The organism is Acidovorax sp. SUPP2539 (assembly GCF_030158975.1).
Taxonomy (GTDB): domain Bacteria; phylum Pseudomonadota; class Gammaproteobacteria; order Burkholderiales; family Burkholderiaceae_C; genus Paracidovorax.
In genome coordinates this window covers 221,243-266,458 of the sequence record NZ_BQXJ01000008.1, presented here as the reverse complement: position 1 = coordinate 266,458, position 45,216 = coordinate 221,243, and the positions used below count along the sequence as shown (strand labels likewise).

Below are 45,216 nucleotides of genomic sequence, written 5' to 3'. Positions count from 1 at the left end.
CTGCACCGGGAGGTCGCGCGCAGCCTGCAGCTGGAGGGCGGCGCGCAACGGGTCCATGCCGCAGTCACCCAGACCCGGCGCCTGGACCCCATGGGCCGGCTGCTGCAGCAAGACTGGCAAGGGCTGCTCTCGGCAGGCGCGGCGCAGGCACCGGGCCCGCTCGCCGCCCTGTCCGTGCGCCGCTACACCTACGACGCGCTGGGCCAACTGGTGGGCGTGCAGACCCCGTTGGATGCCACGCGCTACCACTACGACGTGCACCAGCGCCTGACCGGCGTGGTGCATGCGGTCGCCGACACCGTGCAGCAGCGGCGCTGGCGGCTCGATCCGGCGGGCAACCGGCTGCCGGACCCCTCGGGCCAGGAGGCGGCCCCGGGTGCGGACCGCCAGGACTGGGCGAGCCAGGTGCAGCAGAACCTGCACGACCCGGGCTTCGATCTGCTGCAGCCGCAGGGCGGTGCGCCAGGCCGCGCGGGCGGTCCGGTGCAGCAGTGGCCGGGCAACCGCATCGGCTGGAGCAGCGCAGCGGAAGGGGGCACCCTCCATTACCGCTACGACGCCTTCGGCAACCGGGTGCAGGCGCAGCACGCCGATGGGCGCACGCTGCGGCTGGAGTACGACGCGCTGCACCAGTTGGCGGCGGTGTCCGAGCAGGCGCCGGGCGAGCCGGGCTGGACGCCGGTGGCGCGCTACCGCTACGACGCGTTCGGGCGGCGTCTGGGCAAGGCCGTGGTCCGCGAAGGACACCGGGAGAGCACCCACTACGGCTGGGACGGCGACCGGCTGGTGCACACGCAGGATGGGCAAGGCATCCGGCACACGGTGTACGAGCCGGCCAGCTTCGTGCCGCTGCTTCAGCTGCAGCGCAGGCAGGGGGCCAAGGATGCGGTGCAGTTGCTGATGCAAGCAGAGCCGGGCGAAGACACCACGGATGCGGCGGCCAGCTTCGCGGCCATGCCGCGCGCGCAGCGGGAGATGGTGCAGGCGGCGCTGAACACCGTGCTGGACCCCGCCAGCGGCGCGCAGGCACTGGCCCTGGTGCAAAAACACATGCCGCAGGATCTGGCGCAGGCCATGGCGGGCAGCGTGAGTCAATTGCAGGCCGAGCGACAGGCCCAGGCAGCGGGCAACCCGCTCACCATCCGGCACTACCTGTGCGACCACCTGGGCACGCCGATCGGGCTGGTGGATGGCAACGGAGAGAAGGCCGGCGAGATCACCTGGGCGGCCAGCTACGGCGCCTGGGGAGATGTGCAGGAGGAATACAACCCGCACCGGATCGAGCAGAGCATCCGGCTGCAGGGCCAGCAGATCGATGCCGAGACCGGGCTGCATTACAACCGCTTCCGGTACTACGACCCTCACCTGGGGCAGTACATCACGCAGGATCCCATCGGGCTAGATGGGGGAGTTAATAAATATATTTACCCTCTTAATCCAATAATTTATGTAGATCCTCTGGGTTTGACAGAGACGACCACTCCTGAACTGGCCAATCAAGATGGACGTGCCAGCGGAGTCAATAAAGTAATAGGAATAAAAAAAGGTGGGGAGAAAATAAATAATGGTGCTAAAAAAATGGAAGGCGCTAACAAAAAAGATATGGATGTTTATGATTGCATCATGAGTGGTCCTGCTTGCAGTAAGAGTTCTGCTGAGATGGAAGATATGAGAGAATCAGCAAGGAAAGAAAGAATTCAAGGTATGAAAGATATCGGGCAAGGTTCGGTTGATGTCTATAAGTCAACGCCAGGAACATTGGGGAATGGCATTCCTGGTGGGAGAATTCCAAAACCATGAAAAAATTATTTATTTCATTTTTTACGGCAGTTTCTGTTGTGGCGTTTGCACAAGCTGATGCCCCTGCGAGAAATTCAATTGTAAAAATTAATGGCCATGAATTTATTCTGCCTACGGGATGTGTTCAGATTGATGGCAAACGTTATCGGTTTAGATGTTTGCTCTCGACGGGAGAAGACGTTGCATTGGGTGTGGATGAAGGGCCAAATTTCGAAAAAATAATAAAATCTCCAAATGATAAGGAGGGGGTTTTAGATAGGATTGTGCAGGAAACGTCCTATGGATATTATGTGAAATACCTTTCTCGAAAGAATGGAAGTCAATATAATTTTATATATTTAAAAGATAAGGAAATTACTGTTTTTGGTGGGGATGTAGCATTGGTCTACTATTTTTCTATGCTTATTAATGATGTCAAAATTGATAATTAAAAATGGCGTGATCAAGTGTGGAAATGGGCTTGCCATACTTTAAAAAAGAAACCTACTCAGAGAGCGCAGCACATCGGTCGTTAGCTAGGATGCATACGGCACTGCCTGTGCGACCATCTGTGCACGCCGATCGGACGGGTGGATGGCAATGGCGAGAAGGCCGGCGAGATTACCTGGGCAGCCAGCTACGGTGCCTGGGGAGACATGCAGGAGGAATACAACCCGCAACGGATCGAGCAGAGCATCCGGCTGCAGGGCCAGCAGATCGATGCCGAGACCGGGCTGCATTACAACCGCTTCAGCCACACCTGGGGCAGTACATCACGCAGGATCCCATCGGCCTAAATGGGGGTAGAAATTTATATCTCTATACAAATCAACCCATCACCATGATTGACCCGCTAGGATTGGAGGCCAATATCGTGGGCCATCCAGCTGCCGGTCCAGTGGGGAAATTGACCAATCCGAATTCGCATCATCTTGCCATTGAACTTAAACCAGATGACGCGAATTGTGATCTTGCTGGTGTAAAGACTCTTGGAGGCCAACCTTCTGGAAACTTTGCGAATGGCTATCTTGTATCGCGTTCCAACTATCCTGGAGATTCAAAAGGCATAGATGTAAGGCAGGCCATTCAAAAGCCGGAAGGAATGACGGATTGTGAATTTCTCAAGAAGCTGAAGAAGGCATCGGAAGAATACTGTAATTGCCTTCCGTATTCCAAGCCTAATGTCTCTCTGATTCCTGGAACGCAGGATGGGCAAATGGATCCCGGTACATACAATAGCAACTCATATGTGTCTGGTGTCATACAGAGAGCTGGAGCAGTTCCTCCAACGCTAAACACTGGAGGCAATTGGCAGGCACCTGGATACGGCAATCCTTTGCCTATCAGCAATATTGTTGCCCCTGTTGGAACAGTCGAGGTCAAATGATGAAAGGGCGATTTTTGGATGCGGCGATAGGATCGTTGAAGTTGCTTTTTTATCTTTGCGCCATTATTTTCTTGTCGGTGTTTTCAATGTATTTCATTGATTACAATACGAATTGGCTTGAGGCCTTGCCAAAGAGGGAGTATTTGGTTTTGGCGGTCGCAACACCCTTTTGCTTGTTTGCAATAACGAGGTTTAAGTTTTCGTCAATTTTTGTGGCTGCTGTGTTCTTGGTTCCAAGTTTTTATGTAATATATTTTATTGTGGCCTGTTCGGTTTTTAAAGACTGTATTTAAAATCGCTGCTTAAACGCCCCTGGCTTATCATCCTGTTTTCTACTCTTTTGCGAAAGACGTTTAGGCAAGACCGCACCTCGCGGGTTGTTCTCGGCCGCAGATTCTGGCCCTCCGTTTGAGGCTGATGGGGGTCGGGTGTAGCCGGGGCGAATGTCCCGGGGCATGCGGCGGCGGCCAAAGCCGCGTTGCAACGGTGCTATCCCGCCACAGGTCGTGTGCGGTAGAACTGCATCGGCACCGCCTGCATATCGCGCGCGTGTTGGTTGAGCACCGACTTCTTCATCTTGCCCACGACGTGCATCTCGCACGGCTTGCAGTCAAAGCGCAGGGTGAGTTTTTCCTTGCCGTTGATGAGCTGCAGCGGCTCGGCCTTGATGGTGCCCTTCACGCCGATCACGCCCTTGGCCTGCTTGGGGCACAGGCTCATGGAAAAGCGCACGCAGTGCTTGGTGATCATCAGGCTGACTTCGCCTTCCTCTTCCTTCGACTCGTAGGCCGCATCGATCACCTTCACGCCGTGCTTCACGTAGAAGTCGTGCGCCTTCTGGTTGAACACGTTGGCCAGATAGGTGAGCGTGTCTTCGGGAAAGGGCACGGGGGGCTGGACGGGCTCGGCGCGGGGCAGGCGTACGAGGCCGGCGGCGCGTGCGGATTCGAGCGCGGCCACCGCGTCGCGGCGCAGCGGGTTCAATGCCGAGGCCGGCACGAACCAGGGCTGCGACAGGCTCAGGGCGATGTCGTGCACGGAGAACACCGTGGCGCCGAAGCGGCCGAGTTGCTCGCGCAGCGTGGCCTCGGCTTGGGGGCCATCGGTGGCGCGCTGGTGCGGGTGCACGATCGCCGCGCTGCCGACGAAGCCGTCCTCGTCGGTCAGCGTGAGGTCGAAGCCGTCGGGCGTTTCGGACAGCTGTGCCCACAGGCCGATGCGCCGGTCGCTCGACTTCTTGTCGAGGGTGCGCACCCAGTCCATATCGCGGTTGCGGTTGATCTCCAGCCCACGGCGCAGATCCTTGAAGCCGGCGATGGGGTCCTTGGGGAACACGCGCCACAGGCCTTTCCGGGCGTTGACCGCCTCGGCGCGGTTGATCTGCAGGCCCACCAGTTCCTTTTGCAGGTCGTAGTAGCACAGGCCGTCGCCGTTGTGCAGCACGGTGTCCGGGCTGGACAGTTCGAGTTCGGCGAAGTTCTCGCCCACCTTGGTGACCCACCCGATGGCGCGGCCCGGCGTCTTGGGCGTGTCGAACGCGCCGATGTCGTCCTGGCGTCCGTTGACGAAGTAGTCGGTGAACTCGCGGTTGAAGTTCTGGTCGGGGTCGGGCGTGAAGGTGAACGTGGTGCGCCCGGACGACGAGCGCGCCAGCGGCTCGGACGAGAACTCGCGCTCTTCGATGATCTCGTCGAGCAGCTTGCGGTAGTGCGCCGTGATGTTCTTCACGTAGCCCATGTCCTTGTAGCGGCCCTCGATCTTGAAGCTGCGAACGCCCGCATCGATGAGCGCCCGCAGGTTGTCGCTCTGGTTGTTGTCCTTCATCGACAGCACGTGCTTTTCGTGGGCGATGATGCGTCCGCTGCCGTCCAGCACCTCGTACGGCAGGCGGCAGGCCTGGTTGCAGTCGCCCCGGTTGGCGCTGCGGCCGGTGTGCGCATGGGTGATGTAGCACTGGCCGGAATAGGCCACGCACAGCGCGCCGTGCACGAAGAATTCGATGGTGGTGCGCGCCGGGTCGGTGGCGGCGCGCACGGCGGCGATCTCCTGCAGGTCCAGCTCGCGCGCGATCACGATCTGCGACAGGCCCGCGTCCTGCAGGAAGCGCGCCTTCTCGGGCGTGCGGATGTCGGTCTGGGTGCTGGCGTGCAGCTGGATGGGCGGCAGGTCCAGTTCGAGCAGGCCCATGTCCTGGATGATGAGCGCGTCGGCCCCGGCGTTGTATACCTGCCAGGCCATCTGCCGTGCGCCTTCCAGCTCGTCGTCCCGCAAGATGGTGTTCAGCGTGACGAAGATGCGGCTGTGGAAGCGGTGCGCATGGCGCACCAGGCGCTCCAGGTCGCGCAGATCGTTGCCCGCGCCGGCCCGGGCGCCGAAGGCCGGGCCGCCGATGTACACGGCGTCGGCGCCATGGTTGACGGCCTCGATGCCGATGTCGGCGTCGCGCGCCGGGGAAAGCAGTTCGATCTGGTGGGGCAGCAGGGACATGGGGCGCGATTATCCCAGCGGGCGCTGCCGGTGCCTACCCGGGCCGGCATTAGCGGCGCGAATGCCCCGCAATCTGCACTGAATTGGTGCGATTTATCCCGGAACCGGTGCGTGGCGCGGCTAGCATACGCACGCCTTGCCGCCGGCCCCGGCGGCTTTCCAACGACAAGGATGGAGACTTTGAGAGTGCTGAACGCTTCCCGACTGAGTTTTTCCCTGCGGTCCACCGCGCTGGCCTGCGCGGCCCTGGTGGCCTGCGGCGCCGCCATGGCCCAGGACGTGCAGACCGTCAAGATCGGCCACGCCGGCCCCCTGTCGGGCGGCATCGCCCACATCGGCAAGGACACCGAAAACGGTGTGCGTCTGGCGCTGGACGACCTGAACACGCAGAACCTGGTGATCGGCGGCAAGAAGATCCGTTTCGAGCTGGCCGCCGAAGACGATGCCGGCGACCCGCGCCAGGCCACGGGCGTGGCGCAGAAGCTGTGCGACCTGAAGGTGGCGGGCGTGGTCGGCCACCTGCAGTCGGGCACGTCGATTCCCGCCTCGTCCATCTACGACAAGTGCGGCCTGCCCCACATCACGGCCGCGGCCACCAACCCCGACCTCACCAAGCCCGGCTACAAGACGACCTTCCGCCTGATCGCCAACGACAGCGCGCTGGGCGCGGCGCTGGCCCTCTACGCGGCGGACCATCTCAAGCTCAAGACCGTGGCGATCATCGACGACCGCACGGCCTACGGCCAGGGTGTGGCGGCGGTGTTCAAGGCCACGGCGCTTCAAAAGGGCCTGACGGTGGTGTCCGAGGAGTTCACCAACGACAAGGCCACGGACTTCATGGCCATCCTCACCGCCATCAAGTCCAAGAAGCCCGACGGCATCTTCTACGGCGGCCTCGATGCCCAGGCCGGCCCCATGCTGCGCCAAATGGAGCAACTGGGCCTGGGCTCGGTGAAGTATTTCGGCGGCGACGCGCTGTGCACCGAGAAACTGCCCGACCTGTCGTCCAAGGCGGCCGTGCTCAAGAACGTGACCTGCGCCACGGGCGGGGCCTCGGTCACCAAGATGCAGGGCGGCGCCGAATGGAAGAAGCGCTACGACGCCAAGTTCCCCGGCCAGTTCCAGATCTACAGCCCGTACGCCTACGACGCGGCCATGGTGCTGGTGGACGCGATGAAGCGTGCCGACTCGGTGGACCCCAAGGTCTACGCGCCATTCCTGGCCAAGACGCAGTACAAGGGCGTGACGGCGAACATCGCGTTCACGCCCAAGGGCGAGTTGACGGCGCCGGCCGTGACGCTGTACCACTACCCGGCGAACGCGCGGGTGGCCCTGAACTGATCCTGCACCCCGAGCGCGCCCGCCAGCGCGCTGTTCTTCGTTACAGTGGCGGCTCTGTCCGGCGGCGCCGCCGATGCCACTCCCCGTGCGATTTCGATCCCGTGACCCCGTGAATGGGGCGCAGGGTGGAGTCGGCGCGCGGCAGAGCATCGGGCCGCCGCCGGTCGCGCAACACACGGAGAACTGACCATGCGCATGGGATTCGGACTCGTGGGCCTGCTCGTGGCCCTGGCGATCGTCGCCGTCCTCGTGAAAAAGCAGATGGGCGCCACGCGCGCCTCCGTGCCCGTCATCGCGGTGCCGGGCGCCCAGCCGCCGGCCAGCGGGGCCTCGGCCGTCACCGTGCGCCAGCAGAGCCAGCAGGTGCAGCAACAGGTCAAGCAGCAGATGGAGGCGCTCATGCAGCAGGCCCGCCCCATGCCGGAAGACGAATCCAAGTGAAATCGGGCCCATGCCGGCGTTTTTCATGCCCTGATAGCTATAAAAATAATAGCAAATGATGGATTCGGCCGACGATGAAGATGCGCGCTGGATGCGCCACGCCCTGGCCGAGGCGCGTGCTGCGGCCGAGGCGGGCGAGGTGCCGGTGGGCGCGGTGGTGGTGCGCAACGGCGAAGTCATCGCCACGGGCCGCAACGCCCCCATCGCCGGCCACGATCCCACCGCCCACGCCGAGATCGCCGCGCTGCGGGCGGCGGCGGCGCATCTGGGCAACTACCGGCTGGATGGCTGCACCCTCTACGTCACGCTGGAGCCCTGCGCCATGTGCAGCGGCGCCATGCTGCACGCCCGCCTGCCGCGCGTGGTCTACGGTGCGCAGGACGCCAAGACCGGCGCGGCCGGCTCGGTCGTCGATCTGTTCGCCGAGCCGCGGCTGAACCACCACACCCAGGTGCGGCGCGGCGTGCTGGCCCCGGAGTGCGGCGAGTTGCTCAGCGGTTTTTTCCGCGAGCGGCGCAGCCAGCAGCGTGCCCGGGCGCTGTCGGCCCACCCGCTGCGCGACGATGCGCTGCGCACGCCGGACGCCGCCTTCGCGGGCCTGCCCGATTACCCCTGGGCACCGCACTACCTGAGCGACCTGCCCGCGCTCGCCGGCTTGCGCCTGCACTACCTGGACGAGGGTCCGCGCGATGCAGCCCGCACCTGGCTGTGCCTGCACGGCCTGCCCACCTGGAGCTACCTGTACCGCCACATGCTGCCGGTGTTCACCGCCGCGGGCGACCGGGTGGTGGTGCCCGATCTCATCGGTTTCGGCCGCAGCGACAAGCCCAAGAAAGAGGCCGCCCACCGCTTCGAATGGCACCGGCAGGTGCTGATCGAATGGATCGAACGGCTGGACCTGCGCCACGCCGTGCTGGTGGTGCAGGGCTGGGGCGGGGCGCTGGGCCTGACGCTACCCATGGCCTTGCCCGGGCGGTTCGACGGCGTGCTGGCCATGAACACCTGGCTCGCCGGCGCCGATGCGCCGGTGCCCCATCGCCTGCAGGCGTGGCAGGCGGAATGCGCCCGGGCCGGCCGCAGCGCGGGCGCAGGCCGCCTGGTGGCGCAAGCGGCCGGCAGCCCGCTGCTTCCCGAGGCGCAGGCGGCCTACGATGCGCCGTTTCCCGATGTGGGCTTTCGCGCTGCGCTGCGGGCGCTGCCGCAGGCCGTGGCGGCGCAACCCGAGGGCGCCGCCATGGCCCTGGCCGCCCGCCGCTTCTGGCAGAGCGAATGGACAGGCCGCAGCCTGCTGGTGGCCGGCGCACCGGACGCCGCGCTGGGCCCTGCGGCCATGCAATCCCTGCAGGCCCTGGTGCGCGGCAGCCCGCCGCCGCTGGCGGTGCCCGGTGCGGGGCATTTCGTGCCGGAGCAGGGCGCCGAAATCGCCGCGCGGGCTGTGGAATACTTCCGACCCTAGCGCGCCGGCCGCACCGGCGCACACACCGCATCCACCGGAGCAGGCCGCGCGGCCTGAATGCCTTGTCCCTTGCATCCCATGACGACCACGCCCATTGCGGCCACGACCACGGCCCCCGGCACATCTACATCTACTCGCCCTCCGGCGCGGTGCGCGACAAGGCGGCGTTCAAGCGCGGCATCGCCCGCCTGAAGGCCCTGGGGCACGAGGTCGAGGTGGATGCCGATGCCCTGGCCACGCACACGCGCTTCGCGGGCGACGACGCCACCCGGCTGGCGGCCATCCACCGCGCGGCGGCCAGCGGCGCCGACCTGGCCCTGATCTCGCGCGGCGGCTACGGCATCACCCGCATCCTGCCGGGCATCCGCTACAAGGCGGTGGCCAAGGCGGTCGCGGGGGGCACGCGCTTCGTCGGCGTGAGCGACTTCACGGCGTTCCAGAACGCACTGCTGGCCAAGACCGGCGCCATCACCTGGGCCGGCCCCTCGCTGTGCGGAGACCTGGGCCCGGAAGGCGAGCCCGACGACATCATGCTGGCCTGCCTGGACGACCTGCTCACCGGCCACGGCGAGGGCAGCGGCTGGCGCATGAACGCCGAAAAGCCCAACGCCGCCGGCCAGCCCGCAGTGCGCGACATCTACGTGAAAAGCGCGCAGCTCTGGGGCGGCAACCTCGCCGTGCTGGCCGGGCTGGTGGGCACGCCCTACCTGCCGGCGGTGCGCGGCGGCATCCTCTTCATCGAGGACGTGAACGAGCACCCCTACCGCGTGGAGCGCCTGCTCACGCAGTTGCTGCACGCGGGCGTGCTGGCGCAGCAGAAGGCCGTGATCCTGGGCCAGTTCACCGGCTACAAGCTCGCACCGCACGACAAGGGCTTCAAGCTGCAGAGCGTGGTGGACTGGCTGCGCACGCAGATCAAGGCGCCGGTGCTGACCAACCTGCCTTACGGCCATGTCGCCACCAAGGTGCTGCTGCCGGTGGGCGCCTCGGTGTCGCTGTCGGTCGAAGGGCGCGACGCGCTGCTGTACTGGGGCCACACCCACTGAGGAACGCTGGGGCCCCTTCCATGGCCCGCTGCAGGCGGCCCGAGCCGGCCCCATAATTTGCATTCCGTTTCCATTCCTTCCTCTACGTGCCTCGTCTGTTCGCGTGTGTGCACGCATCCCTGATCGCTGAAAACCCTGGCGCCACCTCGCGGTCAGGCGCTGGCCGGAGGGCCGCGCCATGACGGGCGGCACGGTGCACACCGTCGTGTTCGCCGACATCGCGGGCAGCACCGCGCTGTTCGAGGCCGTAGGCAATGCACGCGCGACCGCCGCCGTCACCCAGCTGACCGACTGGATCGGCGAGACCGTCACCACCCATGGCGGCCGCGTGGTCAAGACGCTGGGCGATGGCGTGCTCGGCGTGTTCGAGGACGGCGCGGCCGGCGTGGCCGCCATGGCCGCCATGGCCGCCATGGCCGCGATGATGCGCAGCCACCACCACCGCATGCACGCCTGGCCGCGCGAACTGCGCCTCGACCTGCGCGCGGGCCTGGCCAGCGGCGAGATCGTGCAGGTGGATGGCGACTGCTACGGCGACGCGGTCAATGTGGCCGCCCGGTTGTCCGAGCGTGCCGGCCCGCGCGAGATCTGGGCCACCGAAAGCACCGTGGAGCAGGCGGGTTCGGTGGACGGCACCTGGTTCGTACGCCTGGGCGCCATGGACCTGCGCGGTCGGTCCGAGCCCATCGTCATGTACCAGGTCGAATGGCGCGATGGCGAGGAGGGCGATTCGGTCACCATGCAGGCGGCGCTGCCCAGCACGGTGATGCCGCTCGATTCCGGCAGCGCCTGCCTGGAACTGTCCTGGGGCGGCGCGCACCGCGCCTTCCTGTCCACCCAGACGCCCGTGCACCTGGGCCGCGCCACGCAGGCCCAGGTGCATGTGGGCGACCCCCGCGTCTCGCGCCTGCATGCCCGCATCGACTGGCGCAACGGCACCTTCGTGCTCACCGACCTCAGCAGCTTCGGCACCTGGGTGCACTTCGGGGGCGGCAGCACCGTCGTCAACCTGCGCCGCGACGCCTGCCTGCTGCATGGCACGGGGGTGATCGCCCTCGGGGTGCCGCTGGGCAAGGCGGCCGGCGGGCCGACGGTGGGCTTTCGCGTGTCGGGCGGCACCGTGCTTCCGCACTGACGCGGCAGCGCCGGGATCTTTTCATCCGCCTGCCCGAGGGCAGACCCACTCCCAGAACGAAAGCGAGCGGCCCCAATGCACCATGCACCGTTGATCGAACTCACCCGTGGCGGCATTCCCGAAAGCCTGCATGCCGGCTCGGTGGCCGTGGTGGACCGGCAGGGCCGGCTGCTCGCGCAGGTGGGCGACCCGTGCGCGCGGGTGTTCACCCGCTCCACCATCAAGGCCTTCCAGGCCCTGCCGCTGCTGCAGTCCGGCGGCGTGAACGCCCTCGCCTGGGGCGAGCGCGAACTGGCACTGCTGTGCGCCAGCCACAACGGCGAGGCGCAGCACGTGCAGGTGGTGCAGGGCATGCTCGACAGCGTGGGCCAGGACCACACCGTGCTGCGCTGCGGCTGCCACGTGCCCCTGTTCGCAGCCCTCGGGCTGGGTACGGTCGCGCCCGGTGCCGTGCACGACGAGCGCCACCACAACTGCAGCGGCAAGCATGCGGGGTTCGTGGCGTACTGCGTGCAGCAAGGCCTTTCCTTGCCCGACTACACCGACCCCACGCACCCGCTGCAGATCCAGGTGCGCGAGCAGGTCGCCAGCGCCGTGGGGCTCACGCCCGGCGACCTGGCGATGGGCATCGATGGTTGTTCGGTGCCCAACTACGCCATGCCGCTGGCGCACCTGGCGCGGGGCTACGCCCGGCTGGCCGGCGAAGCACCGCAGGACAGCGACCTGGGCCCGCACCTGGCGGCGCTGGCCGATGCCATGGTGGCGTTTCCTGCACTGGGCTCGGGCACGGGGCGGCACGATGCCGACTTCATGCGGGCCGGCGGGGGCGACTGGGTGTCCAAGACGGGCGCCGATGGCGTGCAGGTGCTGGGCAGCCGCAGCCGGGGCGAGGCCTTCGCGCTCAAGGTCATGGACGGCAACATGACCGCGCAGATCGCCGCCGCCGTCGAGGTGCTGGACCAGCTGGGCTGGATGAATGCCGCCCAGCGCGCCGCGTTGGCGCCCTGGCGCGCCGCACCGCTGCTGAGCGCGCGCGGCGTGCCCGTGGGCGAGCGCCGCCCGGTGTTCCGGCTGGAGCGCGCCGCCGTTTGAGGCCGACAGGCCGCCGCCGCTTTATGGGTAAGCGCTGGCCGCTGCAAAAACAGTCGCAAAAGACCAGGTGTCCGGCAGGATGTACGCCACGCCCGCCGACTGGCCGAACACGGGGGCGATGAGCCGGTCGTAGAACGCCGCGTCCACATTCACGCAGCCGTAGGAAATCCGCTTGTCCTGGGCGCTGCCATGCACCAGCCGCTCGCGCCGGCGCTCTGCGGGGCTCACGCTGCGCAGCCGGTGCAGGGACACGGCGGCGTCGTAGTCGATCCAGACGATGTCGTCGCCGCGCAGGTTCAGCCCCGGCTCGGTGATGAAACGGCCGGCCGGGGTGGTGCGCTCTTCTGGCCGGATCTTCGACAGGGGCTTGTCACCGATGCCGGGCACCGAGGCGTCCCCGCGGGCGGAGCCCAGCAACACGGCTGCGCTGCCGCGCCAGCGCCCGTCGGTGGCAAAGACATGCAGGCGCGCGCCCAGCTTGTCGATCACTGCGAACGGCAGGCCGCCATGGTCGGCCGTTCCCTGCACCCATCGCACCAGTTGCACCGCGGTGTCGGAGGTGCCCTCGGGCGGCCAGGTCGCCCCGGTGCCTGCCCGTGCTCCGACAGCGGGCAGCAGCCCCAGGGCCGCTGCGGCGATGGCGGTCCGGCGCGAGAGGGCGGCGGTGTGGGCCGGGGTGGCGGAGGGTGCGGTCATGCGGCGATGTGGGGCGACCCGGCAGAAACGGCCCGGCAAGTACCGAAGAAGTCCCAAAAAAAGTCCCAAGGGGTGGAAAGTGCCGTGCATGCTAGCGTGTGTGTGCAGAGGTGGCGGGTTTGGGCGAATAATGGCTGCTTCTGCCGAGCCTTTGCCCTGATTTTTTCACACCATGTTCGAGCGCTTTCGCAAAGCCTTCGCCTTGGGCCCACGCCCCGACGATCCTCCGCGCCCCGTGTCGCTGGAGGACACCGAGCAGTGGGCGGCCGCGCAGGGCCTGGCTTTCTCGCGCACCGCGGAGCCGGGCGGGTTCCTGATGCTGGGCCAGTACGAAGGGCGCACCTGGCGCCTGGAGTGCGGGGCGCCGCAGCGCCACTACCTGCGGGGCACGGAACTGCGCGCACGCATCGATGTGGGCGTGGAGCCCGACGTGGCGCTGATGCTGGTATCCCGCCCCCTCAAGGAGGCACTGGAACGCGAAGCCTACGGTGCCTTCACCGACACGCTGCAGACCTCGTTGCCAGGGGACCTGCCCGAGGAAGTGCGCTGGCTCGCCATGTTCGAGGAGATGGCGTGGCCCGGCGTGCCGCTGCCTTTCTGGCAGCATTTCGCGGTGGTGGGCGAGGGCGGCCTGCACGCCAAGCGCTGGGTGCAGCCGTCCATGGTGTCCCATCTCCTGGAGATGCTGCTGCCGGCCCAGGGCGAGCCCGATGAAGCGGGCACGCGCGCGCCGAAAGCGCCGCCGCTGATGCTGATGGTGGCGCGCGGCAAGGTGTCGCTGCGCATCGAATATCCCGGCGACCACCTGCAGACACTGGCCGATGCGGTGATGCTGCTGCACGAGGCGGCCCGCAGCGCCCTGCAGCACCTGCCGCAGGGCACAGCGAAGAACTAGGACCGGCTGGCACGAATTGCGCCGAGGCGGACTCGCTGCGACCGTGAATGCAGGGAGATCGCAGCGGCTCGCTGCGGGCCGATCGAGCGCGGTCTTCCAACGCGGCGAGCCAAGGCTGGCCTGACGAATCGGCAAGTGCTCAGCGCAACGGGACCTGCCCGTCGGCGCTGGGATTTCAGCCCCATTTCCCCATCGGGCCACCCCTGCGTGATCGCATGCGCAGGGTGCGCCTCGCGATGCGGTAGTGGCCGCCATCGCGCCGGACGAGGGCAAAACAACGCTATCCAAAAATGCCAGGCCCCGTGCAGATTGACAAAGAAACTGCTCGGGACTCGCATCGATATGGCATCTCCTGTAAAGGGTGCAGTCCTAGACTCGTTTCACCTCAACACAGCAGATCTGCCCATGATCTTCAAACCTCGATTCATCAGCTTCGACTGCTACGGCACGCTCATCAACTTCGAGATGGGGCCGACGGCGAAGGTCCTGTTCAAAGACCGGGTGGCGGCCGATCGGATGCCGGCGTTCCTGGACAGTTTTCGGGCCTATCGCCTCGACGAGGTGCTGGGCGACTGGAAGCCTTTCTACGACGTGGTGGCGAACGCCGTCCAACGTGCCTGCAAGGCGCACGGCATCGAATGCCTGGCATCGGATGCCGCCGCTTTGTACGCCGCCGTGCCGACCTGGCAGCCACACCCGAACGTGGTGGAAGTGCTGGAGGCGATCGCGCCGAAAGTACCGCTGGTCATCCTGTCGAACTCGATGGTCGACCTCATTCCCCACAGCGTCGCGCACCTCAAGGCCCCGTTCCACGCGGTCTACACCGCCGAGGAGGCGCGCGCGTACAAGCCTCGCATGCAAGCCTTCGAATACATGTTCGACCGGCTGGGGTGCGGGCCCGATCAGATGATGCATGTCTCGTCGAGTTTTCGTTATGACCTGATGACGGCGTCCGATCTGGGGTTCATGGCCAAGGCCTTCATCGACCGGGGCCATGAGCCTGCGTCGAGCGACTACGGCGTGTGCCGCCTGACAGACGTTCGCCAGCTTCCTGCATTGCTCGGACTCTGATGCTACGCCTCGACCCCCACCTGGGAACCCAGGGCGCGATGCGTGACCAAGCCGCGGCACTGAGCACGGCAGCGCCCCAACTGGCGCCAGACGAGGTGCAGGGGCTGGTGAAGCGCCTCTACGGCCTCGACGTCGGCGTGAGGGCACTCGCTGGCGAGCGCGACCAAAACTGCGCGTTGGAATCGGCCGACGGCGCGCGCTACGTGTTCAAGATCAGCAACCCTTCCGAGCGGGTGGAACTGGTCGATTTCCAGATCGCCGCCATCGAGCACATCGCCCGCACATCGCCCGGCCAGCCGGTTCCGCGCGTGGTGCGGATGCTGGACGGACGCGCGCGCGATACCGTGGAACTCGCCGGGGGCATCCAGACCACCGTGCGCATGCTCACCTACCTGGATGGCATCCAGATTCGGGAGACACCGCGCACCGTTGCCCAGCGGGTGGCGATGGGCCAAGGCCTGGCCGCGTTGAACCTTGCCCTGCAAGGCTTCACGCACCCGGCGGCGGCCCATGATCTGCTGTGGAACGTGTCGGCAGCGCATCGTCTGACCGTCCAGCTCGATAGCCTGGTGGAAGGCCCGAGGCGCGTGCTGGCCCAGTCGTTCATGGCCCGCTTCGTCGACCACGTGCTGCCTCGCCTTGCTTCGTTGAGGGCGCAGGTGATCCATAACGACTATCACCTCTACAACGTGCTGGTCGCGCCGCACGACCCGTCGCGCATCACCGGCATCATCGACTTCGGCGACATGCTGCACGCGCCATTGGTCGGCGAGGTGGCCACGGCAGCGGCCTTCCACATGGCCGGCTGCGCCGATCCGTTCGAAGGGCCAGCGCAGTTCGTCAGGGCCTACCAATCCGTTGTGCCGCTGACCGAGCCGGAGCAGGAGATCGTCGCCGATCTCATGGCGACGCGCCACCTGATCACGGCCTTGATCTCGGAGTGGCGTGCCTTGCGCTATCCCGAAAACCGCGACTACATCATGCGGCACAACCCGGCGGCCTGGCAGGCGCTGTCGCAGATGGCAGACCTTTCCCGCCACGAGGCGCGCGACCGCCTGTTGACCCCCACACCCACTGAAACACCGCCATGAAAACCACTGCTGATTTCAATATGGTCAATGCCTACATCCCCGGCCGGGCCCAGGTCGGCCCCGCCACCGAAGCCATGATCGATCGGCGCAATGCGCTGCTCGGCCCGGCCTACCGGCTGATGTACGAGCATCCGCTGCACATCGTGCGTGGTGACGGCGTTTGGCTGATGGACCCGCAGGGCCGCCGCTACCTCGACGCCTACAACAACGTCACTTCGCTCGGCCATTGCCACCCCGCAGTGACCGAGGCGATCTGCCGCCAGGTGACGACGCTCGCGACCAACACGCGCTACCTCCACGACACCATCCTCGAGCTGGCCGAGCGCCTCCTGGCCAGCGTGCCGGGCACGGATCTGGCCCACCTGATGCTGACTTGCACCGGCAGCGAGGCCAACGACCTGGCTTATCGCATCGCCAAGGTGCGCACCGGCGGCACGGGGGTGATCGTCACCGACACGGCATACCACGGCATCACGGACGCCGTGTCGCAGTTCTCGCCCTCGCTGGGCCCGACCGTCGACCTGGGGGCGCACGTTCGCCTGGTGCCGGCGCCGCGCCGTTATCACGCCGAGGGTGCCGACCTCGGCGAGCGCTTCACGCGTGACGTCGAGGCGGCCATCGCCGACCTGCAGCGCCACGGCATCCGGCCGGCCGCCTTGATCGTCGATTCGCTTTTCACCAGCGACGGCATACTGCCCGAGCCCGCGGGCTTCCTGAAGGGGGCGGTCGAGGCGATCCAGCGCGCTGGCGGGCTGTTCATCGCCGACGAGGTGCAGCCTGGCTTCGGCCGCACGGGCGAGCATCTGTGGGGCTTCCAGCGCCACGGCCTCGTTCCCGATATCGTCACCATGGGCAAGCCCATGGGCAACGGCCAGCCGATCGCCGGCATCCTTGCGACAGCCGACGCCCTGGCGGAATTCGGCAAGAACTCCCGCTACTTCAACACCTTCGCCGGCAACACGGTCTCATGCGCAGCGGCCCTGGCGGTGTTGGAGACCATCGAGCGGGACCGACTGGTGCCGCACGCGGCCAGGATCGGCCGATTGCTGCTCGACGGCATCGCGGGGCTCGCCGCGAAGCACGAGGCCATCGGCGACGTGCGGGGGGCGGGGCTCTTCGTGGGCGTCGAACTGGTATCGAACCGGGCGACGCGGGCGCCGGCGCGCGAACTCACCAGCCGGGTCGTCAACCGGATGCGCGACAAAGGCGTGTTGCTCAGCGCGTGTGCCCAGGGACACAACGTGCTCAAGATCCGCCCGCCGCTGGTGTTGTCGGCGGAGCAGGCCGGCATGGTCGTCCAAGCGCTCGACGAATCGCTGGCCGAGACATGCACCACAAGGTAAGGCGGCTTGGCCATACGATAGCGCCATGAAATCCGCCATCCTGTTCGATCGGTTTGACCTCAAGATCCTCGCGCATCTTCAGCGCGAGGGGCGCTGCTCAAACGTCGATCTGGCCAAGTCGGTGGGGCTGAGCCCCAGCCCATGTCTCCTGCGCACGAAGCGGCTGCAGGAGATCGGACTGATCCGTGGCTACAGCGCCGACATCGCGCTCGAAAAGCTGGGGGATCACGTCATCGTGTTCTCCGAGGTCACCATCGGCAGCCACCGGCCGCATGATTTTCGAAAGTTCGAGGAAGGCGCCGGGAAGTACCAAGAGATCGTCGAGTGCTACAACGTCAGCGGCGGATACGACTACCTGCTCAAGATCGTGGTGTCGGGCATCGGCGCTTTTCAGGCGCTGATGGAAAAGATGCTGGAAGACGATATCGGCATCGAGCGTTTCGCTTGCCGGATTGTGCTGCGCCAACCGCATGGACGGCGCGAGTACCCCTTGGGGGCCATTGCGGCTCGGCAGCGTTGGGAGTGACGGTGGGCTCCGGGTCGGGGGCGCCCCGTGCCACTTTTCGATGCCATGGAAAAACGCCCCGTGATCCGGGGCGATCGCAACCTCTTGGAGTGGAATCTGAAGGGCAGGGGCCCGGGATGCGTGGGCCCCTGCACCTTGGGGCTGCAGGCAGTCAGCAGCCGCGCGTGATGGGCGGCTCCACGCTGCTGCCGTAGGTTCCGTACTTGCCCAGTTCCCACTTGGCGATGGCGTTGCGGTGCACCTCGTCCGGGCCATCGGCGAAACGCAGGGTGCGCGCGTTGGCATAGGCATAGGCCAGCGGAAAGTCGTCGCACATGCCGCCGCCGCCATGCACCTGCATGGCCCAGTCGATCACCTGGCAGGCCATGCTGGGAGCGACCACCTTGATCATGGCGATCTCGGTGCGTGCGACCTTGTTGCCGGCCACGTCCATCAGCCACGCCGCTTTCAAAGTGAGCAGGCGGGCCATGTCGATCTTGCAGCGGGCCTCGGCGATGCGCTCCTGCGTCACCGTCTGCTGCGAGACCGGCTTGCCGAAGGCGACGCGGCTGCTGGCGCGGCGGCACATCAGCTCGAGCGCGCGTTCGGCCAGGCCGATGAGCCGCATGCAGTGGTGGATGCGGCCCGGGCCCAGTCGGCCCTGGGCGATCTCGAAGCCGCGGCCCTCGCCCAGAAGGATGTTGGAGGCGGGCACGCGCACGTTCTCGAACACCATCTCCACGTGGCCGTGAGGCGCGTCGTCGTAGCCGAACACGTTCAGCGGTCGCAGGACGCGGATGCCGGGCGTGTCGGCGGGCACCAGCACCATGCTCTGCTGGGAGTGGCGGGCCGCTTCCGGATCGCTCTTGCCCATGGTGATGAACACCGCGCAGCGCGGGTCCGCCGCGCCCGAGATCCACCACTTGCGGCCGTTGATGACGTACTCGTCGCCCTGGCGTTCGATGCGCGTCTCGATGTTGGTCGCGTCACTGGAGGCCACGTCGGGCTCGGTCATGGCGAAGGCCGAACGGATCTGCCCCTCCAGCAGCGGCTTGAGCCAGCGCGCCTTGTTCTCCTCGCTGCCATAGCGGGCGATGGTCTCCATGTTTCCGGTGTCCGGCGCGGAGCAGTTGAACACCTCGCTGGCCCACGGCACGCGGCCCATGATCTCGGCCAGCGGCGCGTATTCCTGGTTGGTCAGCCCGGCGCCGTCATAGCCCGAGGCGGCGGCGCTGTCCACCGGCAGGAACAGATTCCACAGCCCGGCGGCGCGGGCCTTGGGCTTGAGCTGCTCGATGGTGTTCAGGGCCGTCCAGCGCTTGCCGGCGGCGGTGTTGGCCGCCAACTCGGCGGCATAGGCGGGCTCCGAAGGGTAGATGTGGTCGTCCATGAACTGCCGCAGGCGTGCCTGCAGGTCCTGGGTCTTCGGTGAGTAATCAAAATCCATCGCGGTCCTCCGGTTGAAAGGCTTGGGAGCAGGCCGGCGGTGCTGCATCGCCGGCCGTGGTTTCACATGCGCTGGGCGAACCCCCAGGCCATCTGGGCCAGGGGCCGGGCGCCTTCGCCCGAGGTGCGTGCCTGGGCGCTGGAGGCGGTGCCGGCTTCCACCCGCTTGGCGATGCCTTGCAGGATCGAGGCCAGGCGGAACAGGTTGTAGGCCAGGTAGAAATTCCAGTCGGCGCGCAGCGCCTCGGGCGTGGTGAAGCCGGTGCGCTCGCAATAGCGGCGGATGTAGTCGGCCTCGTCCGGAATGCCCAGTGCCGCGATGTCCAGCCCCGCGATGCCGCGGAACATGCCCGGCGGGATGTGCCAGGCCATGCAGTGGTAGCTGAAATCGGCCAGTGGATGGCCCAGGGTGGACAGCTCCCAGTCCAGCACCGCGATCACGCGGTTCTCGGTGGGGTGGAACATCAGGTTGTCGAGCCGGAAGTCGCCATGCACGATGGACACGCGGTTCTCGTCGCGCGCGCTCTCCGGAATGTGCGCAGGCAGCCACTCCATGAGCCGGTCCATCTCCTCGATGGGCTGGGTGATGGAGGCCGCGTACTGCTTGCTCCAGCGGCCGATCTGCCGGTCGAAGTAATTGCCGGGCTTGCCATAGCCGGCCAGGCCCCGGTCGGCGAAACGCACCGTGTGCAGTGCCGAGATCACGCGGTTCATCTCGTCGTAGATGGCGCCGCGCTCGGCCGGTTGCAGGCCGGGCAGCGACTGGTCCCACAGCACACGGCCTTCCATGAACTCCATCACGTAGAACGCCCGGCCGATCACCGACTCGTCCTCGCACAGCACATGCATGTGGGGCACGGGCACGTCGGTACCGGCCAGCCCGCTCATCACCGCGAACTCGCGCTCGATCGCATGGGCCGATGGCAGCAGCTTGGCGACCGGCCCGGGCTTGGCGCGCATGACGTAGCTGCGGCCCGGCGTGACGAGCTTGTAGGTGGGGTTGGACTGGCCGCCCTTGAACATCTCTACCGTCAGCGGTCCGGCGAATCCATCCAGGTTCCGGCCCAGCCAGTCGCTCAGGGCCCGGGTGTCGAACGCATGCTGATCGGAGACGGGCCGGGTGCCGATGAAGTGGTCGTAGTTGCTCATGGAGTGCGGTGGAGGTGGGAGGCCGGCGGGTCGGTCAGTTGTCGGTTTCTGCGATGCGCATCAGGGCTTCGCGGTCACGCACCACGAGGCCGCCCGGCTCGATGCGGATGGCGTCCTCGCGCTCCATCGATTTGAGTTCCTGGTTCACGCGCTGGCGCGAAGCGCCCAGCAATTGCGCCAGCTCTTCTTGCGCCAGTTGCAGGCCGATGCGCATCTCGCGCCCGTCCGAGAGGCTGGGAATGCCGTAGCTGCGCACCAGGTGCAGCAGCTGCTTGGCCAGCCGCGCGCGCAGGGGCAGGGTGTTGAGGTCTTCCACCAGCCCGTAGAGCTGGCGGATGCGCCGGGCATGCAGGCGCAGCATGGCTTCGTAGAACTCCACATGCGCGCTGAGGATCTTGCGGAAGTCGGCCTTGGCCACGCACAGGATGGTGGTGTCGCCATGCGCATAGGCATCGTGCGTGCGGCGGTCCCCGTCGAAGATCGCCACGTCGCCGAACCAGATGCCGGGCTCCACGTAGGTCAGCGTGATCTGCTTGCCCGAGATGGAGGTGGAACTCACCCGCACCGCGCCGCGGGCGCACGCGATCCATTCCTCGGGCGGATCGCCGCGGGCGGCGATCAGGCCGCCGTCCTTGAAGCGTTTGACGTACGCGCATCGGAGAATGTCGTGCCGCAGAGAAGGGGAGAGGGAAGAGAACCAGCGACCGGTATTGATCGCTTCACGTTCTTCGATGGTAAGAATGGGGTCGTCCATTGGTCTGTCTTTTGGGTGACTGGTATCGCTTTCATTGTCGCGCCCGGGACCGGTGCGCCTGCTGCTCGTTGTCCCGGGGCTGTCGCCTGCGTGTCTGGCACGCGCGCACGGCCACGCCGCGACGCGCCGGGAGGCGCGGCACGAAGACGATGGCGGAACTCAGGGGCGGCGATTCGAGGCGAAATGCCCCGATGCCGGCGATTCATATGCCCTGATCGCTATCTTATTAATAGCGCGCTGGGCGCTTCTCCAGAAAGGCGGAGATGCCTTCACCCGCGTTGGGGTGCTGCAGGTTGCGCACGAAGTGCTGGCGCTCCTGGGCCAGCTGCGCGGTCAGCGTGTTCTGCGGCGCCTCGCTGATCAGCTCCTTGATGCTGGCCAGCGCATTGGGGGCGCGTGCGTTCAGGGTGTCCGCCAGTTCCAGCGCGCAGGCCAGGGCCGAGCCGGCCTGCGACAGCCGGTTGACCACGCCCAGGGCGTGCAGGCGTTCGGCCTCCACCTTGCCGCCGCCCATGAGCATTTCGCTGGCCAGTTGGCGCGGCACGGCGTTGGCGAGGCTCCAGCTTGCGCCGCCGTCGGGCGACAGCGCGATGCTGCTGTAGGCCATGGTGAAGGTCGCGTTGCGCGCCGCCACGACGAGGTCGCAGGCCAGTGCCAGCGAGAAGCCCGCGCCGGCCGCTGCGCCCTCGACCGCGGCGATCACCGGCTTGGGGTAGGCGCGGATGGTTTCGATCCAGTGGTGCAGCGCTTCCACGCCCTGCGCCTGCGATTCGGCATCTTCCTGGCGCCGCGCCAGCAGCCGCTGCAGGTTGCCGCCCGCGCAGAACGTGCCGTCGGCGCCGGTGATGACCACGCTGCGCACCTCCGCGCTGCGCTCGGTGCCGTTCAGGGCTTCGATGCCCGCCGCGCAGATGGCCGGATCGAGCGCGTTGCGCATTTCCGGATGGCGGATGGTCAGCACGAGGGTCTGTCCGTGGCTGGTGCTCTGGAGTTGTGCGGGCATGGGCGCTTTAAGTAAAGAAGAGGCGGGCAGGGCCGGCGGTGCGCCGGCCCGCAGGGAAGATCGGTGGGTTCACTCTTCTTCGTGCAGCAGGCTGAGCCCGATCGCGCCGCGCCGGCGCAGCCAGGGGCTGGGCCGGTAGCGCGTGTCGCCATACACGGTCTGCATGTTGAACAGCACTTCGAGGATGTTGGTCGGTCCCCAGCGATTGCCCATGGCGAGGGGGCCCATCGGATACCCCAGGCCCAGCGTGACCGCCGTTTCCAGGTCGGCCGGGCTGCAGATGCCCTGCTGGCAGATGTCGCTGGCGATGTTCACGATGGTGGCCACCACGCGCTGCGTGACGAAGCCGCCGCTGTCTCGGATCACGCTCACCGGCTTGCCGTCGCGGGCGAACAGCGCGTGGGCCGCGTTGCGGATGTCCACGCGCGTGGCGGGGTTGGTGGCCAGTACGCGGCGCCTGGTGGCGGCGTCTTCCACCAGCATGTCGATGCCCAGGGTGCGGGCGGGGTCGAGCCGCTCCACCACGGCCACCGTGGTGATGTCGAACCCCAGGGGCGCCACCAGCGTGATCGCGTTGGGAGAAGGCGAAGTGCCGGTTTCGATCTGCGCGCCCAGGTCCTTGAGCAACTGGTAAAGCTCGGCCCGCCGCGCGGCACGGGGGGACACCCAGACCGGCGGTATGTGGTCAACGACCGGCGCGGCCGGCTCCGCGGGCACCTGCGCCACGCCGTCGGCATAGCGGAAGAAGCCCTCTCCGGTCTTCCTGCCGAGCATGCCGCCGGCCAGGCGCTGGGCGGTGATCACGCTGGGGCGGTAGCGGGGCTCCTCGAAATACTGGTGGTACACCGACTCCATGACCGGGTGCGACACGTCGAGCGCGGTCAGGTCCATGAGCTCGAAGGGGCCCAGCTTGAAGCCGACCTGGTCGCGCAGGATGCGGTCCACCGTGGCGAAATCGGCAATGCCCTCGCTCACGATCCGCAGCGCTTCGGTGCCGTAGCCCCGTCCCGCATGGTTGACGATGAAGCCCGGCGTGTCTTGCGCCTGCACCGGGGTGTGGCCCATGCAGCGGGCGTGCGCGGCGAGCCGCTCGCACACGGCGGGGTCCGTGCGCAGGCCGGCGATGACCTCCACCACCTTCATCAGCGGCACGGGATTGAAGAAATGGAAACCCGCCAGACGCTGGGGGTGTTGCAGCGCCGCACCAATGGCCGTCACCGAAAGCGACGACGTGTTGCTTGCCAGCACGGTATCTGTGGCGACAATGCGCTCCATCTGTGCAAAAAGCGACTGCTTGGCGTCGAGCCGTTCCACAATGGCTTCGACGATCAGGTCGCATTGCGCCAGACCTTCCAGCGAGGACACCGCCGTCAACCGCGCCTGCCAGTCGCCGGCTTGGGCTTCGGTAACGCGGCCCTTGCCTACGAGGCGCAGCCATTGCTGCTTGATATGGTCAATCGCTTCGCCTGCTGAGTTAGGCTTGGCATCAAATAGAAGAACATTGCTGCCGGCCTGTGCCGCCATCTGGGCAATGCCCTGGCCCATGGCACCGGTGCCTATGATGCCCACGAAGGAAAATGGGTTGCTGGTCATGGGGCGCATTATGGCGGCGGCGTATTGGGGAGTACTTATGTGCCAGAATGGGCCGAACAAAAAAGAAACTGTTGTGAAAATAAGTAACGCGATTCTTGGTGCAAGTTTGTCGATGGTTGCCTGCAGCGCCACGGCACTTTCGCTGGGCGCGAGCCGCGGCGCCGTGGTGCTGGGCGCTCCGGTGGATCTGGTGTTCGAGGTGCAGCCCGACCCGGGCACGGACATCGAATCCTCCTGCGTGGCGGCCCGGCTGGTTTCCGGTGAGACGCCGGTACCGGACTCCAAGGTGCGGGTGACGCCGATACCCGCCTCGGCCGGCCGATCCGCTGCCGTGCGCGTGCAGGCCAATGTGTCGGCCGACGAGCCCATTCTCACCGCCAAGCTCACCGCGGGTTGCCGCGGCGGTGTTACACGAAACTACACTTTTTTCGCGCAGCTGCCGGAATCGGCGGCCGGCACATCCCGCCCCGTGGATCTGGGTCAACTCGCGCGGCCTCGCACGGCACCGGCCACAGGTACCGGGCTGGCAGGCGACGGCGCGGCTGCAACGGGTGAGGGGCGGACTTCCGCCGCAGCCACCACCGATGCAGCCCCACGCAGGCCCGCGGCGGCGCCCCGTCCCCCACGGGCCCCTGCCGCGAATGCCCCCGCACCCCGTGCTGCGGCGGCCCCCGCCACGCCCGCCTCGGGCCGCGCGGTGTTCACCAGTCCGCAGCAGCCGGCGCCCGTTGAGCGCCCCCGCCTCGTGATGGAGCCTTTGGATGTGTGGCTCGACGCTCCGCTGCCGCTGCGTGCGGCTCCGGAGATGGCCGCGCCCACCGCCACCGATGCCAGCCCCCAGCGCACCGAGGCCGCCGCCCTGTGGAAGGCCCTGAATACGCCGGTGGAAGAACTGCAGCAGTCCGCTGCGCGCACCGGCAAGCTCGAAGCCGAGGTGGCAGCGCAGCGTGCCCAGGCCACCTCCGAGCGAGCGGCCGCCGCCCAGCTCAAGCAGCAGCTGGAAGCCGCCGAGGCCGAGCGGTTTTCCGCCACGGTGGTTTACGGGTTGCTGGCCTTGCTGGTTCTGGCCCTGGGATTGGCTGCCTGGATCTGGGCGCGCGCACGCCGCCAGTCGGCGCTGGCCTGGAGCCATGCCGTCGCTGCCAGTGGCGGCAACGGCCCCGTAGCCGGCGCGGTGGTGGATGGGCCGGCAGGGCGCGAGTCCCTCCAGACCGCGCCGCAGGCGGCAGACGATTGGGCGGGCATGCCCGAGCCGGTCGTGCCCCCGGCCCCTGTGGCGGTGCCCGTGCCCGTGCCCGTGCCTGCGCCGATGCCGGCCCCGGCCCCCGCCAAGCCCGCGCCGCGCGCCGCCACCTTGCCCGAGCGCGCTCCGCCGCCGGTGATGCGCCGCACCGAACCCTCGTTGCGCAGCGCGCCCGCGCCCCTGGCGCCGCCGGCCCCCGTGCCGCCCGTTTCCTTGGTGCCGCCGCCATCCGCTGTCCGGGCCGCGCCCATCGTGCACCCGGAGGACCTGTTCGACATCCAGCAGCAGGCCGACTTCTTCGTGTCGGTGGGCGAGCATGACCAGGCCATCGGCGTGCTCAAGCGCCACATTGCCGAGCATGGAGAGACCTCGCCCTTCGCCTACCTGGAGTTGCTGCGCCTGTATCACACGCTGAGCCGGGTGGAGAGCTTCAATCAGCTGCGGGCCCAGTTCCAGGCGCAGTTCAATGCGCAGGTGCCGGAGTTCTCCTCGTTCCACCGGACGGGCCTGACGCTGGAGAGCTACACGGAAGCGTTGGCAGCCATCGAAGCCGAATGGTCGTCCCCCGAGGTGCTGGAAACCCTCGAAGGCTGCCTGTTCCGTCGCGGCGAAGACGCCATCGCGTCGCCGTTCGATCTGGCGGCCTACGACGATCTGCTGCTGTTGCTGGCCATCGCGCAGACCACGCCGGCCAGTGCCCGCGGTGCTCCGCCGCCACGCGCCCGCACCACACCCCTCACGCCCCCGCCGCTGGAAATCGAGCCCGAGCCGGAATTGCCTTCCGCCAGCGCCTTCGGTGTGGACAGCCTCTCCGCGCGTCGGGAGCAGGAGCTGCAATCGCTGGACTCGCTGTCTGCCGGGTTCTCCTGGGAGTCGATCCCGGCGCCGCTGGCCCCCAAGCCGATTTCCGAGGCCATGCTGGACATCGACCTGACGGATCCGCCGCCGCTCACGCTGAGCGAGCTGCCCCCGGTGCCCGTCACCGCGCCGCCGTCTGCCGGGCAACCGGTCGGCTTCGGCATGGACAACGACAAGATGGAACTGCGGCTGGAGCTGGAAGAGCTGGAGCGAAAGCAGCGCACGGACAAGTGACGTAAAAAAAGGCCCTTCGGGGCCTTTTTCGATGCAGGGCATCCCGCACGTTGCTGCGGTGGCGGTGCTCTTGACGGGTTGCCGGCTTCAGCCCGCCATGCGGGCCATCAGATCCTGCGCCGCGGCTTCCGGATCGTCGGCATTGACGAGCGCCCGCACCACGGCGATCGAGCCCACGCCCGTGGCCAGCACCTCGCCGAACTGCGGCGCCCCGATGCCGCCGATGGCGACCATCGGGTAGTGCCGCATCAGGCGGGCGTAGCCGGCCAGGCGTGCCACCCCCTGGGGCACGGTGGCCATCTTCTTGAGCGTGGTGGGAAACACGGCCCCCATGGCCACGTAGCTGGGCGCCGCGGCATCGGCGCGCACCATTTCCGCATATCCGTGGGTGCTGACCCCCAGGCGCAGGCCGGCGTCGCGGATGGCCTGCAACTGCGCGGGCGCCAGCGCATCGAGGTCTTCCTGGCCCAGGTGGACGCCGTAGGCGCCTGCGTCGATGGCGGCCTGCCAGTGGTCGTTGATGAACAGCAGGGCATGCGTGCCGCGCACGGCGTCCACGGCGGCTTGCACTTCGTGCGCGATGGCCTGCGCGTTTTCCGTCTTGTAGCGCAGCTGCACGGTGGGTACGCCGGCACGGGCCATGCGGCCCACCCATTGCGCGTCGGGCAGCACCGCATACAGGCCCAGCCGCTCGGGGCAGGTGGGGAAGGGCTGGCGGTGCGGCAGCGGCTGCAGGCCGAAGTCTTGCGGCGCATCGGGCCACTGCGCGGCATCGAAGCCGCCGGTGCGGTCCGTCTGTGCCTGCCAGGCCCGGGCAAGGCACTCGGCATCGCTGGCGATGAAACCCAATGCGCTGCAGGCCTCCAGCGCCGCGCGGTACACCGGGCCGCCGGACAGCGGCACGGGGGCCGGTTGGGACGGGAAGTCGGCGAAGGCGGCGCCATGCGCGGCCAGGATGGCGCGCACCGATGCGGCGTGCCCCGAAGCGGTTCCGTGCAGGATTTCAGCCATGGTCGTGGTGCCAGAAAGGGGTGCCCAGCACCGGGGTGCTCGGCTGGGCGGCTTCCTGCGCGGCCATGGCGCCCGCGCGTCGGGCAGTGCGGCCGGCCTGCACCGCGTCGGCGAAGGCGCCGGCCATGGCCACCGGGTCTTGCGCCAGGGCCACGGCGGTATTGAGCAGCACGCCGTCGTAGCCCCATTCCATCACCTGGCAGGCATGCGAGGGCAGGCCCAGGCCGGCGTCCACCAGCATGGGCACGTCCAGGCGCTCGCGCAGAAGCTGCAGCGCATAGGGGTTGACGGGGCCGCGGCCGGTGCCGATGGGCGCGGCCCAGGGCATCACCGCCTGGCAGCCCACATCGACGAGGCGTTGGCAGAGCACCAGGTCCTCGGTGCAGTAGGGCAGCACCTGGAAGCCGTCGCGGATCAGCTGCGAGGCGGCATCGACCAAGTTCAGCGTGTCGGGCTGCAGCGTGTAGTCGTCGCCGATCAGCTCCAGCTTGATCCAGGGCGTGCCGAACACTTCGCGCGCCATCTGCGCGGTGGTGATGGCCTCCTGCACGCTGTGGCAGCCGGCGGTGTTGGGCAGCACGGGCACCTCCAGGCGCCGCAGCAGCTCCCAGAAGCCGCTGCCGGTCTCGGCGGCGTTGCTGCCCTGGCGCCGCAGCGAGGCGGTCACCATCGCGGGCCGGGCGCGCTGCACGGCGGCTTCGAGCACGCTGGGGGATGGGTAACGGGCGGTGCCCAGCAGCAGGCGGCTGGAAAAGCGCTGGCCGTACAGCACCAGCGCATCGGCGTCGTCGTTGTCTCGGGAAGGGTTGGAAGGGGAATGCATGGTGCTCAGCCGCCCGTCACGGGCGAGATCACTTCCACCCGGTCGCCCGCGGCAAGCTGGCGCAGGTGGTACTGGGTGTTGGGAACGAAAACGGTGTTCACGGCCACGGCGAAGGGCGGGCGCGCGGCGATGGCGGCCAGCGCGTCGGCTACGGTGGCAGGCTCCGGCAGGGTCGTGGCGGTCTGGTTGATGGTGATGTTCATGGGGAAAGGGCTGCCTCTTCGTCGAGGTGCAGGGCCAGATCGAAACGGGAGGCCAGCGCCGATTGTCCCTGGTTCAACCATTCCATGACGGCGTCGAGGATGGCCGGGGCGATCATGAAGCCATGGCGGTACAGGCCGTTGACCTCCAGCACGCGCGGGCGCACCTGGCGGAGGGCGGGCAGGTTGTCGGGCAGGGTCGGGCGGCATTGCGTGGCCACTTCGAGGATGCGGGCCTCGGCAAAGCCCGAATGCACCGCGTAGGCCGCGCTCAGCAACTCCAGGGTCGAGCGCACGCTGGCGGGCGACAGGTCGTCCGATTCGATCTCGGTCGCGCCGATCACGAACAGGTGGTCTTCCTTGGGGGCGATGTAGATCGGGTAGCGCGGATGCACCAGGCGGGTCGGCCGCCGCAAGGTCACCTCGGGCGCATGCACGCGCACGACCTCGCCGCGCACGCCGCGCAGCGCGCTCCACTGCGCGCGGGCGCCCAGGCCCCGGCAGTCGATCACCCAGTCGGGCTGGCCGGGCGTGCCGGGGGAAAAGTCCGACGGTGCGCGCGGGCAGTGCCAGTGGGCCTCGATGCCCAGGCCGGCGAAGCTGGCCTCCAGCGCGGCCAGCAGCTGCCGGTTGTCCAGCTGGCCCTCGCCGGGCAGATACAGCCCCTGGGCGAAGCGCTGCCCCACGGCCGGCTCGTGCGCCTGCACGCCGGCGCTGTCGAGCACCTGCAGGGCGGGCAGTTCCGGCAGGGTGGCCGTGGTGCGTTCGAGTTGTCCGCGCAGCCGCGCGGCCTCGGGCGCGTCCTGGCGGTGCCACAGGATCAGCGTGCCTTCCTGCTGAAAGAACACGGGCCCGTTCAGGCGGGCCAGCAACTGGGGCCAGCGCGTGAGCGCGTAGTGGCCCATGCGCACCACGCCGGGCTCGGTCACCGCGGACTCCGCCAGCGGTGCCAGCATGGCCGCGGCGATGCGAGCCGCTGCGCCTTGCGCATCGGGCCCGGCGGCGTCGTAGACCGTGACCGCATGGCCCTGGTGGGCCAGCTCCACGGCCAGCAGCCGGCCCATGAGGCCGGCGCCCAGAATGGCAAGGGAAGAGGGCGAGGAAGAGGAAAGAAGAGGGGGGCGCATCGGGTCCGTCTGTCTGCAAGCCAACAGGGGGACAAAACGGGAAGGCTCCGCCGATGAAACTCCCCACGCCAGCATGACCTGGATCGGGTCGCGGGGCACGCGAGGCGATGGTGTGGCCGCCAGGCCCCAGGGTATGTTCTCAGTCGCGCGCCATGGGCGGGACACCCCTGTTTCGTCCGTGCAGGGATTACAGCACAGTGACCGCGCCCGCCGGTTTGACCTGGCGCATGGGCCATAATTTTTGCCCATGAACACTGAGACCCTCTCGCCGCCGGCCGTCCGCCGCTACGCACGCGTGCTGTCGATCGCCGGATCGGACAGCGGCGGCGGAGCGGGCATCCAGGCCGACCTGAAAACCTTCAGCGCCCTGGGCTGCTACGGCATGACCGCCATCACCGCCCTGACCGCGCAGAACACGCAGGGCGTGCGCGCCATCCACGGCGTGCCGCCGGACATGCTGCGCCAGCAGATCGACGCGGTGGTGGAGGACATCGGCGTGGACGCCGTGAAGATCGGCATGCTGCATTCTCCCGAGGTGGTGCGCGTGGTGGCCGATGCCATCCGCCGCCACCGCCTGTCGCACGTGGTGCTGGACCCGGTGATGGTCGCCACCAGCGGCGACCGGCTCATCGCGCAAGAAACCGTGGGCGTGCTGGTCGAGGCCTTGTTCCCGCTCGCCACGCTGGTCACGCCCAACCTCGACGAAGCGGGCTTGCTGCTGGGCCGGGCGGTGGACGGCGCCGATGCGCTGGACGCTGCGGCGCAGGACCTGCTGGCGCTCGGCGCGCCGGCCGTGCTGCTCAAGGGCGGCCACCTGCCGGGCGACTGGGTGATCGACGTGCTGGCCGGGCCCCAGGGCCTGTACCACCGGCTGCAATCGGCCCGCATCGCCACGCACAACGGGCACGGAACGGGCTGCACGCTGTCGTCCGCGATCGCCGCGCACCTGGCGCTCGGCGAGCCGCTGGTGCAGGCCGTGGAGCATGCCCGCGCCTACATCCTGGCGGCCATCGCCGCGGGCGCCGATGTGCACACCGGCCGGGGTCACGGGCCGCTGAACCATGGGCACAGCCCGGTGGCGCAGCGCATCTTGCAGGGCTGACCGCGCAGGGGCGCTGCCTGCCCATCCCTCACCGAACAAGGCTGGTGGGGTTGCTATAAAAATAATAGCTATATGCCGGCGACTTGATTGTGCTGGAGCCCGATTTTTGCCTCAAACCATCACGCGGCCAAGCAAGCCGGCCGTGTGCGCCGCAGGCGTGGGTCAGCGCCGGGCCGGCCGGGTGAGGAACGCCAGCGCGAAGCACAGGCACAGTGTCGGCAGCGCCGCGCCCAGCGCCGGCAGCACCCGCGGCAGCCCGTGGTAGCAGGCGATGCCCGCGATCCAGAGGCCGACGGGCAGCCACTCCACCCGCCGGGCCTTTGCCAGGGCCTGCTGCACCGGCGCGCCGAATGCCAGCCGGCCCAGGATGACGCCGAACAGCGGCACGAATACCGAGCTGAGCAGCAGCAGGAACGGCTCCAGGCTGTGCATCGGCAGCACCAGGGCGAGCGCCGTGCACAGCGCCGCCATGGCCATGCCCCAGCGGCGCACGCTCCAGCGCGGCAGCAGGCTGTGGGCCGAGACCGCGCCCGAGTACGCATCGCCATAGGCGTTGTCCACCTCGTCGATCAGGATGAGCGACAGCGCGATCAGCCCGCCCTGGGCCAGCAGCAGCGCGGTCACCAGGTCCTGGCTGGGCAGCGTGAGCGCCACCAGCACGCCGAGCGCATAGCACCACAGATTGGCCAGCGCGTAGCCCAACCAGGTGCCGCGCAGCGCGGACCGGCCGGAGGTGCCGTGGCGCGCGTAGTCGGCCACCAGCGGCAGCCAGGAGATGGGCATGGCGATCACCAGGTCGAGCGCGGGCAGCACGCCCATGCCGCCCGCGCCGGGGCGCGTCCACAGCGTGGCGAAGCCCTGGGCCTGCGCCAGCGACACGAACTGCCAGCTCAGCCACAGCAGCGACAGCACCACCAGGGGCAGCGCCACGCGCGCGATGAGCCGGCGCACCAACTGCACCATCGAGCCGCTGAGCAGCAGCATTACCACGCCGCCCCACATCAGCGTGGCCAGCACCGGCCAGTGGGCCCCGCCCATGGCGCCGGCCTGCCGGCCGATGGCCACCGTGGCATCGCGCATCACCACCAGCTCGAACGCGCCCCAGCCCGCGAGCTGCACGATGTTGAGCCCGATGGGCAGGCCCGCGAACGCGCGCCCGTAGACGGCATGCATCAGTCCGGCGCTCGCCAGGCCGCTGTCGCAGCCGATCTTGGCCACCCAGCCCAGCAGGCCGGCGCCGATCAGCGACCCGGCCACGATGGCCGCCAGCGCCTCGCGCGGGCTCAACGCGGGCATCAGATAGGCGCCCACCTGCATCACCAGCAGGCCCACGCCCAGGCTGAACCACAGCGAGGCATGGTCGCCGAAACGGAAGACGCGGCGGTCGGGCGCGATGGGGATCAGCGCGTCGTTGGCGGGCGCAGGGGGCGAGGAGGGCGGCATGGAAGCTCCGTGGATGGCAGGCACAGCAGGGTCGCGGCACGGGCTGGCCCCAAGGCACGCCGGGGCGGCATGCGGTGGGCGTGGCGGCGGGAGGCGAATGACCTGCGCGAGGATGACCCCGGCCGATTCAAGGGGAAAGTCTCAGACGGGGGCCGGTCGGCGGCACCCCTGGCGAAGCCGCGATTCTAGGGCGGTGCCGAGGCCGCCGGCACCGCCACCCCCAGCCGCTCGTGCAGCCGGGCGCTGGTGGTGGTGTATTGCAGCGCCACGGGCGCGCCGGACAGGTATTCGGCCGCGCCGAAAGCCGCCAGCGTGGCTTCGTGGAAGCCGCACAGGATCAGCTTGCGCTTGCCGGGGTAGGTGTTGATGTCGCCCACGGCATGGATGCCGGGGATGGCCGTGCGGAAGGCCGCGGTGTCGACCACGAGCTGCTTGCGCTCCATCGCCAGGCCCCAGTCGGCGATGGCGCCCAGGCGCGGCGAGATGCCGAGGCAGGCGATGAGCACGTCGAGCGGCAACGGTCGTGGCTGGCCGTCCGGGTCGATCAGTTGCAGCGCGGCCAGGCGGTCGTGCTGCACCTCGATGCCGACGATCTGCCCGGCCATCACTGCGATGCGGCCGGCATCGCGCAGGGCCTGCAGCTGGGCCAGGGCCTCGGGCGGCGCCTGGAAGGCATCGCGCCGGTGCAGCAGGGTCACGCTGGCGGCGGCGTGCGGGCCCGGTTGGGCGCAGGCGATGGCGCGGGCCACGGCGGTGTCTTCGCCGCCATGCACGACTACATGCCGGCCGGCGGTGTCGGCCGCATCCTCGTGGTAATGCAGTTGCGTGCCTTCGAAGCGCTCGATGCCTTCAACCTTGACGGCGCGCGGCACGAACGCGCCCACGCCCGCGGCGATGAAGACGGTGCGCGCCAGCAGCGCGGTGCCGGCCGTGGTCTGCAGCAAAAGCCGCCCGTCGGGCTGCGGCGCAAGCGTGGCGACACGCTGGCCCAGGTGGAGGGTGGGATGGAACGGGGTGATTTGCCGCTGCAGGAGCGCGACGAGTTCGCGGCCGGTGCAGACGGGAATGCCGGGAATGTCGTAGATGGGTTTGTCGCCGTAGAGCTCGGCGCACTGGCCGCCCACATGGGGCAGTGCATCGATCACGTGGGCTGCAATGCCCTGCAACCCGAGCTGGAACACCTGGAACAGCCCGACCGGCCCCGCGCCGATGACGGCGGCATCCGTCTCGATGGTTCTCGAGGGGGCTGTGGTCGCTTCGATCTTCACGGGGTGTCGGGGGCCTGTCTGCTTCAGCGGATCAGGTCGGCCACCTTGCCGGGCTTGCCGTTCCATTCGTCGGCGTCGGGCAGGGGCGCCTTGCGCTTGGTGATGCTCTTGAACTGGGGCGACAGGTCGGCGTTGATCTTGATGAAGGCGATCTGGTCCGGGGGCAGGTCTTCCTCGGCAAAGATGGCGTTGGCCGGGCACTCGGGAATGCACACGGCGCAGTCGATGCATTCATCGGGGTCGATCACGAGGAAGTTGGGGCCTTCGCGGAAGCAGTCCACGGGGCACACGTCCACACAGTCGGTGTACTTGCACTTGATGCAGTTTTCGGAGACGACGTGAGTCATGGCAGGAGTTGTCGTTGGATCGGGGGTAACCCGCGATTTTAGGGCGTTTCAGGGAGTGGCCCGGGGGCCGCCCCTGCAACGGCAAGGATTCGGCGCCTCCGGTCAGGCCGCCGGGGCGTTCACGAGCACCGCGCCAGCGGTCTTGTGGCTGGCGGTATCCACCAGGATCAGCGAGCCCAGCACGCGCGCCTGGGTGAACGGCGCGGCGGGCAGGGGCTCCTGCAGCAGCAGGTCCACGTGGCCGATGGCGTTGGGGTCGAGCTGGGCGGCGTCTTCTTCGGCCAGCGTGTGGATGTTGAGCTTGTGCACCACGCGCTGCACCTTGGCCTTGACCCAGCGGTGGCCGTGCAGTGCCCAGTACACGCGGCCGGCAACCAGGGGCTCGTCGTCCATCCAGGCCACGGTGGCGCGCAACTCGCGCCGGCCGGGCCAGGAGGGCGTCGATGCCGGGGTGTCGAAATCGTCGGCGGCCACGGCGGCGGCCTGCGGTGCGGCCAGGATCCAGTCGCCGCGCGACACGTCCACCTCGCGGTCGAGCACGATGCCCGCGCTCTGGCCGGCCGGCACGCCCACGGGGCGGCGTGCGTGGTCCAGCACCTGGGCCACGGTGGCCTGTTGGCCGCTCGGGAACACCTGCACGGCCGTGCCCGGCGCCACGGCGCCTGCCGCCACGCGGCCCCAGAATACGCGGCGCCCCTGGGAGGTGTCGGCGGAGGACGAGAATTTCTCGACCCACTGCACCGGGAAGGCCAGCGGCAGCGCGACGTCGGTGGGCGTGTTGGGCAGGCGCTCCAGGATCTGCAGCAGGCTCGGGCCTTCGTAGCCGCACCAGCCGGGGTGCGCATCCACCACGTTCCAGCCCTTGAGGGCGGACACGGGCACCGTCGCCCGCGCGGCGATGCCGGCGGCCTGAGCGAACGCGCCCAGCGCATCGCGGATGTGGCGGAAGGCGAGTGCCGGGTCTTGCACCGCATCGAGCTTGTTCACCGCGAACACCAGCGAATGCACGCGCAGCAGGTGCACCAGCAGGGAGTGGCGGCGCGTTTGCACCAGCAGTTCGAGGCCGGGGTTCTTCCAGTCGAGCTTGGTGGCATCGACCAGCACCACGGCGGCGTCGGCGCTGCTGGCGGCGGTGACCATGTTGCGCGTGTACTGCTCGTGGCCCGGCGCATCGCCGATGATGAACTTGCGCTCTTCGGTGGCGAAGTAGCGGTAGGCCACGTCGATGGTGATGCCCTGCTCGCGTTCGGCCGACAGGCCGTCGGTCAGCAGCGCCAGGTCGGTCTCGCCCTGGCGCTGCACGCCGGCCAGGTGGTCCTGGAGCACGGCCTTGCTGTCCACCAGCAGGCGGCCGATGAGGGTGCTCTTGCCGTCGTCGACCGAGCCGCAGGTGATGAACTTCAGTGCAGAGATGGCATCGTTTTGGCCCGATGCCGGCGGATTGATTGCCTGTGCTGCTATCGAATTGGTAGTGGTGGTCATCAGAAGTACCCGTCTTTCTTGCGCTTTTCCATCGAGGCGTCGGAGGTCTTGTCGTCCATGCGCGTGGCGCCGCGCTCGCTCACATCGGCCGCCAGGGTCTCGATCACGATGTCGGCGGCCGTGGCGGCCGGGCTCTCCACCGGGCAGGTGCAGGTGATGTCGCCCACGGTGCGAAAGCGCACGTCGCGCGTCTCCACCGTTTCGCCGTCGCGCGGCGGGGTGAGGTCGGTCACGGGCACGAGCAGGCCCTTGCGCTCCACCACCTGGCGCTTGTGGGTGTAGTAGAGCGAGGGCAGGGCGATCTGCTCGCGGTCGATGTACTGCCACACGTCGAGTTCGGTCCAGTTGCTGATAGGGAATACGCGAAAGTGCTCGCCCGGCGCCAGCCGTGTGTTGAACAGTGTCCACAGCTCGGGCCGCTGGGCCTTGGGTTGCCATTGGCCGAAGCTGTCGCGGTGCGAGAAGATGCGCTCCTTGGCGCGGGCCTTTTCCTCGTCGCGGCGGGCGCCGCCGATCAGCGCGTCGAAGCGGAATTCCTCGATGGCCTCCAGCAGCGTGACCGACTGGTGCACGTTGCGGCTTTCGCCCGGGTGGGCGAGGCGCACGGTGCCGCGCGCCATCGAATCCTCCACGCTGCGCACGATCAACTCGGCCCCCAGTTCCTTCGCGCGGAAGTCGCGGAAGTCCGTCACTTCGGGGAAGTTGTGGCCGGTGTCGATCATCAGCAGCGGGTACGGGATGCGCCCCACGCCGAAAGCCTTCTCGGCGCAACGCAGCATCACCAGCGAATCCTTGCCGCCCGAAAACAGCAGGGCGGGGCGCTCGAAGGCGGCGGCCACCTCGCGCAGGATGAAGATAGTTTCTTCTTCCAGCGCGTCCAGGTGGCGGTTGCTGAGGTGGCTCAGCACATGGGATTCGGTGCGGGCATTCATGCGGGGGATCTCGTTGGGGGCGTCGTTGTGCGGGGCGGGGGGCGTCGCGTCAGGCGGCGTCGCGGAAATGCGGCAGCGGGTGCGTCACGTCGCCCTGGTAGAAGGCGTTAAAGCGGTCCAGCTGGCGCTGCGCGTCGGCCATGTCCACACCCTCGCGCAGCACGGCCACGTCGAAGCCGCAGCGGGCCAACTGCACCAACTGGTCGATGAGCACCTCGCCCGTGGCGCGGATTTCGCCCGCGAACTTCAGGCGCTGGCGCAGCAGGCGGGCCTGGCTGAATGCGCGGCCGTCGGTGAATTTCGGAAAGTGCAGATCGATGCGCTCGATGCCTGCAAGGTCTTGCGCGAGCGGGTCGGCGTCGTTGGCCAGTTCAAGGACTTTTTGGCCTTCTGCGCTGGTGCTGTGTGCGCTGGCAGCTATTATTTTCATAGTAATTCGATGGGGCTTAAGGACGTCGGCGGATGTCAGGCGGAGAGGACTTCAGCCGGGTGGCGCGCGGCGTTGGCAGCGGCCTTGAAAGGCTCGATGCCCACGCGGCGCACGGTGTCGATGAAGTTCTCGTGCCGGGGGCCGTGGGCGGCGTCCACCACGGGCAGGCGCTCGGTGCGGTAGGTGGCCAGCAGCGCCTCGATCACGCCGGGCACTTCGCTGGCGCTGAACGACGGGCCGATGATCTTGCCGGGAATGGCCGGACCCGACAGGTTCGTGCCGTCGGCGCCGCCCAGCGTGATCTGGTACCACTCCTTGCCGTCCTTGTCGACGCCCAGGATGCCGATGTGGCCGCTGTGGTGGTGGCCGCAGCTGTTGATGCAGCCGCTGATGTGCAGGTCGATCTCGCCCAGGTCCCACAGCTCGTCCAGGTCCTGGTAGCGCTCGGTGATGGCTTCGGCGATGGGCAGCGAGCGGGCATTGGCCAGCGAGCAGAAATCGCCGCCGGGGCAGGCGATCATGTCGGTCAGCAGGCCGATGTTGGGCTTGGCCAAGCCCAGCGCCTTGGCGGCCTTGTACAGCTCGGGCAACTGGTCGCGGCGCACCCAGGGCAGCAGCAGGTTCTGTTCGTGCGTCACACGGGCCTCGCCGCCCGAGAAGCGGTCGGCCAAGTCGGCGGCGGCTTCCATCTGCTCGGCGGTGGCGTCGCCGGGTGCGTAGCCCAGGCGCTTGAACGAAAGCACCACGGCGCGCAGCTGCGGGTGGCGGTGCGGCATCACGTTGCGCGTTAGCCAGCGGCCGAAGTCCTGGTCGTTCTCGGCGGCGGTGCGCAGCAGGGCCACGGTCTCGGCTTCGGCGTCGGCCGGGCGCAGGTCCAACTCGGGTTCGCGGAAAGAGGCGGTCACGCGGTCCAGCTCGGCCTGGGTGATGGTGTGCGGGCCGCCTTCGATCTCGACGATCTGCCGGAACTCTTCCTCGACCTGGTCGATGTAGGTCTGGCCTTCGGACTTGACGAGGATCTTGATGCGCGCCTTCCAGGCGTTGTCTCGGCGGCCGTAGCGGTTGTAGACGCGGATCACGGCTTCCAGGTAGTTCATGAGCTGGTTCCAGGGCAGGAACTCGCGCAGCACCGGGCTGATGACCGGCGTGCGGCCCATGCCGCCACCGGCACGCACGCGAAAGCCCAGCTCGCCGGCATCGTTCTTGTGCAGCTGCAGGCCCACGTCGTACCAGCCGAGGGCGGCGCGGTCTTCCAGGGCGCCGTTGAGCGAGATCTTGAACTTGCGCGGCAGGAAGGCGAACTCGGGGTGCAGCGTGCTCCACTGGCGCAGGATTTCGCAGAACGGGCGCGGGTCGGCGATCTCATCGGCGGCGATGCCGGCCAGCGCGTCGCTGGTGATGTTGCGGATGCAGTTGCCGCTGGTCTGGATGCCGTGCAGTTGCACGGAAGCCAGCAGGTCCATCACATCGGCGCTCTTGTCCAGCGGAATCCAGTTGTACTGCACGTTGGTGCGCGTGGTGAAGTGGCCGTAGCCGTACTTCAGCTGCGTGCCGATGCGCCGGCCGTCGTGCAGGGGGATGTCGCCCAGCTTTTCCTGCGTGGCCTGGGCCTCGGCCAGCAGGGCCGCATCGGGCTGGTCGTATTCGCGGGCCACCTTGGCCAGCACGCGCAGCTGGGTGCTGGACAGCTCGCCGTAGGGCACGGCCACGCGCAGCATGGGCGCGTAGCGCTGCACGTACCAGCCGTTTTGCAGGCGCAGGGGCTTGAATTCGTCACCCGAAAGCTTGCCGGCCTGAAAGCGTTCGAGTTGGTCGCGGTACTGCTCAGCGCGCAGGCGGATGAATTCGCGGTCGAAGTCTGTGTATTGGTACATCGTGGGTCACTCAGATCAAAACCAGTTTGGCGCCCGCCCAGGCGAGCAGCACGGAAAGGGCCGAGCGGATCAACCGCTCCGGCGCGCGGGATACGAGGCGCGAGCCCAGCCAGATGCCTGGCAGCGATCCCGCCAGCAATTGGACCAGAAGCGGCCAGTCCACGGAGCCGAGCGACGCATGCCCCAGGCCGGCCACCAGGGTCAGCGGCACGGCATAGGCAATGTCGGCCGCGATGATGCGCGGCAACGGCAGCAGGGGAAACACCATCAGCAGCACCGTCACTCCGATGGCGCCCGCGCCCACGGAGGTGAAGGTGACCAGCGTGCCGATCACGGCGCCCAGCAGCACCGGCAGGCTCCAGTGGCGCGGCCGTGCGGCGTCTTCGCCGGCATCGGCGCGCGCCGCGCGGTCGGCCGCCTGGCGGGCGGCAGAAAAAACGAAGGCCTTGTACAGCATGGCCGCGGCGGTCAGCAGCAGGGCCACGCCCAGCGTGGTCGTCATGATGCGCTGGGCGGTGCTGCTGCTGGGACCCATCACCTGGAGGGCCCACAGCGACAACAGCGCCGCCGGCACGCTGCCGGCGCACAGCAGGCCCACCACCTTCCAGGGCACGAGCCGCTGGCGTGCCAAGCTGACGGTGCCCCCCATCTTGGTGAAGGCAGCGAACAGCAGGTCGGTGCCGATGGCCAAGTGCGGCTTCACGCCGAAGAAGAAGATCAGGATCGGCGTCATCAGCGAGCCGCCGCCCACCCCGGTGAGGCCGACGATCAAGCCCACCGCGAAGCCCGCGAAAACGAATGCCAAATCATGCATGCGGGCGAATGTAGTGGGAGTCTTTATGGAAACAAACGATTGTTTTGTGAGGCCGTTATGCGGATAAGCATATTCCTCAACACTGGCGCGGGTTGGCAGGGGGCGGACGGCGGAAAACGGCGATAAGGGGTTGGGCGCCGTTTCTACCCGGCCCGCGGGTCAGTCCAGGTTCACAGCCGTTCCGTGCCCAGCGCTTGGGCCAGGCGGGCGTCCAGCGGCAAGGGCTCGCCGTGCAGTCGGGCGGCGACCAGTTCGCCGCACAGCGGCGCCAGCGTGATTCCGCGCGCGCCCATCGCGGTGCACGCCCAGAGCCCGGGCAGGGCGTGCGGGTCCACCGGGCCGGCAATCGGCAGGCGGTCGGGCGAGGCGCAGCGCAGGCCGGCCCAGACCGAAACGGGGGGGATTTCCTTGCCGGGCACTCGGTCCGTTGGGGCCGCTGGGGGCTGGCCGAAGGCGGGCGCCAACTGGTCGGCCACGGCCGGCAGCAAGGTGCGCAGCTTTTTCCAGTTGGTGGCGTGGGCGGCCGTCTCGTCGGCGCTGCTGGGCGGAAGCTCGGTGGCATGGCGTTCGAAGGTGGAGCCGGCGTACCAGCGCCGGGCGCCGTTCGCGCCCTCCGGTCCGGGAATGTGGGGCACGAGGCTGCCGTTGCCGTTGACCGGGAAGGGCGGCCAGCCTGCGGTGCCTTCGCCTTCTTCGGCCCACGACACCTGGCCGCGCAACGGCTGCAGGGTCCAGCGGTGGTCCAGCAGCGGCATGCTGCCGGGCCCGGCCGCCACGAAGGCGTAGGGGGCCTCGGCCAGCACCTGGCCCTGCGCATCGATGGCTTGCCAGCCCGCCGGCCCAGTGTCGTCGCTCTTGCCGTCCTCGCCGGCCGGCACGCGGCGCAACCGCGCAACCTGTGCGCCGCCGTGCCATGCGATGGCCGGGTGGTCCAGCAAGGCCTGCACCAGCCGCGCCGGGCGCACCCAACCGGCGCGGGCATGCCAGCAGGCCGTGGTGCCGGGCGGCAGCCCGGCCTGCCGCAGCGCGTCGGCGTCGGCGGGGCGGCTCCATTCGCTGCCACTCCCGCCGGCCCAGGCCGGCGGCACCCCCGGGCTGCCGTCCACGCGGTGCTCCAGCACGCCGCAGGGGTTCCAGGCTTCGCCCACCGGCAGGGCCGACAGCGCCTGCAGCGTGGTGCGCACCCCGCTGCGCGACAGGCGCGACAGCACGCTGTCGTCGGGCGACACATGGGGGGCGAACAGGCCGGCGGGCAGGCCGGAGGCGCCGCGCGCGGGCGCCTCGGCGCGGTCCAGCACCCGCACCTTCCACCCGCGACGCGCCAGGCTCGCGGCCACCGAGGCGCCGGCCAGTCCCGCGCCGATCACCAGGCATTCGGACGCCGCCGCCACTTCCAGCGGCGGCGGGGCGTTGCGCGCCGCCCGGGGTTCCCAGGCCGGATCGAACGTGGCCTGCAGGTTGTCGCGCTTCGGGGGCACGCCGGGCACCTTGGCCACGGTGAAGCCGCACTGCGCGAGCGTGTCGCGCACCGCCCGCGCGATGGTCCAGGTCGCCAGCCGCGTGCCCCGCCGGCAGCAGCGCGCCACGGCCTTCAGGGTGTGTTCGTTCCAGAGATCGGGGTTGCGCTGCGGGCTGAAGCCGTCCAGGTAGACCGAATCGGCCGTCGGCATCTGCTGGCGCAGCATGGCCTGGGCATCGCCCACATAGAGCGTGAGCAGCACGCGGCCCTGCTCGAACGACAGGCGGTGCACGCCCGGCAGCAGCCCCCAGAACTGGTCGTGCAGCTGCTGCGCCAGGGGCGCGAGGTCGGGGTGGGCGCTGGTGGCGCGTAGCAGGTCGGCCGCGGCCACGGGGTGGGCCTCGCACGAGGCGAAGTGCAGCAGGGCAGGGCGATCGGGGTCGCTGCGCCAGGCCGCCCAGGTCACGAGGAAGTTCAACCCCAGGCCGAAGCCGGTCTCCAGGATGCGCCAGCGCGGCTGGCCGGCCCAGGCCTGGGGCAGGCCGCAGCCGTGCAGGAACACGCGGCGCGCCTGATCCAGGCCGCCGTTTTCACTGTGGTAACGGTCGCCGAACCGCGGGCTGTAAGGGGTGCCGTCCGCCAGCCAGTCGATGGGCTCCGGCAGGAACCGAGCCGGGTTCATTCCCGGCGGTTCAGGCGCTGGGCGGCACGTAGCCCTGAGCGGCGTCGGCGCCTTCGCCGAAGAAGTGCTGCTCCATCTGCCGGGCCAGGTACTGGCGGGCGCGGGCGTCGGCCAGGTTCAGGCGGTTTTCATTCACCAGCATCGTCTGGTGCTTGAGCCAGGCGGCCCAGGCTTCCTTGCTGACGCCCTCCCAGATGCGCTTGCCCAGGTCACCGGGATAGGGGGGAAAGTCGAGGCCTTCGGCTTCCTTGCCGAGTTTGATGCATTGAACGGTACGTGCCATGGGGAAGGGTCCTGGAAAGGTGGTTTAGATGTTTTGGGTATTTAAAACTGAAATTTCAGTAGTTCCAGTTTTGAAGAGCGACTTTCAGAATGCGTTGCATCGGTGATTTGCACCGGCCCGCATTCCACAAAAGAAAGCCTCTCATGAACGTTCGCCGCGACTTTATCAAGTTTCCCCTCGCCGCCGCCCTGCTGGCCGGTATGGCCCTGACGGCTTTGCCGTCGCTGGCCCAGCCGGTGCAGTTCCTGAACGTGTCCTACGACCCCACCCGGGAGCTGTACGTCGAATACAACCAGGCGTTCGCCAAGCACTGGAAGGCCAAGAGCGGCCAGGATCTGGCGATCAAGCAGTCGCACGGCGGCTCCGGCAAGCAGGCGCGCTCGATCATCGACGGCATCGATGCCGACGTGGCCACGCTGGCACTGGGCGGCGACATCGATGCGCTCGTCACGCACGGCGGCCTCGTCAAGGCCGACTGGCAAAAACGCCTGCCGCACAATTCGGCCCCCTACACCTCGACCATCGTGTTCTTGGTGAAGAAGGGCAATCCCAAGGGCCTGAAGGACTGGGACGACCTGGCCAAGCCCGGCGTGCAGGTCATCACCCCCAACCCCAAGACCTCCGGCGGCGCCCGCTGGAACTACCTGGCCGCCTGGGAATTCGCCAAGCGCAAGTACGGCGGCGATGCGCAGGCCAAGGACTTCGTCGCCAAGCTGTACAGCAACGTGCCCGTGCTGGACACCGGCGCCCGTGGCTCCACCATCACCTTCGTGCAGCGCGGTGTGGGCGACGTGCTGCTGGCCTGGGAGAACGAAGCCTTCCTGGCGCTGAAGGAGTTCGGTCCCGAGAAGTTCGAGATCGTCGTGCCGTCGCTGTCCATCCTGGCCGAGCCCAGCGTGGCGGTGGTGGACAAGAACGTGGACAAGAAGGGCACCCGCGCCGTCGCCGAGGAATACCTCAAGTACCTGTACTCCGACGAAGGCCAGGACATCGCCGGCAAGAACTTCTACCGCCCCACGGGCGACAAGGCCAAGGCCAAGTACGACAAGCAGTTCCCCAAGCTCACGCTGGTGACCATCGACCAGGCCTTCGGCGGCTGGGCGAAGGCCGACAAGGCGCACTTCGCCGATGGCGGCAGCTTCGACCAGATCTACACCAAGAAGTGAAGACGACGGCGCTCTTGCCAATCCGCCCGCGCTAGAAAGCCCCATTCCATGTCCGTCCTCCTGATCGCCGGCAGCCCCTCGGAGCGTTCCCGCTCCGCCGCCCTGCTGGATACCGTGTCGCAGCGCCTGTCGGTGCGCGGTGCGCTGGTGCAGCGCCTGCACATCCGCGACCTGTCGCCCCAGGCGCTGCTGCTGGCGGACACGGGCCACCGCTCCATCGCCCACGCGGTGGACAGCGTGGCCGAGGCCAGCGTGCTGGTGGTGGCGACACCCGTCTACAAAGCGGCCTACAGCGGCGTGCTCAAGGTCTTTCTCGACCTGCTGCCGCAGACGGCGCTCAAGGGCAAGACCGTGCTGCCGTTGGCCACCGGCGGCAGTGCCCACCACATGCTGGCGCTGGACTACGCGCTGCGGCCGGTGCTGCAGTCGCTGGGTGCCAAGCACATCCTGCCGGGCATCTACGCCACAGATGCCCAGGTCACGCTCACGCCCGAGGGCGCCTACGAGGTGGGGCACGACGTGTCCTCCCGGCTGGACGACGCCGTGAACGTGCTCATCACCGAAACCCTGCGCCCCGCGCCGGCCCAGGCCACGCGGTTCGCGCCGGTGCATTTCTCCCAGGTGCGATGTAGCGTCTGACGCGCCCCGGGCGGCGCCGGCCTGTGGGCCGGCCCCCGCCGTCCGCTCCTCCCCAAGCCCTCCCCATTTTTGAGAACCCGCCCGCCGCGGGCAGGCCGCTGCATCGCCGCCCGCACCCGGTGGACCTCGCCAGAAAGACCGATCGCATGACTTCGAATTTCTCTTCCCTGCGCCGCCGGATGGTGGCTTCCGGCCTCGGCACCGTGCTGGCCGCCGGCCTGCCGCCCGCTTTGGCCCAGAAGGGCGACCGCGTTCTGCGCGTGGGCCACCAAAAGGGCTGGCTGTCGCTGCTCAAGGCCCGTGGCACGCTGGAAAAACGCCTGGCGCCGCTGGGCGTGAAGGTGACCTGGACCGAGTTCAATGCCGGCCCGGTGCAACTGGAGGCGCTGAACGTTGGCTCGATCGACTTCGGCGACGTGGGCGAAGCGCCCCCCATCTTCGCCCAGGCCGCTGGTGCGCCGCTGGTGTACGTGGGGGCCACGGTGCCGCGCCCGCAGCTGGAGGCCGTCGTCGTGCCCAAGGGCTCGGCGATCCAGAGCGTGGCCGAGCTGAAGGGCCTGCGCGTCGCGCTCAACAAGGGCTCGAACGTGCACTACCTGCTGGTCAAGGTGCTGGAAAAGCATGGCCTGCACTACCGCGACGTGCAGCCGGTCTTCCTCGCGCCGCCCGATGCGCGGGCGGCCTTCGAGAAAGGCGCCGTGGACGCCTGGGTGATCTGGGACCCGTTCCTCGCGTCGGCGCAAAAGACGCTGCAGGCCCGCGTGCTGGCCGACGCCACGGGCGTGGCGAACAACCGCGCCTACTACTTTTCCTCGCGCGACTATTCCGCCAGGAACGCCGACGTGCTGCGCGTCGCCATCCAGGAGGTGGACGCCATCGACAAGTGGATTGCCGCGCACAAGGCCGAGGCCGCGGCGGAGCTGTCCACCGTGCTGGGACTGGACCGCGCCGTCACCGAGCTGTTCGTGGGCCGGGCGGGCTACGGTACCTCGCTGGTGTCGCGCGACATCCTGGCCGAGCAGCAGGTGATCGCCGACACCTTCTTCGACCTGAAGCTCATCCCCCGCAAGCTCAACCTGCAGGACGCCGCTCCGGTGGACCTGCTCTGAAAGGGTGCACCCATGTCCGCACCTTTCCCAACCCCTTTGCAGGTTCGCGTGCGCCGGGTGCTGGGCGTGACCGCCCAGGCCTGGGGCCTGGCAGCGCCGCGCGAAAGCGCCCGCGTGCTGGCGCTCGCCCCCGCACCCCGGGCTGCGCACCGGCGCCGGGCCGTGGCGCGGGCGCCATTTTTCGCCATCTCCTACTGAACGACAACGAGGTCATCGCATGCAAGTGTTCTGGTTCATTCCCACCCATGGCGACAGCCGCTACCTGGGCACCACCGAAGGCGCGCGCCAGCTCAGCCACGACTACGTGAAGCAGGTGGCCGTCGCGGCCGACAGCCTGGGCTACGAAGGCGTGCTCATTCCCACCGGACGCTCGTGCGAAGACCCGTGGGTGGTGGCCTCCAGCCTGGTGGCGGTGACGCGCCGCCTGAAGTTCCTGGTGGCGGTGCGGCCGGGCCTGCACCAGCCCAGCCTGGCTGCGCGCATGGCGGCCACGTTCGACCGGCTCTCGGGCGGGCGGCTGCTGATCAACCTGGTGACGGGCGGCGACCAGGTCGAGCTGGAAGGCGACGGCGTGTTCCTCGACCACGCGGCGCGCTACGAGCAGTCGGCCGAGTTCATCCGCATCTGGCGCGAGATCCTCACGCGCAGCCACGACGGCGGCACCTTCGATTACGAGGGCAAGCACCTCTCGGTCAAGGGCGCCAAGTTGCTGTTCCCGCCGCTGCAAAAGCCGTATCCGCCGGTGTATTTCGGCGGCTCCTCGGCCGCCGCGCACGATCTGGCCGCCGAACAGGTGGAGGCCTACCTGACCTGGGGCGAGCCACCCGCCGAAGTGGCCAAGAAGGTGGCCGACGTGCGCGAAAAGGCCGCGCGGCTGGGCCGCACGGTGAAGTTCGGCATCCGCCTGCATGTGATCGTGCGCGAGACCGATGCCGAGGCCTGGGCCGCGGCCGAGAGCCTCATCAGCCGCGTGAAGGACG

43 protein-coding genes (1 of these 43 running past the window's edge) are annotated in these 45,216 nt (G+C 68.2%); 22 read left to right on the top strand and 21 right to left on the bottom strand.

Features of this window, described 5'->3' with window-relative positions; translation table 11 throughout:
- The 4 genes from AVTE2539_RS23880 to AVTE2539_RS23865 all read left to right on the top strand — a co-directional run.
- The coding region (locus AVTE2539_RS23880; RefSeq protein ID WP_284414507.1) for an RHS repeat-associated core domain-containing protein at nt 1–1,800 on the top strand (1,800 nt) is incomplete at its 5' end.
- Entirely contained in the window at nt 1,797–2,231 is a 435-nt protein-coding gene (locus AVTE2539_RS23875; RefSeq protein WP_284414505.1) for a hypothetical protein, read from the top strand. The genes AVTE2539_RS23880 and AVTE2539_RS23875, both read left to right, overlap by 4 nt.
- Nucleotides 2,232–2,369: 138 nt before the next feature.
- Nucleotides 2,370–2,576, top strand: coding sequence for a hypothetical protein (locus AVTE2539_RS23870; protein ID WP_349817216.1), 207 nt, complete (start codon nt 2,370–2,372; stop codon nt 2,574–2,576).
- 44 nt (nt 2,577–2,620) lie between these two features.
- Nucleotides 2,621–3,166 carry a hypothetical protein gene (locus AVTE2539_RS23865; RefSeq protein WP_284414541.1) on the top strand — a complete coding sequence of 182 codons (546 nt, stop codon included), beginning with the start codon at nt 2,621–2,623 and terminating at the stop codon, nt 3,164–3,166.
- A 489-nt stretch (nt 3,167–3,655) separates the two neighbouring features.
- On the opposite strand, the gene AVTE2539_RS23860 is transcribed toward AVTE2539_RS23865, so the two are convergent.
- Nucleotides 3,656–5,653, bottom strand: coding sequence for a peptidase U32 family protein (locus AVTE2539_RS23860; RefSeq protein WP_284414503.1), 1,998 nt, complete (start codon nt 5,651–5,653; stop codon nt 3,656–3,658).
- 186 nt (nt 5,654–5,839) lie between these two features.
- On the opposite strand from AVTE2539_RS23860, the gene AVTE2539_RS23855 reads away from it, so the two are divergent.
- The 6 genes from AVTE2539_RS23855 (at nt 5,840) to AVTE2539_RS23830 (ending at nt 12,164) form a co-directional block, all read left to right on the top strand.
- On the top strand, nt 5,840–6,994 hold the full coding sequence (locus AVTE2539_RS23855; protein WP_502868973.1) for a branched-chain amino acid ABC transporter substrate-binding protein: 1,155 nt from the start codon (nt 5,840–5,842) through the stop codon (nt 6,992–6,994).
- A 189-nt stretch (nt 6,995–7,183) separates the two neighbouring features.
- The gene (locus tag AVTE2539_RS23850; protein ID WP_284414501.1) at nt 7,184–7,435 is read left to right on the top strand and encodes a hypothetical protein; all 252 of its coding nucleotides are present in this window, start codon (nt 7,184–7,186) and stop codon (nt 7,433–7,435) included.
- 58 nt (nt 7,436–7,493) lie between these two features.
- Nucleotides 7,494–8,891: a tRNA adenosine(34) deaminase TadA gene (tadA, locus tag AVTE2539_RS23845; RefSeq protein ID WP_284414537.1), complete on the top strand. Its 1,398-nt coding sequence runs from the start codon at nt 7,494–7,496 to the stop codon at nt 8,889–8,891.
- A gap of 62 nt (nt 8,892–8,953) precedes the next feature.
- Nucleotides 8,954–9,937, top strand: coding sequence for an LD-carboxypeptidase (locus tag AVTE2539_RS23840; RefSeq protein WP_284414499.1), 984 nt, complete (start codon nt 8,954–8,956; stop codon nt 9,935–9,937).
- A gap of 178 nt (nt 9,938–10,115) precedes the next feature.
- Nucleotides 10,116–11,072: an adenylate/guanylate cyclase domain-containing protein gene (locus AVTE2539_RS23835; RefSeq protein WP_284414498.1), complete on the top strand. Its 957-nt coding sequence runs from the start codon at nt 10,116–10,118 to the stop codon at nt 11,070–11,072.
- Nucleotides 11,073–11,147: 75 nt separating this feature from the next.
- Nucleotides 11,148–12,164, top strand: a complete 1,017-nt coding sequence (locus AVTE2539_RS23830; RefSeq protein WP_284414496.1) for an asparaginase — start codon at nt 11,148–11,150, stop codon at nt 12,162–12,164.
- A 21-nt stretch (nt 12,165–12,185) separates the two neighbouring features.
- Here the strand turns inward: AVTE2539_RS23830 and AVTE2539_RS23825 are convergent, their stop codons facing one another.
- On the bottom strand, nt 12,186–12,860 hold the full coding sequence (locus tag AVTE2539_RS23825; protein ID WP_284414494.1) for a hypothetical protein: 675 nt from the start codon (nt 12,858–12,860) through the stop codon (nt 12,186–12,188).
- A 172-nt stretch (nt 12,861–13,032) separates the two neighbouring features.
- Here AVTE2539_RS23825 and AVTE2539_RS23820 point away from each other — a divergent pair, with 172 nt between their 5' ends.
- The 5 genes from AVTE2539_RS23820 (at nt 13,033) to AVTE2539_RS23800 (ending at nt 17,786) form a co-directional block, all read left to right on the top strand.
- The gene (locus AVTE2539_RS23820) at nt 13,033–13,755 is read left to right on the top strand and encodes a hypothetical protein (protein WP_284404528.1); all 723 of its coding nucleotides are present in this window, start codon (nt 13,033–13,035) and stop codon (nt 13,753–13,755) included.
- Between the two features lie 405 nt (nt 13,756–14,160).
- Entirely contained in the window at nt 14,161–14,826 is a 666-nt protein-coding gene (locus AVTE2539_RS23815; RefSeq protein WP_284414492.1) for a haloacid dehalogenase type II, read from the top strand.
- Entirely contained in the window at nt 14,826–15,917 is a 1,092-nt protein-coding gene (locus AVTE2539_RS23810; RefSeq protein ID WP_284414490.1) for a phosphotransferase, read from the top strand. Before AVTE2539_RS23815 ends, AVTE2539_RS23810 begins: the two co-directional genes overlap by 1 nt.
- On the top strand, nt 15,914–17,260 hold the full coding sequence (locus tag AVTE2539_RS23805) for an aspartate aminotransferase family protein (RefSeq protein WP_284414488.1): 1,347 nt from the start codon (nt 15,914–15,916) through the stop codon (nt 17,258–17,260). The genes AVTE2539_RS23810 and AVTE2539_RS23805 overlap by 4 nt, the downstream gene beginning before the upstream one ends.
- Before the next feature lie 25 nt (nt 17,261–17,285).
- Entirely contained in the window at nt 17,286–17,786 is a 501-nt protein-coding gene (locus AVTE2539_RS23800; RefSeq protein WP_284400048.1) for an Lrp/AsnC family transcriptional regulator, read from the top strand.
- Between the two features lie 151 nt (nt 17,787–17,937).
- Here AVTE2539_RS23800 and AVTE2539_RS23795 read toward each other — a convergent pair whose 3' ends face one another.
- The 5 genes from AVTE2539_RS23795 to AVTE2539_RS23775 form a co-directional block, all read right to left on the bottom strand.
- Nucleotides 17,938–19,212, bottom strand: a complete 1,275-nt coding sequence (locus tag AVTE2539_RS23795) for an acyl-CoA dehydrogenase family protein (protein WP_284400045.1) — start codon at nt 19,210–19,212, stop codon at nt 17,938–17,940.
- A gap of 62 nt (nt 19,213–19,274) precedes the next feature.
- The gene (locus tag AVTE2539_RS23790; protein ID WP_284414487.1) at nt 19,275–20,360 is read right to left on the bottom strand and encodes a phosphotransferase; all 1,086 of its coding nucleotides are present in this window, start codon (nt 20,358–20,360) and stop codon (nt 19,275–19,277) included.
- Between the two features lie 34 nt (nt 20,361–20,394).
- Nucleotides 20,395–21,114, bottom strand: a complete 720-nt coding sequence (locus AVTE2539_RS23785) for a Crp/Fnr family transcriptional regulator (RefSeq protein ID WP_092743762.1) — start codon at nt 21,112–21,114, stop codon at nt 20,395–20,397.
- Between the two features lie 226 nt (nt 21,115–21,340).
- Nucleotides 21,341–22,117 (bottom strand): oxepin-CoA hydrolase, alternative type, encoded by a 777-nt coding sequence (locus AVTE2539_RS23780; protein WP_284414485.1) that lies wholly within the window; start codon nt 22,115–22,117, stop codon nt 21,341–21,343.
- A gap of 69 nt (nt 22,118–22,186) precedes the next feature.
- A complete protein-coding gene (locus tag AVTE2539_RS23775; protein WP_284414482.1) occupies nt 22,187–23,710 on the bottom strand; it encodes a 3-hydroxyacyl-CoA dehydrogenase in 1,524 nt (507 codons plus the stop codon).
- A 112-nt stretch (nt 23,711–23,822) separates the two neighbouring features.
- Here AVTE2539_RS23775 and AVTE2539_RS23770 point away from each other — a divergent pair, with 112 nt between their 5' ends.
- Entirely contained in the window at nt 23,823–26,045 is a 2,223-nt protein-coding gene (locus AVTE2539_RS23770) for a hypothetical protein (RefSeq protein WP_284414480.1), read from the top strand.
- 87 nt (nt 26,046–26,132) lie between these two features.
- Here the strand turns inward: AVTE2539_RS23770 and AVTE2539_RS23765 are convergent, their stop codons facing one another.
- Genes AVTE2539_RS23765 through AVTE2539_RS23750 form a run of 4 tightly spaced genes read right to left on the bottom strand, consistent with a single transcriptional unit; the run spans nt 26,133 to nt 29,206 of the window.
- On the bottom strand, nt 26,133–27,056 hold the full coding sequence (locus tag AVTE2539_RS23765; protein ID WP_284414478.1) for a thiamine phosphate synthase: 924 nt from the start codon (nt 27,054–27,056) through the stop codon (nt 26,133–26,135).
- Nucleotides 27,049–27,879, bottom strand: a complete 831-nt coding sequence (locus AVTE2539_RS23760; protein WP_284414476.1) for a thiazole synthase — start codon at nt 27,877–27,879, stop codon at nt 27,049–27,051. The genes AVTE2539_RS23765 and AVTE2539_RS23760 overlap by 8 nt, the downstream gene beginning before the upstream one ends.
- Before the next feature lie 5 nt (nt 27,880–27,884).
- On the bottom strand, nt 27,885–28,082 hold the full coding sequence (thiS, locus tag AVTE2539_RS23755; protein WP_284400028.1) for a sulfur carrier protein ThiS: 198 nt from the start codon (nt 28,080–28,082) through the stop codon (nt 27,885–27,887).
- On the bottom strand, nt 28,079–29,206 hold the full coding sequence (locus AVTE2539_RS23750; protein ID WP_284414474.1) for an FAD-dependent oxidoreductase: 1,128 nt from the start codon (nt 29,204–29,206) through the stop codon (nt 28,079–28,081). Before AVTE2539_RS23750 ends, thiS begins: the two co-directional genes overlap by 4 nt.
- A gap of 247 nt (nt 29,207–29,453) precedes the next feature.
- Between AVTE2539_RS23750 and thiD the strand changes: the two genes are divergently transcribed.
- Nucleotides 29,454–30,308 carry a bifunctional hydroxymethylpyrimidine kinase/phosphomethylpyrimidine kinase gene (gene thiD, locus AVTE2539_RS23745; RefSeq protein WP_284414472.1) on the top strand — a complete coding sequence of 285 codons (855 nt, stop codon included), beginning with the start codon at nt 29,454–29,456 and terminating at the stop codon, nt 30,306–30,308.
- 162 nt (nt 30,309–30,470) lie between these two features.
- Here the strand turns inward: thiD and AVTE2539_RS23740 are convergent, their stop codons facing one another.
- From AVTE2539_RS23740 to AVTE2539_RS23695, 10 genes are all read right to left on the bottom strand, one after another.
- A complete protein-coding gene (locus AVTE2539_RS23740; RefSeq protein ID WP_284414470.1) occupies nt 30,471–31,751 on the bottom strand; it encodes a purine-cytosine permease family protein in 1,281 nt (426 codons plus the stop codon).
- Between the two features lie 185 nt (nt 31,752–31,936).
- The gene (locus AVTE2539_RS23735; protein ID WP_284414535.1) at nt 31,937–33,013 is read right to left on the bottom strand and encodes an NAD(P)/FAD-dependent oxidoreductase; all 1,077 of its coding nucleotides are present in this window, start codon (nt 33,011–33,013) and stop codon (nt 31,937–31,939) included.
- A gap of 29 nt (nt 33,014–33,042) precedes the next feature.
- A complete protein-coding gene (gene fdxA, locus AVTE2539_RS23730) occupies nt 33,043–33,366 on the bottom strand; it encodes a ferredoxin FdxA (protein ID WP_092743740.1) in 324 nt (107 codons plus the stop codon).
- 102 nt (nt 33,367–33,468) lie between these two features.
- On the bottom strand, nt 33,469–34,848 hold the full coding sequence (locus AVTE2539_RS23725; RefSeq protein WP_284400020.1) for a sulfate adenylyltransferase subunit 1: 1,380 nt from the start codon (nt 34,846–34,848) through the stop codon (nt 33,469–33,471).
- Nucleotides 34,848–35,780, bottom strand: coding sequence for a sulfate adenylyltransferase subunit CysD (gene cysD / locus AVTE2539_RS23720; RefSeq protein ID WP_272553239.1), 933 nt, complete (start codon nt 35,778–35,780; stop codon nt 34,848–34,850). The genes AVTE2539_RS23725 and cysD overlap by 1 nt, the downstream gene beginning before the upstream one ends.
- A gap of 49 nt (nt 35,781–35,829) precedes the next feature.
- Nucleotides 35,830–36,210: a DUF934 domain-containing protein gene (locus AVTE2539_RS23715; protein ID WP_284414466.1), complete on the bottom strand. Its 381-nt coding sequence runs from the start codon at nt 36,208–36,210 to the stop codon at nt 35,830–35,832.
- 35 nt (nt 36,211–36,245) lie between these two features.
- Nucleotides 36,246–38,084: a nitrite/sulfite reductase gene (locus tag AVTE2539_RS23710; protein ID WP_284400013.1), complete on the bottom strand. Its 1,839-nt coding sequence runs from the start codon at nt 38,082–38,084 to the stop codon at nt 36,246–36,248.
- Nucleotides 38,085–38,094: 10 nt separating this feature from the next.
- Nucleotides 38,095–38,898 carry a sulfite exporter TauE/SafE family protein gene (locus tag AVTE2539_RS23705; protein WP_284414464.1) on the bottom strand — a complete coding sequence of 268 codons (804 nt, stop codon included), beginning with the start codon at nt 38,896–38,898 and terminating at the stop codon, nt 38,095–38,097.
- Between the two features lie 170 nt (nt 38,899–39,068).
- Nucleotides 39,069–41,021 carry a bifunctional tRNA (5-methylaminomethyl-2-thiouridine)(34)-methyltransferase MnmC2/FAD-dependent 5-carboxymethylaminomethyl-2-thiouridine(34) oxidoreductase MnmC1 gene (gene mnmC / locus AVTE2539_RS23700; protein ID WP_284414533.1) on the bottom strand — a complete coding sequence of 651 codons (1,953 nt, stop codon included), beginning with the start codon at nt 41,019–41,021 and terminating at the stop codon, nt 39,069–39,071.
- Between the two features lie 28 nt (nt 41,022–41,049).
- Nucleotides 41,050–41,322, bottom strand: a complete 273-nt coding sequence (locus AVTE2539_RS23695; RefSeq protein ID WP_284414462.1) for an oxidative damage protection protein — start codon at nt 41,320–41,322, stop codon at nt 41,050–41,052.
- Between the two features lie 143 nt (nt 41,323–41,465).
- Between AVTE2539_RS23695 and AVTE2539_RS23690 the strand changes: the two genes are divergently transcribed.
- The 5 genes from AVTE2539_RS23690 to ssuD form a co-directional block, all read left to right on the top strand.
- On the top strand, nt 41,466–42,488 hold the full coding sequence (locus AVTE2539_RS23690; RefSeq protein WP_272569324.1) for a sulfate ABC transporter substrate-binding protein: 1,023 nt from the start codon (nt 41,466–41,468) through the stop codon (nt 42,486–42,488).
- Nucleotides 42,489–42,536: 48 nt separating this feature from the next.
- On the top strand, nt 42,537–43,127 hold the full coding sequence (ssuE, locus tag AVTE2539_RS23685) for an NADPH-dependent FMN reductase (RefSeq protein ID WP_272569325.1): 591 nt from the start codon (nt 42,537–42,539) through the stop codon (nt 43,125–43,127).
- A gap of 146 nt (nt 43,128–43,273) precedes the next feature.
- Nucleotides 43,274–44,236: a sulfonate ABC transporter substrate-binding protein gene (locus AVTE2539_RS23680; RefSeq protein WP_284414459.1), complete on the top strand. Its 963-nt coding sequence runs from the start codon at nt 43,274–43,276 to the stop codon at nt 44,234–44,236.
- Nucleotides 44,237–44,248: 12 nt separating this feature from the next.
- Nucleotides 44,249–44,434, top strand: coding sequence for a hypothetical protein (locus AVTE2539_RS23675; RefSeq protein WP_284414457.1), 186 nt, complete (start codon nt 44,249–44,251; stop codon nt 44,432–44,434).
- 19 nt (nt 44,435–44,453) lie between these two features.
- Nucleotides 44,454–45,216, top strand: partial view of an FMNH2-dependent alkanesulfonate monooxygenase gene (gene ssuD / locus AVTE2539_RS23670; RefSeq protein WP_284414454.1) — the 5' portion only. 401 nt of this gene lie beyond the right edge of the window; the window shows 763 of its 1,164 coding nt (coding positions 1–763); its start codon is at nt 44,454–44,456; the stop codon falls past the right edge of the window.

Coding starts and splice junctions, on each gene's coding strand:
- AVTE2539_RS23875 (WP_284414505.1), top strand. CDS start 1,797: ATGAAAAAATTATTTATTTCATTTTTTACGGCAGTTTCTGTTGTGGCG.
- AVTE2539_RS23865 (WP_284414541.1), top strand. CDS start 2,621: ATGATTGACCCGCTAGGATTGGAGGCCAATATCGTGGGCCATCCAGCT.
- AVTE2539_RS23860 (WP_284414503.1), bottom strand. CDS start 5,653: ATGTCCCTGCTGCCCCACCAGATCGAACTGCTTTCCCCGGCGCGCGAC.
- AVTE2539_RS23850 (WP_284414501.1), top strand. CDS start 7,184: ATGCGCATGGGATTCGGACTCGTGGGCCTGCTCGTGGCCCTGGCGATC.
- tadA (WP_284414537.1), top strand. CDS start 7,494: ATGGATTCGGCCGACGATGAAGATGCGCGCTGGATGCGCCACGCCCTG.
- AVTE2539_RS23835 (WP_284414498.1), top strand. CDS start 10,116: ATGACGGGCGGCACGGTGCACACCGTCGTGTTCGCCGACATCGCGGGC.
- AVTE2539_RS23830 (WP_284414496.1), top strand. CDS start 11,148: ATGCACCATGCACCGTTGATCGAACTCACCCGTGGCGGCATTCCCGAA.
- AVTE2539_RS23825 (WP_284414494.1), bottom strand. CDS start 12,860: ATGACCGCACCCTCCGCCACCCCGGCCCACACCGCCGCCCTCTCGCGC.
- AVTE2539_RS23820 (WP_284404528.1), top strand. CDS start 13,033: ATGTTCGAGCGCTTTCGCAAAGCCTTCGCCTTGGGCCCACGCCCCGAC.
- AVTE2539_RS23815 (WP_284414492.1), top strand. CDS start 14,161: ATGATCTTCAAACCTCGATTCATCAGCTTCGACTGCTACGGCACGCTC.
- AVTE2539_RS23810 (WP_284414490.1), top strand. CDS start 14,826: ATGCTACGCCTCGACCCCCACCTGGGAACCCAGGGCGCGATGCGTGAC.
- AVTE2539_RS23805 (WP_284414488.1), top strand. CDS start 15,914: ATGAAAACCACTGCTGATTTCAATATGGTCAATGCCTACATCCCCGGC.
- AVTE2539_RS23800 (WP_284400048.1), top strand. CDS start 17,286: ATGAAATCCGCCATCCTGTTCGATCGGTTTGACCTCAAGATCCTCGCG.
- AVTE2539_RS23795 (WP_284400045.1), bottom strand. CDS start 19,212: ATGGATTTTGATTACTCACCGAAGACCCAGGACCTGCAGGCACGCCTG.
- AVTE2539_RS23790 (WP_284414487.1), bottom strand. CDS start 20,360: ATGAGCAACTACGACCACTTCATCGGCACCCGGCCCGTCTCCGATCAG.
- AVTE2539_RS23785 (WP_092743762.1), bottom strand. CDS start 21,114: ATGGACGACCCCATTCTTACCATCGAAGAACGTGAAGCGATCAATACC.
- AVTE2539_RS23780 (WP_284414485.1), bottom strand. CDS start 22,117: ATGCCCGCACAACTCCAGAGCACCAGCCACGGACAGACCCTCGTGCTG.
- AVTE2539_RS23775 (WP_284414482.1), bottom strand. CDS start 23,710: ATGACCAGCAACCCATTTTCCTTCGTGGGCATCATAGGCACCGGTGCC.
- AVTE2539_RS23770 (WP_284414480.1), top strand. CDS start 23,823: ATGGTTGCCTGCAGCGCCACGGCACTTTCGCTGGGCGCGAGCCGCGGC.
- AVTE2539_RS23765 (WP_284414478.1), bottom strand. CDS start 27,056: ATGGCTGAAATCCTGCACGGAACCGCTTCGGGGCACGCCGCATCGGTG.
- AVTE2539_RS23760 (WP_284414476.1), bottom strand. CDS start 27,879: ATGCATTCCCCTTCCAACCCTTCCCGAGACAACGACGACGCCGATGCG.
- thiS (WP_284400028.1), bottom strand. CDS start 28,082: ATGAACATCACCATCAACCAGACCGCCACGACCCTGCCGGAGCCTGCC.
- AVTE2539_RS23750 (WP_284414474.1), bottom strand. CDS start 29,206: ATGCGCCCCCCTCTTCTTTCCTCTTCCTCGCCCTCTTCCCTTGCCATT.
- thiD (WP_284414472.1), top strand. CDS start 29,454: ATGAACACTGAGACCCTCTCGCCGCCGGCCGTCCGCCGCTACGCACGC.
- AVTE2539_RS23740 (WP_284414470.1), bottom strand. CDS start 31,751: ATGCCGCCCTCCTCGCCCCCTGCGCCCGCCAACGACGCGCTGATCCCC.
- fdxA (WP_092743740.1), bottom strand. CDS start 33,366: ATGACTCACGTCGTCTCCGAAAACTGCATCAAGTGCAAGTACACCGAC.
- AVTE2539_RS23725 (WP_284400020.1), bottom strand. CDS start 34,848: ATGACCACCACTACCAATTCGATAGCAGCACAGGCAATCAATCCGCCG.
- cysD (WP_272553239.1), bottom strand. CDS start 35,780: ATGAATGCCCGCACCGAATCCCATGTGCTGAGCCACCTCAGCAACCGC.
- AVTE2539_RS23715 (WP_284414466.1), bottom strand. CDS start 36,210: ATGAAAATAATAGCTGCCAGCGCACACAGCACCAGCGCAGAAGGCCAA.
- AVTE2539_RS23710 (WP_284400013.1), bottom strand. CDS start 38,084: ATGTACCAATACACAGACTTCGACCGCGAATTCATCCGCCTGCGCGCT.
- AVTE2539_RS23705 (WP_284414464.1), bottom strand. CDS start 38,898: ATGCATGATTTGGCATTCGTTTTCGCGGGCTTCGCGGTGGGCTTGATC.
- AVTE2539_RS23695 (WP_284414462.1), bottom strand. CDS start 41,322: ATGGCACGTACCGTTCAATGCATCAAACTCGGCAAGGAAGCCGAAGGC.
- AVTE2539_RS23690 (WP_272569324.1), top strand. CDS start 41,466: ATGAACGTTCGCCGCGACTTTATCAAGTTTCCCCTCGCCGCCGCCCTG.
- ssuE (WP_272569325.1), top strand. CDS start 42,537: ATGTCCGTCCTCCTGATCGCCGGCAGCCCCTCGGAGCGTTCCCGCTCC.
- AVTE2539_RS23680 (WP_284414459.1), top strand. CDS start 43,274: ATGACTTCGAATTTCTCTTCCCTGCGCCGCCGGATGGTGGCTTCCGGC.
- AVTE2539_RS23675 (WP_284414457.1), top strand. CDS start 44,249: ATGTCCGCACCTTTCCCAACCCCTTTGCAGGTTCGCGTGCGCCGGGTG.